Origin of the sequence: Clostridium amylolyticum (assembly GCF_900142075.1) — a bacterium.
Classification (GTDB): Bacteria; Bacillota; Clostridia; order Clostridiales; family Clostridiaceae; genus Clostridium_AA; species Clostridium_AA amylolyticum.
The window spans coordinates 1-57671 of record NZ_FQZO01000011.1; the positions used below are offsets into that span (position 1 = coordinate 1).

Genomic DNA, 57671 nt, shown 5'->3' on the forward strand with positions numbered 1-57671 from the left:
ATGGCAACATGTTCAGCTGACTGATACTAATAGGTCGAGGGCTTGACCAATAAATCTTTCTTTACAAAGTTCTATATACAGTTTTGAAAGAACAATGTTCTTTCAAGCCATATCTGGTGATTATGCCATAAAGGTAACACCCGTTCCCATTCCGAACACGAAGGTTAAGCTTTATAGGGCCGATGGTACTGCACGGGAGACTGTGTGGGAGAGTAGGACGTCGCCGGGTTAATGTGGTTCACTAGCTCAGTCGGTAGAGCACATGACTTTTAATCATGGTGTCCGGGGTTCGATTCCCCGGTGAGCCACCAAAGACTTCAGAGTAATCTGAAGTCTTTTTAATTGTAAAATATTGAATTGACAAAATAAAGCTACGCACAATAAAAGTGTGTAGCTTTTATTTTATATCAATATTGTGTAGAATAAAAAGTAAGAGGTATTATATTTTTCCATTATAATCGCTTGATTGAAGGGAGGGAGTAATATGGTCACATTAAATAATAATTGTATAGTAAACAAATCCTTTAATAATAATATTGTTTTAGTTAAGAGCAACGGAAAAGAAAAAATTCTTTTTAGCAGAGGTATAGGATTTAATAAAAAGCATGGGGATATAATTAACAAGGGTACAAACGTAGATAAAATTTTTTCCATAGAAAATGAAGATAACATAAGGAATTTTAAAAATTTAATTAATACTGTAGATGATGAGTTTATGGCATTTTGTGAAGAAATAATTTATTTCTTATCTGACGAGATGGGTGAGGAGTTAAGTGAAAATATTCATATTGGACTTATAGATCACTTGCAATTTGCAGTGAAAAGATTACAAAATAATGAAGAGATAGTAAATCCCTTTCTAGTAGAAATACAAACTCTATATAAAGTAGAATATAAGTTAGCGGAAATAGTATGTAATAAGATTGAAAAGAAAATGAAACTTAAGATACCAGAAGGAGAAGCGGGATTTATTGCCCTTCATATTCATTCAGCTAGAAATAACGGTAAGCTTTCAAATACCATTAAATATAGCATTATAGCCAGTGAAGTAATAAAGTATGTGGAAGGGGCTTTAAACATAAAAATTGATAAATCATCCTTAGACTATGCAAGATTTCTAACTCATCTTAGATTTACCATGGAAAGAATAATGACTAATGTTAGAATAACCAACGACCTTATAGATGTGATAAAGAAAAGATATAAGATATCCTATGCTATAGCAAAAGAAGTGGCTAAAATAGTGGAAGGACGTCTTGAAGTACATGTAGAAGAAGACGAAATATCTTATATGGCTATGCATATAGAGAGATTTAGAGTTTCACTTTTAAAGTAATAAATATTAATATAAGATTTTATTGCTAAGGTTTTTAACATAAAAAGCTGCCTAGAAGTTGCCTAGGCAGCTTAATTTATCCTATAGCTTAACGGCTCATGGATAAGTTCTTCAGTTTGTACCTTTTTTTGTTTCTATTATTAAATCTTATAAATTAATTCTAAAAAACTCCATGAATTTTATCCATACCCCTTAACTTTTACTTTTTACCTCTTACTTATTACCTTTTTCTTACTGTTTATCAGTGGCAAGGGTCAGGTTAGAAACATTACTCTTAGTGAAAAAGCCATCAAAATCTCCATATCTTAATATATATTCATTTACCACTAAGGTGTTAGGAGAAGGGTAGGTAAAGGTTTGTTTTAAGCCTTCTTCCTCTGAACCTACTAAATCTATTAAGAATCTTTCTCCCTTTGCCTTAAGCTCTTCAAAGGTATATTCTATATCCTCTGTAATAAAAGCTAGGTGATGTACTCTAGCACCATAGTTATAAACAAATTTTTCTGTGGGACCTGCTTTACTCATATCATCTCCAGAAGTGATTCCAGAGGTAAACACCATAGCAAAGTCTTTAGCGGACAATCTCGCTACATTGGTTATAGAGTTTAGGCTTTCCACATATATAGCAAATTCAAAATTATAATTGGTAAGCTCCATAAATTCGATTATTGCTGCATCTCTATATTTAGCTGGAAGTCTTGTGGCAGCATGATCTATATTTTTTATATTCTTAATGTAAGCATAAGAGGGCTTCTTTATATTTAAGGTAAACTCTCTGTCTGTGGAAGATTTGTATATTCTCTCGCCAGTCCATTGCACCGCTCCATAGGATATCCCAGTAAAGCAGGAAGGGATGGTCTGAATCATTTCATAATTATCTTTACTTAATATATTTTTTGTGGAAAAGGTTACATTTCTACTTAGCTGAATAGAATGATATTTGGTAATATCTTGAGTTTTATAAAAGAAAGCCTCTATTCTAGTGTTTGGTAAATGCTCTGATTTTGGATGAAGATTAAGTTTGTAAAAAGGATTGTCACCCTGTTTTCTTGTAGTTAAAAGTACATCTGGTGAATTGGCACAGCTTAATACCACTACCTGATTAAAGTCATTCTCAAAGCTTTCTTTGATGTCATAGCCTGTATAAAGTAAAAACTCGTCTACAGCATCTGAAAGCTTATTTATTTCTGTGTTTATAACTATAAATTCAAGACCTTGCATTAAGCTATCTAACTCTACTACTTCTCTATTATGCCTTGCCAGGTCAGCTTCCCTTTTGAGTGCATCATCATCATTAATAAAATTTTGAGACTCAATTCTCTCTAAAAGATTTGGATGCAGTTTCCAAAAGTCCTTGATTATTAGATCTTCCATAAAAAATCCTCCTAATGTCAAAATATATATATTAAGTTTTGATTATAAAGTTCTTTTTACTAAATATAGCATGCCAGACAAGTTGTTAATAGCCCTTATTAAAAATTTTTATTAACTCCCAGTACTCTAAGGGCTCCTGGTATACATCTTATTTCCACAGGAAGCTTTGGCCCTCTTTCACCATCTATATCGCTTAGGGGTTGCTCCTTACATTCTATGTATAATCTAGAAGTAGTAAAGTGCTCTATGCCTTCAAGTTTTTCAAATTTACCCTCTGTGATTAGGGTAATTAGGTTTTGAAATTTGCTTTCTAAAACCTTATCTTTTATTATAAGTACATCTAAATATCCGTCAGCAGCAGAAGCATCTGGTGCCAGCTCTACATTGGCTATAGTCTTTCCATTAAGTACTATAACACCATATAAATCTCCATCATAACTGAATTCTTTGGATTTAATATTAAAGTTGTAATATTGTATGTTTTTTATTTGTGTAATTCCATTAAACATATAAGCCATTCTTCCTACTTTAGCTTTGCTATCATCTTCTGCAGCTTTATAGGGATTGGCGAAAAAGCCAGTGCTCACTAAGTTTGTAAAGTAAGAATCGTTAATTTGACCTAAATCCATGTATTTAACACTACTATTTATTATCTGTAAGCAGGCCTTTTCAATATCTTCAGGCATTCCAATATAATTTGCAAAATCGTTGGCAGTGCCTGCTGGAATCACCGCTACTGGAATATCTATGTTATTCTTTTTCAATTCATTTACCACGGAATTTAAGGTTCCATCTCCACCCATAATCAAAACATACTTATATTCTTCCTTTATGGTTATTAAAGCATCTTTAATGTTTGCATCTTCTTGTAATCTAAAGGGATCTATGATAAGTCCGTGAGATTGATGGATTGAAATTATTTTGTCTAAGTTTTCAGAAGATTTTTCATTTCCGGACTTGGGATTATAAATTAGTTTTACTTTGTTCATGAAATCATCTCCGCTCTATTGTTAAAATTAAATATAAATTATTGGAATTTATACTTCTAATTTCAATATATCATTTCATTGAGAGGATATTATAGCTATAGAAATTATTTTACATTTTATTAATAAAAAATAAACAGCTATGGCCTATGTATATTATAGATTTTCTGTGATGAACTCTTGAAATTTAATCTAACTAAATATACATATTATAGCTGCCTCTTATTAAAGACTGAAATATTTCCATGTGTTTTTGTACTTTCCTATGGGTAAGTAGGTTGAAAAATAATTTTTTCTATAAAATTTAATTGATTTTTTCGTGATAAGGTCCAATAACTATCATAAAAAGCAATAAAACAGATGGTAGGGAACATAAAAATAATTAATTTATTATAATTTATTGCAGCAGTTATATTAAGATGCACCATGTTAAAGAATGCCCTAGTTAATCCACAACCTGGACATTTTATAGAAAAGACATTGTAAAAGAGACAAAAGCTTCTCTCTTGGATAAATTCTAGAGGAATAACTATAAGTGCAATAATGGTAATTATATAAAGTAAGATTCTTATTATTCTAAAATATAAAATTGATTTTTTAATTTTAGGTTTATTAATCTGCCAAGTTGTTACCATCGAAATCTTTATCAAAATTACCCACCAATATTAAAATTCCTTCTATAAAGCCCCAAAGAGAACCTATACCACAGGTTACTATAGTAACCACAATTTGAAGTATTCCTATACCTATATACCCTAAATAAAATCTGTGTACTCCAAGGCTCCCTAAAAATAGTCCCAGTAATCCTGCCACCATTTTAGATCTGCTCCCAACATTTTTTAAGGCTATGCCACACTTAGAACATATGGAAGCATTTTCATCAGTAGCTTGCCCGCAATTATTACAGTAATATTTTCCTTTTAAAGTTTCTGAGCCGCATTTCACACACACCTTAGCATTAGGATCTACCTGCTCACCACAATTTCTACAATACATAAAAGTCCTCCTAAAAATTACTCTGTTAATTATATGATGAGAGCAGCAAAAAAATTCATATACCATAAAAAGGAATCGCCCCTGGGGTGCTCCCATAAAATGGGAGCACCCCAGGGGCGATTCCTTTTATTTCTAAATTCCAGGGAACATGGAGGTTACCCTGGGAAGTATGCCGTTTATGTGGGCTATGGCTATGCCGAAGTTGGTTATAGGCACACCTAGACTTTCGGCTTTTATAAGTCTGGACATAAGCTGTTTTCTGTTAAACATGCAGGAGCCGCAGTGCACTATGAGTTTGTAGGTCTCTAAATCTTCAGGGAAATCTATACCTGAATTAACTTGAATATCAAGATGACAGTCTGTTTTTTCCTGAAGCCAAGTAGGAAGCTTTTCCCTAGCGATGTCACCTTTTAGGGCATGGTGGGTGCAGGCTTCTGCTATGAGGACCTTGTCTCCTTCTTTAAGGGTATCTATGGCTTTAGCACCTTTAATAAACATTTCTAGACTGCCTTTATATCTAGCCATAAGTATGGAGAAAGAGGTTAGGGGTACATCCTCTGGTACCAGGGCATTTACCTTTTTAAAGATCTGAGAGTCTGTAATTATAAGATCTGGTTTTTCTTTAAGGCTGAATAATAGATCTTCCAGCTCAGTATCTTTTACTGTAAGAGCCATGGCACCATTATCTAAAATATCTCTTATAACCTGCACCTGAGGGAGTATAAGCCTTCCCTTAGGTGCTTGCAGATCCTGAGGAGCTACAAGCACTACCCTAGCTTTAGGTTTTAATATATCTCCTACTATGGTTGGAAGTTCAAAGTCCGTAGGGGAGTATTTTGCTATATAATCTTTAAGGTCTCCTATATTTTTCTTATCCTTAGCGCTGACCTTTACAAAGGGCATAGGGAATTCTTTAGACAATTTGTCTAAAGAGACCTCTTGTAAATCTATTTTGTTTAAAACCCCAACAATGGGTATATTTCTTTCTTTAAGCTCATTAAACCATTGTTTTTCTAAGGTATAATCCATATTTTCTGAGGTAAACACCAATAGAGCTAAATCCGTTTTATCCATGACTTCTTTAGTCTTCTTTACTCTAAGTTCACCTAGGGAGCCCTCATCGTCTAGCCCTGCGGTATCTATTATCATTACAGGACCCAAAGGCAAGAGCTCCATGGCTTTGCCCACAGGGTCTGTAGTGGTTCCAGGGGTATCTGAAACTAAAGATAATGATTGATTGGTGAGTGCATTTACTAGGCTTGATTTACCAGCATTTCTTTTTCCGAACACAGCTATATGAAGTCTATTTGCTTTAGGAGTATCAATCATATTAAAATTCCTTTCTAGTATAGTTTAAGTATCTTATAAAGGCTAAAGGCTTTATTAAGTATTAATTGCATCACAGCAGTAAATTTTTATATCTATATTAAATCTTAAGGTTATTATCAATTGAAGCCGCAGTTAAGCTAAGCACACATTTTAACATATATATTAAAATCTTAAGTCTCTTTCACCCTTTGCTATTCTTTCAAGCTTATCCTGGCAAGCTTTTCTAGCTGCGTCATTAGGTATTTCATTAAGGCCGGCTTCTATAATTTTTTCGCCTGCCTTTATAGTTTCTTCGTCTGCATAATCCTCTAAGTATTCCTTTAAGGTTAATAGGGCATTAGGTTGACAAACATTATGAATTTGACCTGATTTGGCAAGGGCCATAAACCTTTCCCCAGTTCTTCCTTCCCTATAGCAGGCAGTACAGTAGCTTGGAATATATCCAGAATTACATAAGCTCCTTATGATTTCCATAGGAGATCTGTGATCGCCTACTTCAAATTGAGGCTTTTCCTTAGGATCCTTAGTTACAGAGCTAGAATATCCCCCTACTCCAGTACAAGAACCTGCGCTTATCTGAGAAACTCCCACTGCCATAACTTCTTCACGGAATTTAGTTTCTTCTCTAGTGGATAAGATTATTCCTGTATAAGGCACTGCTAATCTTAAAATAGCCACTATCTTTTTAAAGTTCTTATCATCTACTAAATGGGGATAATTCTTAAGGCTAACATTTTCTGCAGGTTTTAATCTTGGAACTGATAAGGTGTGAGGGCCTACTCCTGTTTCCTTATCTAAGTGTTCTGCGTGCATAAGCATTGCTATGGTATCATATCTATGGTCATATAAGCCGTAAAGAATACCCATACCTACGTCATCTATTTCTCCGGCTCTAGCTCTATGCATGGCTGTGGTGTGGTAGTCATAGCTATGTTTAGGACCTTGTGGATGAAGTCTTTCGTAAGTTTCTTTGTGGTAGGTCTCTTGGAATAAAATGTAAGTTCCTATGCCAGCATCTTTAAGCTTTTTATAGTTTTCCACGGTGGTAGCAGCAATATTTATGTTAATTCTTCTTATGCTTCCATTATCAAACTTAATGGAATAAATAGTATCTATACATTGTAAAACATAATCTATTGGAGCATTTACAGGGTCTTCTCCAAGTTCTAATACCAGTCTTTTATGGCCCATAGATTCTAGTACTTTAACTTCTTCTTTTATTTCTTCCATGGTTAATCTTTTTCTAGAAAGCTCACAGTTTGAGTTTTTATAACCGCAGTATAAACAGTTATTTACACAATAATTGCTTACATATAAAGGAGCAAATATAACGATTCTTTTACCGTAGATTTTTTCCTTTATAAGGGAAGCAGCCTTGTACATTTCTTCTAAAATATCCTGGTCTTCCACATATAGAAGAGTTGCTGCTTCTCTATGAGTAAGTCCTTTTAGTGTAAGTGCTTTATTTAAAAGAGAAAGTATATAATCCTTGTCTTGGCTTAGCTTTTCTCCTTCTTCCATGGATATTCTAATTTCTTCATCTACTATAAACTCTTCCGCTTTGTATTCTCTTATCATTTTTAGCATCTCCTTATATAATCAGTAATTTGATGTAAATTAAATATATAAAATATTAATATTTTAAAATTGACCTAATAACTTACCGTGATCTCCACGGCTTGCACCTATTTCTCTTCCACAGCTTAATATAAAGTCATCAAGCTTTTTCCTTTCCTCTTTTATGGTAAGCTCATGGCCCAGGGGTTTTGGGTAAATATCATAAAGCCTCCTATATTTATAGGGCTCCACCTTTTGCATTATCACATTGGCTCCAGTGGAAAAAACTAAATTCTTACTTTTAGAATCCACTACTCCTAAGGAGGTGGTAGCAGGTAACATGGCATCTTTAAGTACTAGTCTTGCCACTGCTACAGCTTTTAAGGTGTTAAAGGTACTTCCTGTAGAGGCATCCTTTAAAGGGGTAAGAGGATGAGGAATAAAGGGTCCTATGCCTGCCATGTGCACACCTATTTCTTTTAGAAGCATTATATCCTTAGCTATGGTTCTATAAGTTTGTCCAGGAATACCTATCATAAAACCGCTTCCTGTTTGAAACCCTAATTCTTTTAGCAATTTAAGACATTGAACTCTATTTTTAAAGCTGGAATGGGGATGAAGACTATTGTAAAGTTCCTCATCAGCGGTTTCATGCTTAATAAGATATCTATCTGCACCAACTTCCTTAAAGGCTTTATAATCTTCGTAACTTCTTTCGCCCATGCTTAGGGTTATAGCTACATCATCAATTTTTTTAATTTCTTTTACTATGGTACATATCATTTCCCTGGTATACCATTGATCTTCACCAGATTGCAGCACTAAAGTTCTATAACCAGCTTCTATAGCTTCCTTAGCATTTTCTACTATCTCTTCCACGCTCATTCTATATCTTGCTACGGTTTTATTTTCTGCATTCAATCCGCAGTAAGCGCATAGACACCTGCAGTAATTGGAAAATTCAATAATAGCCCTTACTTGCACTTCATTGCCGCAATACTGCATCCTCGCCTTATCCGAAGCTTCAAATAGGTAGGTAACTTCTGATCTTTCTAAAGCTATTAAGCTCTCCAATTCTTCTAAGTCAGCATCATATCCTACACATATCTTATCTATTAGTTCTTTAATTTTATTCATATAAATACTCCTATTTTTTAGTAATTGCTGATTTTACATTAACAGTGGGTATTTTTCCAAGCTTGCCTGTAAGGGCGCTTATTTCATCGGTAGTTCCATCTACTATGATAGAAATCACAGAAACGCCTTTTTCTTTATAAGGAATTCCCATTCTTCCAACCACTATAGAAGAATATTCATGTAATATTTCATTTACCTTAGGGGCATAGCTAATATTTTCAATTACTATGGCCACTACTCCAACTCTTGTTTCCAAAATTTAATTCCTCCTAAAATAAAAACCTTCCGCCAAAGCAGAAGGTTAAAATGCACGCTAAAAATCTCCAGACTTAAAGTCTAGATGTCCATGCCGTTTCCTTTTGCTTAGAGCATATCCTTGCAATAAGAGTAGGTTACTATTAAATTAGCATCCATTTAACAAGGAAACTTTGCACAAGTACCTTGAAAAACCGATGATATTGTTAAAAAATAAACTATACCTATATTGTATATTTTTATTCATATATATTCAACATTAAATTTCTTAAATTTTCATGGAAACTTTACTATATAAAGGTTTACATGAGAATTTGCTATATTTTAATAAGATTTAGGAATAATTTTTTAAAACATCTTTTAATGTTATAATTAATGTAAAAGCATGTACGGAGGGATACTCATGAAAGATTTTAATTACAAGATGCCTACAGAGCTATATTTTGGAAGAGACATAATATTGAACAAAAAAGAACTTTTTAAAAGATATAGTGGAAAAGCCTTTATTATCACTGGAAAGGGTTCATCTAAGAAAAACGGTTCTTTAGATGATGTAATAAAAGCCTTAGAGTATTGTAAAATAGAATATGTAATTTTTGATGAAGTAGAAGAAAATCCATCCTTAGAAACCGTGGAAAAAGCAGCAGATATAGGTAAAAGAGAAGGGGTTAGTTTTATTATAGGCATAGGGGGAGGATCCCCTATAGATGCAGCCAAAGCTATTGGAATTTTAATAAATAATCATGAATATGATGCTTATAGCGTTTTAACTGCACCACCATTAAAGAGTATTCCATTAATAGCTGTTTCCACCACTGCAGGGACAGGTACAGAGGTAACGCAGTATTCTATAGTAACAGATAACGCAGCTAAGACTAAGAAGAACTTAGGTCAAAGCGTATTTGCAGATATAGCCTTTTTAGATGCAAAATATATGGAAAATATGCCTTATGACGTTACAGTAAGCACTGCAGTAGATGCTTTCTCACATCTAGCAGAAGCATATTTAAATACTAATGCCAATCTTTTAAGCGATACCTATGCAGAAAGAGGTATAAGATTGTTTGCTCAGTGCCTTAAGGCTTTAATTAATGAGAATATAAATTACGAAATAAGAGAAAAACTACTTTGGGTTTCTACTCTGGGAGGCATGGCCATTGCTCAAGTAGGAACTTCACTTCCTCACGGTATGGGATATCCTCTTACTTATTTTAAAGGAGTGCCTCATGGAAAGGCTAATTGCGTATTATATAGGGAATATTTCAAGATATTTAAAGATAAGACCAAGGTAAATAATATTATAGATATGCTAAATTTAAAATCTATAGATGAATTGGGAGACATTTTGGATAATTTGCTTAAGGTGAAAGTTAATATTAGTGAAGAGGAAATAAAAGAATATACTGAATCTATGGTAAGCAATAAAGCCAAGCTTAAAAATCATCCAGAAGATGTAAAAAAAGAAGAAGTTTTTAATATTTATTATAAAAGTTTGGTTAAATAATTTTTAAATTATATATAAATTGTAAAAAAATACAACAAACCTCTTTATTAACTAAAAATTAATACGTATAATATATGTAATAAGTAAAATTATAGAAATTTGGAGGTGGTGAAATGAAGTCATTAACAGAAGTTAAAGAGTTACAGAAGCTAATAGAAGATTATTGTAACCCCAAAGAAGAGGCGGAAAAAATTTGTGTACAAGCAGTGGATAATAATGCATCACAAGAAGAATGTTTCCAGCTTCTTCGCATCACTGACAAATTTAGTATTCCTTACGGTCATTATAAACTTTATAAGAGGATAGGAGATACCTTTCTTATTAATCAGCAGTTTGAGGAATCTTTTGTACATTATACTATTGCCATGGATATATTAAATGAAAATAACATGAAGGAAGAAAAAGTATTTTTGTTTAATAACATGGGAATAAATAAACTTAAGTGCCTTCAATATGATGAGGCTATAGTTTATTTTAATAGCTGTCTTATGCTTAGCAAAATGTTAAAAAAATATGATATATATATTAAAGTATTATATAATCTTGCTTTAGCTTACTTAAGCATATATAAAGTAGATGAAGCTATTGCCGCTATAAACAAATGCTATGATAGATTGAACAAGCATTCTGAAATACAATTGTATATAAAGCTTAGAATATTAGAAGCCAATTGCTATGAAGAAAAAGGCACTATAAGTAAGTGTATAGAAATATATAATTCTCTTTTAGAAGAAGAGGATAATATGGATAAAACTTTGTTAGGCAATGTATATAACAATATAGCTTCATTATTTTTAAAGCAGAAAAATTATAGTAAAAGTAGTATTTACTTTGACAAGGCTTATGATAATAGAAATACCCATGATAAGTGGCTTTTAGCTCATGTGATTATCGATAGGGCAGAGCTTTATTATGAAACTTTGGACTTAGAAAAATTTTATACCGCTATCTCTCAAGGTATAGAGCTTTGCAGGGAGTACAATGACTACGAGTATTGGATAATAGCGCTGATGAAGTTAGAAAGAGCTTATAAAAAAGATAACAATACAGAAAAATTGAGAAGCTTATATCTAGAGATTTTAGATATATCTAAGAAAAATAATATAGAAAAAAATATAATGTATTCATTAAATAAACTTATAAGTTTGGAGATTAAACTTAAAAACTATGGTGCAGCTTATGAATACAATGATATGTTAAATCAATATATAGAAAATATAGTAAATATATAATATCCTTTTGCAAGGAGGGGCTGAAGTGGAATTCCTAACTCAAGGAGAAAAACTAAAAAGATTAAGAATACAACTTAACCTAAGACAAAAGGATCTGGCAGATGAAAATATTACCAGAGAATTTATTAGCATGGTGGAAAAAGATAAAAGAAACTTCAGCAAGCAAAATGCTATAAGCATAATGAAAAACATACTATCCAAAGCGGAAGAAAAAGGCATAGTCCTAAACCTAGATGAAGAGTATATATATAGGGATATAAAACAAGATGTCCAGAAGTACTGCCTTCAACAAGTAGAAAACAAAGCTACAAAAGAAGAATGCGAAAAACTTTTAGATATGGCAGAAAAATATGATTTACCCTATGCTAAGTTTAGAATTTTGAAAAGAATGGGTAAAATATTTTTCACAGACCAAGATTATACACAATCATTTATAATACACAGCCAAGCTATGGAAATTTTAAATACAAACAACCTAATAGAAGAAAAACCTATTATATTTAACAATATGGGAGTATGTAAATTAAAGCTTACTCAATATGAAGAAGCTGTTTTATACTTTAGTAATTCCTTAATAATTTGTAATATAATTAATGATTATAAAATATGTAATAGAGTTTTATTTAATCTTGCTTTAACTTATGATAACCTTGGAAAAGTTGATGAAACATTAAAAGTAATCCAAAAATGTAATAAAAAATTAGATAAAATAAAAGAAAACATTCTTTATTTAAAAGTAAAAGTAATGGAAGCAAACTGTTATGAAGTAAAGAAACAATATGATAAAAGTTTTATAATTTATGATGAATTAATAAATGATATAAGAAATAATCAAAATCTCGAAAATTTTAAATTTTTAGGTTTGATATATAATAATATGGCCTCTATAAAATTAGAGCAAAAAAATTATGATGAAAGTGAATTCTATTTTGATAAATCTTATCAAGCTAGATTGATATATGATAAAGAAGGGCTTTCTCATACCTTAATAGATAAAAGTAGTTTATATATTGATGTAAATTTGCTTGATAAAGCTATAGAGGGTATTAATGAAGGAATTATTATATGTAAAAAGTATAATGATTATGAGTATTGGCTTACGGGATTAAAGCAGTTAGAGAAAATATACTTAATTAAAAAGAATTATGACAAGTTAGAGAAGGTGTATTTAGATCTTATGTCATTATCAGAAAAAAATAATACTGAAAAAAATAGTATTTATGCTCTAAATAAGCTTATTAATTTAGAACTTTTGTTAAAAAACATGGAAAAAGCTCAGTTTTATAGTAATAAATTAAACGAATATATTGAATATTCTATAAAAGTGTAGTATATTTATAGTAAAAAATGGTAACTTATTAGGAGGGGAATTAATTATGAGAAAAAAGAAAATTTTAACTAGTTTATTAGGAGTTGCCTTAGCACTAGCACTAGTTGTAGGAGCAGGAATACGTTTATGTGGAGAAAATCCACAACCAGAGTTCTTACAAATAGAAACCACTTTCCTAGGATAATTAACTAGGACAAGTTATAAGATTGAGACTTTATTTGAGAAGGATATTTACATTGGATGTAGATGTCCTTTTTTTGTATAAATAAACTAATTATGAACAATTTGTTAATTCAAAAATATCTTTAATTATAAGAAGGATTTATATAGATATTGTAGAATAATATATGTGTAACAAAATAAAGATTAAAATGTTACGTAATATAATGAAGGTAAAGAGGTGAAATTAGTGGAAGAGGGTAAAGTAATAATTTTTATATGCTTAGGCATACTTATAGGACTAAACTTGATATTCTTTGCATATAGGCTTGGACAAAGCAAGAAAAATAGACCTCATAACCTTACCTTTAAAGAAATAAATGAAATGGATGATGAAGAATTTATTAATCATTTAGAAAATTATTTGAAAATAAAAAATGACTATTCTTCCACACCCTTAGGAAAAAAAGCAAGTATTAAAATTGCTGAAGTGGCTCTTGTAATAGGTTTAATGGTCACTGCTTTCTTTCGTAGGTAGATTGATATTACATTTTTAAATTTAATTTGCTAATATACTTTTAAATAGACTTCCTCACACTTTAAAAGGCCTTGTGTATCCCTAAACACAAGGCCTTTTATCATTTAATATTAAATTTCTTCTACTTTTTCTACATCATAGCCTGCATCGTCTATAGCTTCTTTAATAGCTTCTATAGATGCGCTGCCTTCTACTATAGCTTCTCCTACCTTAACCTCTGCGGAAGTTACACCTTCTAAATCTTTAAGAGCATTATCCACCCTTTTAACACAGTGACCACAGGACATTCCTGAAATTATTAGTTTTGCCTTCATTTAAATACCTCCTAGATATATTATTTTATTAGATTTTATTATTAACTTTAATTATACTGCCGGTTTAAAAGTTTTAAGCCTTAAGGCGTTAAGAAGTACTGATACTGAGCTGAAACTCATGGCTAAAGCTGCCAGCATAGGATTCATAAGCGGTCCTCCAAAAGCGTACCAGATACCCATGGCTATAGGTATACCTAAGGTGTTGTAGCCAAAAGCCCAGAATAAGTTTTGCTTTATATTTTTTATAGTTTTATTGCTAAGTTCTATGGCTGTAACTACATCCATAATATCACTTCTCATAAGCACTATATCTGCAGATTCTATGGCAACGTCAGTACCGGATCCTATAGCAATTCCCACCTCAGCCTGAGCCAGTGCAGGAGCGTCGTTTATTCCGTCACCCACCATAGCAACCTTCTTACCTTGGGACTGTAGCTTTTTAATTTCATTAGCCTTATCCTCTGGGAGCACCTCTGAAAGCACCACATCAATACCTACCTGTTTAGCAATGGCTTCTGCGGTTCTCTTGTTATCCCCAGTTATCATAGCTACTTCTATACCCATGGCGTGGAGCCTTTCCACAGCTTTTTTACTGCTGGGTTTCATGGTATCAGCTACGGCTATAATACCTTCTAAAGCATTATTCACTGCAATGAACATAGGAGTTTTACCTTCAGAAGCTAACTTGTTGGAAGCTTCCTCTAAGTTAGATATATTTAAATTTCTTTCTATCATTAATTTTTTATTGCCTAACAGTATAGATTTCCCTTCAATGATAACCTCTATACCTTTACCAGTTATAGCATTAAAACTCTCTGTATTTTTAAGTTGTAACTTTTTATCTTCCGCTGCTTTTAATATGGCTTCACCTAAAGGATGTTCAGAACCTTTTTCTGCACTGGCTGCAAGAAGTAAAAGCTCTTCTTTATCTAAAGCTTCAGAAATAATATCTGTAACCTTAGGCTTACCTTCGGTGATGGTTCCAGTCTTATCAAACACTATGGTATTTACTTTATGAGCGGTTTCTAAAGCTCCACCGCTTTTTATAAGTACACCATACTCAGCGCCCTTACCTGTACCCACCATAATTGCAGTAGGAGTTGCCAAACCTAAAGCACAAGGACATGCTATTACTAAAACAGATATAAATATGGTTAAGGAGAATATTGTCCCTTTACCCACAAAGAACCAAACTAAGGATGAAATTATCGCTAAAGATATAACCACTGGAACAAAGTATCCAGATATTATATCTGCCATCTTTGCAATGGGGGCTTTAGAGCCTTGAGCTTCTTCTACTAGTTTTATAATTTGAGCCAAAGCAGTATCTTTTCCTACCTTTGTAGCCTTATACTTAATAAAGCCGTTTTTATTTATGCTGGCTCCTATAACCTTACTTCCTGGAGATTTTTCCACAGGGATACTTTCTCCAGTAAGCATAGCTTCATCTATAGAAGTGGTACCCTCTATTATCTCTCCATCCACGGGAAGCTTTTCTCCAGGTTTCACCACCACTATATCTCCTACCTCTACTTCGTCAATAGGTATAGATGCTTCAACATTATCTCTAATTACCACTGCAGTTTTAGGTGCAAGTCCCATAAGCTTTTTAATGGCTTCAGAGGTTTTTCCCTTGGTTACAGATTCTAAATATTTACCTAAGGTGATTAATGTTAAAATAGTGGCAGCAGATTCAAAATACATATCATGAGCATAATGATGCTTTCCAGCTGCAATTTGGGTTATAGCAAAAATGCCATATAAAACTGCCGCAGAGCTTCCTATGGAAATAAGTGAATCCATGTTAGGGCTTCTCATAATTAAAGCCTTAAAACCAACTTTAAAGAATTTTCTACCTTCAATTAATACTGGTATAGTAAGTATCAACTGAATTAATCCAAAGGTCAAAGGATTGTGGTTAGGTGACATAAACTTAGGCAAAGGCATTCCTAACATAGGACCCATAGCCACAATAATGAGAGGTACTGTGAAGACAGTGGATATAATAAAGCGATGCCAAAGGTTTTTTATTTCTTTTTCCTTTTTAATTCTATCTTCATCTACTGTAGCTTCTTCTTCTATGGCCTTATAACCAGCCTTATCCACCGCTTTCTTTATATCAGAAATACTTACCTTATCAGGATCATATGCTGCACTAAGCTTTTCTGTGGCAAGGTTAACACTAGCAGATTCTATGCCAGGGACCTTTCCCACGGATCTTTCTACAGCCTTTACACAAGAAGCACAAGTCATACCTTCAATCTTTAAGGTAGAGTTTTTAGTTAAGGGAACTGCCTTATATCCAGCTCTTTCTACAGTTTTAAATATATCTTCCTCTGAAACTTTCTCTTCATCAAATTGTATACTCATCTTTTCAGTAGCTAAATTAACATTTACCTGCTCTGCGCCTTCTACCTTTCTAAAAGCCCTTTCCACAGCACTAGAACAAGCAGCACAGGTCATACCTTCTATTTTATAGGTCTTATTTTTCAATATAAAACCTCCTTTTTATAGATTTACTTTAAGTAAATATACTTAAATTTATATTTATATTTTTAGATAAGTTTATTAAGAATATCCAGCATCTCGTCAATTTTTTCATCAGCTTTATTTTCGGTGATAGCTTCTTTCACGCAACAGTGCATATGCTGTTTTAAAATTAGCTGATTAGATTTTTTTAATAGTGACTGAGAAGCGATAATTTGATTAGAGATATCTACACAATATCTGCCATCTTCTATCATTTTAATGATGCCGTCGATTTGTCCTCTACAGGTTTTTAAAAGCTGCAGAGCTTTTTTCTTTTCTTCGTTCATAGCAAACCTCCTCCCCACCCCAGGGGGGTGTCTTATATTTTTATATTATACCTAAAATATAAAAATTTCAAGGGGGATATTAAAAATAATTTAAGAATTTTTTACTAATATTGTTAACGATTTATGTACAGCCCACGTATATATAATATAACAGCGTTAAGGAGGGATGAAATTTATGATGAATAAAGATTTAAAAGTTAATAAGGCATATTTTTTATTTATAACTTTATTAAGCTTTTTATTTATATTTACAGCTTGTATACAAGGAAAAGAGAACAAGCTAGTAGCAAATAAGCAGAAGGAGAGTACAGAAAGAGCTAAAGATGAAAAACACACCTCCGACAGCCAGGGTAAGCAAGAGGAAGAAGATAAGAAAGATAATAGCTCCAAGGATAATAAGGTTGAAGATAAAAAAGAAGATAAGAAGGTGGAGCTAGTACCTTATACAGGAAAAGTAGAACATATTTTTGTTCATCCCCTTATAGCATATCCAGAATTAGCCTTTGATGGAGAAGGTACTGCTAATGATTTTGATGACTGGTTTGTTACCGTAGGGGAATTTAAAAAGATAATAGACTCTCTTTATAAAAAGAATTTTATATTAGTAGATATAAACTCTTTATACGAAGAGGTAACGGTAAATAATGAAAAGCGTATGCAGAGAAAGCCTATTATGGTGCCCAAGGACAAAAAGCCTATAATATTATCTGTAGATGATATAAATTATAACAGGTATATGCTTCATAACGGCCCCAATCATAAGCTGGTTTTGGACAAAGACGGTAATGTAGCAGCTTATTCCATTAATCCTAAAGGAGAAGAGGTTATAGTTAGAGATAATGAAGTTATACCTATAATAGATAAGTTTATTGAAGAACATCCTGATTTTTCTTTAAATGGTGCAAAGGGTGTACTAGCTCTTACAGGATATGAAGGCATTTTAGGTTACAGAACAGATAGAAATTCTAAAAGCAAAGAAAGCGAAAAGAAAGAAGCTTTAAAGATAGTGGCAAGACTTAAGGAAACAGGTTGGACCTTTGCCTCCCATAGCTATGGACATCCTAATATGAGGGAAAGAACCTATGCTAAAGCTGTGGATGATACTGACAAGTGGCAAAAAGAAGTAGAAACTTTAATAGGTTCAACCCAAGTATACATTTATCCCTTTGGAGCAGGACTTAAAGAAACCGATGGAAAGTTTAAATATCTCCAATCTAAAGGCTTTAAGATTTTTTGTCATGTAGGAGCATCCTCTTACGAAAGAATATCCACTTCTACCAATGCGGTAATTACTGATAGAAGGCATGTAGACGGCATAAGCCTAAGAAAAAGCAGAGAAAGTTTTTTAGATCTCTATGATGCCCATGAAATACTAGATTTAAAGGTTAGACCTAAAAGATAATAGAATATATAGCCCCTTACAAAAAATATATATTAAAAGCCGAAGAGATAATAAAAATTATCTCTTCGGCTTTTTACTATAGTGTTAATTAATTGTATTTATTGTGATTTATATTTATAATTTGGTTATAGTATAAATATAAATGTGTGGAATGGAGAATTATGAGCGTTATAAAACTAGAACCCAAAGCTTTAAAAGGAAATATTGAAGTGCCTTCGTCTAAGTCTTATGGACATAGAGCATTGATATGTGCAGCTTTAAGTAATAAGCCTTGCTCCATTAGCAATATAAACTTCTCTGAAGACATAAAAGCTACTCTTAGCTGTTTAAAGGCTTTAGGTTATAGATTTAATGTACATACAGATAGTGTTGAAAGCTGTGGATTTAAAGCTTCTTCCATGGATAGCATGTACTGCAAGGAATCTGGTTCTACTTTAAGGTTTATCATACCCATAGCAGCACTTTCAGAAAAGCCTTGGAGCATAAGCGGGGAACCGTCACTTATGAGTCGTCCCTTACAGGTTTATGAAGAGATTTTTCATAAACAAGGGCTAGAGTTTTCTTTAAATAACATCCAAAGCAATTTACATATAAAAGGACCTATAAAAGCTGATGACTTTAAGGTTAGAGGAGATATAAGCTCTCAATTTATCAGTGGACTCCTCTTTGCCCTTCCTCTTTTAGAAGGAAATTCCTCCATAGAAGCTATAACTCCTTTAGAATCAAAAAAGTATATTGATATCACTCTAGATATAATAAGAAAGTTTGGAGTAAATATTGAAAAGGAGAGAAATAAGTATATTATTAGAGGAAATCAAAGCTATAATCACTATGATTATAAAGTGGAAGGAGATTATTCTCAGGCAGCTTTTTGGATGGTGGGGGCAGCGCTATCAGGGGAAATAGTTTTAAATAACCTAAATATTGAGTCTTTGCAACCTGATAAGGATATAATTAAAATATTGACATCCATGGGAGTTAAAATTGAAAGTATGTCTCATGGAGTTAAAGTGTATAAAAGTGATACAGTGGGTATAGATATAGATGCCTCACAGATTCCAGACATCGTACCTATTATTGCTGTTCTAGCTTCTTTAAGCAAAGGAACTACTAATATATATAATGCGGGAAGGCTTAGAATAAAAGAATCAGATAGATTAAAGTCTATAACAGAAGGGTTAAATAGGTTAGGTGCAAAGGTGAGAGAACAGGGAGATTCCTTGATTATAGAAGGGGTTAAAGAACTAAAGGGAGGATGTGTTAAGGGTTATAATGATCATAGAATAGTTATGTCCTTAGCCATAGCCTCCACAGTTTGCAAAGAAGGGGTATATATTGAAGATGCTGAGGCGGTAAATAAATCTTATCCTGATTTCTTCAAAGACTTTCACAGACTTTCATTTAGATAATGCCCTTGGCATGATTATTGCTAACTTTATATTAATGAATATACTTTAATATAAAAATGAAAGGGTGATGGAAAGTGATAGGAAAAACTATCCAAGAAATTAAGATGGGGGATAAGGCAAGCTTTACTAAAACTATCTCCGAAACTGACGTTTATCTATTTGCTGGAATAACAGGAGATTTAAATCCAGCTCACATAAACGAAGTTGAAGCATCTCAAGGAATGTTTAAAGGCAGAATAGCTCACGGCATATTAGTAACTGGACTAATTTCCACAGTGCTAGGAATGTATCTTCCTGGACCAGGAACAATCTACATGGGACAAGAATTAAAGTTTACTGCTCCTGTTAGAATAGGAGACACCATAACTGCAGAAGTAGAAGTAATAGAAATAATTGCAGAAAAGAACAGAATTAAAGTTAAAACCACTTGCACCAATCAAGATGGAAAGGTTGTTATTGACGGATCTGCTATGGTAATGCCACCAAAAGGCAAATAAAATATTGTAGAAATTGAAGGAGTTTATGTGGTATGAATAACAAAGTTAAGCTTTCCTTAGAAGACATTATGGATGATATAATTGAGCTTACCTGCGATGGATTTGTTGTAGTGGACGAAGTTGGGCGTATTGCTTTAATATCTGACAAGTATTGCAAATTCCTTGGTATTGTAAAAGAACAGGTATTAGGAAAGCATGTTGCTGATGTTATAGAAAATACAAGAATGCATATAGTAGTGGAAACAGGAAAGGCAGAGCTTAACGAAGCACAAGAAATTAAAGGAAACTACATGATTGCAAATAGAGTACCTATTGTACGAAGGGGAGAAATCATAGGAGCTATAGGCACGGTGGTCTTTAAGAATGTGGATGAGTTATTTAAGCTTCATAATGCTCTATTAGATATGGAGAGAAAACTTGAAAGCTATAAAGGTAGACTAAAGCTTGAAAATTCTATTACATACTCCTTCAGTGATATAATAGGAAGCAGTCTTGTGATTCAAGACACTAAAAAATTGGCGGAAAAAGCTGCTGAAACAGATTCTAATGTGCTGCTTTTGGGAGAAAGCGGAACAGGTAAGGAAATTTTTGCTCATGCCATTCATGGCAGCAGCAATAGAGCGAATGGACCTTTTGTTAAAATTAACTGTGCTGCTATACCTAGAGAATTGCTGGAATCAGAACTTTTTGGCTATGAATCAGGCTCCTTTACAGGTGCACGGAAAAATGGAAAAGCCGGCAAATTTGAAATTGCCCACCACGGTACCATTTTTCTAGATGAAATCGGTGACATGCCTCTTTATATGCAGGTAAAGCTTCTTAGAGTAATTCAAGAAAGGGAAGTAGAGAGAGTTGGCTCTAGTAAACATAGAAAAGTAGATGTAAGAATCATAGCAGCTACCAATAAAAATCTTGAAGACATGGTTAAAAATAAAAGTTTTAGAGAAGATCTCTATTACAGGCTTAATGTAATGAGCATCTCCATACCTCCTCTTAGAGTAAGGGAAGGAGACATACAGCTTCTTTCCAGCTATTTCCTGGGCAGAATAGGAAGACGATTTAATAAAGCTTGTTCAGGCATAACTTCTGGAGCAATGAACAAACTTTTAGCTTACCATTGGCCTGGCAATATAAGAGAACTGCAAAATGTTATTGAAAGAGCATATAATCTCATAGACAATGGAGAAGCTATAGATAGAAAGCACTTAGCTAAGGAAATAAGCGGATGGATAGAGTATAAAGAAATAAGGCCTTTAGAAGAAACCATGAGAGAGACTGAGATTAAAGCCTTACAAGAAGCCATAGAAAGCTGCAGAGGAAATAAAAGCAAAGTGGCCAAGCTTTTAAATATAAGCAGAGCTACTTTGTACGAAAAGATGAACAGGTACAATATGCTAAAGTAGACAATATTTATAAAGACAACCAAAAATATTGTATGATAATCCATACACTTATTTTCATGACGAGATAGAGTGTATGGATTTTTTTACACTTTTTTAAGGGTTAAACACTAAGTGTAAGGTATTCTATACACTTATGATAACCTTTACAAAAAAATTGTCTTAGAATGTCCATTTTCCAGTGCGTGAGAAGTTGGCAAGGTTCTTGCTTATATTAAAAGTTAAGAACATTTAGGTTAAAGTAGGGAAGGGAGTGTATTCTTTGAGTAAAGTAATTAAGGCAAAGGATGTAGTAAAGCTTATACCTGATAATGCAGTAATGGCAGTAGGAGGGTTTATTGGAAGTGGTCATCCAGAAGAGATTACTTCAGCTATTGAAAAAAATTATTTGGAAGAAAGTAAGCCAACTAATTTAACTTTAGTTTATGCAGCTGGACAAGGGGATTCAAAAGAAAAGGGATTAAATCATTTAGGTCATGAAGGACTTGTAGGAAGAGTAATTGGAGGTCACTGGGGCTTGGCACCTAAACTTCAAAAGTTAGCTATAGAAAATAAGATAAAAGCTTATAATCTCCCACAAGGGGTAGTAAGTCATCTTTATAGGGATATAGCTGCTGGAAAGCCAGGAACTATAACTCACGTAGGCTTGAAAACCTTTGTAGACCCTAGGCTTGATGGTGGTAAACTAAATAGTTTTACCACTGAAGATATAGTTAAGCTTATTGAAATAGAAGGAAAAGAATATTTACTTTATAAAGCGTTTCCTATAGATGTTACTTTATTAAGAGCAACTTACGCTGATGAAGATGGAAATGCTGTTATGGACAAAGAAGCAGTAACACTAGATTGTGTTGCCATGGCTGAGGCTGCTAAAAACAGCGGGGGTATGGTAATACTTCAAGTAGAGAAGCTTGTACAAAAAGGAGCTTTACATCCTCAAAAAGTAAAGATACCAGGAATATTAGTAGATCACATAGTTATTACAGAAAACCCAGAAAATCATAAGCAAACCTTTGGAGAAACTTATAACCCAAGCTATACAGGAGAAGCAAAAATTCCTCTTAAAGAAATAAAACCTATGGAGTTAGATGAGAGAAAGATTATTGCTAGAAGAGCAGCCATGGAACTTATACCTAATGCTATAACAAATCTAGGTATAGGAATGCCAGAAGGAGTTTCATCCATTGCTAATGAAGAAGGCATAGGTTCTACTATGAGACTTACTATAGAATCAGGTCCTATAGGAGGAGTACCAGTGGGAGGGTTAAGCTTTGGAGCAGCCATAAACCCAGATGCTATTATAGACCAAGCTGCCATGTTTGACTTTTACGATGGTGGTGGATTGGATATAGCATTCCTTGGACTTGCACAGTGCGATAAGCATGGAAACATAAACGTAAGTAAGTTTGGTCCTAAAATCGCTGGCTGTGGTGGATTTATAAACATAACTCAAAACGCTAAAAAGGTTATATACTGTGGTACTTTCACTGCAGGTGGACTTAAGATAGAAGTTAAAGATGGAAAGCTTTTAATAGCAAATGAAGGTAAAGCAAAAAAATTCATAGAAAAAGTAGAACACGTTACTTTCAGTGGAGAATATGCAGTAGAAGTTGGACAACCAGTAATTTATATCACTGAAAGAGCAGTCTTTGAACTCACCAAAGAAGGAGTAATGCTTACAGAAATTGCTCCAGGAGTAGATTTGGAAGCGGATGTATTGGCTTATATGGATTTTAAACCTATCATCTCCCAGAACCTTAAGCTTATGGATGAAAGAATATTCAAAGACGAAATTATGGCTCTAAATATTTAAAATAAATTTAAAAAATGTAAAGGGGGAGCTTTATGTTAGGAGCAATAGGAATTATAGTATCATTAATTTTGCTTATGTACCTTGCTTATAGGGGGGTAAGCGTAATACTTCTTACACCGATTTTAGCACTTTTAGCTGCTTTAATGGGTGGAAACTTTGGACTACTTCCATTATACACAGAAACATATATGGCTAATCTTGCCAACTATGTTAAGCTTTATTTCCCAATATTCTTACTAGGAGCTATTTTTGGTAAGGTAATGGATGTTACTGGAGCAGCAAAGTCTATAGCTATTACAGTAGCAGAAAAATTAGGTAAGGACAAAGCTATATTAGCAGTAGTTCTTTCCTGTGGTATTTTAACTTACGGCGGGGTATCCTTATTCGTTGTAGCATTTGCTGTATATCCAATAGCTGTTTCACTATTTAGAGCAGCAGATATACCAAAAAGACTTATACCGGGATCTATAGCTTTAGGTTCTTTTACCTTCACTATGACAGCACTACCAGGAACACCACAAATTCAAAATGCTATTCCAATGCCATTCTTCAAGACTGACACATGGGCAGCACCAATTATGGGTGTGGTAGGTGCACTTATACTATTTGGACTTGGTACAGCATGGCTTATGTATAGAGCTAAATCAGCCAATGCTAAAGGGGAAGGCTATGGAGACTTTAAAGATGCAGTAGTAGAAGATAAAGATGAAAAGCTACCAAACTTCTTCTTATCCTTACTTCCAATATTATTAGTTCTTGTGCTAAACTTTGTACTTTCAAAATATGTATTTGTAGAGGGTGCTAGCGATTGGAAGTGGCTAGAGTCCTACAAGATTACCATAGGTAAAGTAGGAGGCTCTTGGGCTCTTATAGTAGCACTTTTAATAGCTATAGTCCTTGCTTTAGTAACTTTAAGCAAAGGCATAAAAATAGTTCCTATTATAAACGATGGAGCAGCAGGTTCTTTACCAGCAATACTAAACACTGCAGCAGCAGTAGGTTATGGTAATGTTATATCTTCCTTAGCTGCCTTCACAGTAATAAAAAATGGATTACTTGGCATATCCAGTAACCCTCTGGTAGCTGAAGGTATTTCAGTATCCGTACTGGCAGGTATTACAGGCTCAGCTTCCGGTGGTATGAGTATAGCTCTTGGAGCATTAGGAGACACCCTGCTAAAACTAGCTACAGCTCAAGGAATTAACCCAGAAGCACTTCACAGAGTAGCAACTCTAGCTTGTGGAGGACTTGACACCTTACCACATAACGGAGCAGTTATAACTCTTCTAATGGTATGTGGCATGACCCATAAAGAATCCTACTGGGATATAGCCATGGTTTCAGTGTTTATCCCAACCGTAGCACTAATAGCTGCTATAATAATGGGAACCATAGGAATTGTGTAAATAATTTAGAATTTAGAATTGAAAATGAAGGAAGTTTTTCTGAGAGATCATCAGAAAAGCGAATAATTTATGAAAAGATAAAAGCTCAAAGGCCTGAGGCCTTTGGGCTCTTTTATATTAAATTTTTTGAAACTCCGCTGGGAGTTTTTTCATTCATTCTACATTCTAAATTCTCAATTTTAAATTAAATAGTTGTATAATGTATTTAGGGAATTTAGAAGATATAAAAACCTTTTATATCATTTAACGGATGGATCGCCTATAAGTTCTTTGAAACTCCAGGAGGAGTTTCTTCAACCATTTTAAATTTTAAATCAGAAAGGATGTTTATTATGGCTTTTATAAATTGTGATTTTTTTTCGGAAACTTTGGGGTTTTCTACTTCTATGAGTGTAATTTTACCTCAGGAGACTAAAAGGCAGATAGGCATGGAAGGGTCTAAGAAAAAGGAGAAATATCCTACGTTATATCTTCTTCATGGACTGTCTGACGATAATACTATTTGGATGAGGAGAACCTCCATAGAAAGATATGTGGCAGATTTAGGCATTGCAGTAGTTATGCCTAATGTTTCTAGAGGGTATTATACGGATATGGCTAAGGGATATAAATATTTTGAGTTTGTCAGTGAAGAGCTTATTGACCTTGCACAAAGCTTTTTTCCACTATCAGATAAAAGGGAAGATAACTTTGTAGCTGGTCTTTCCATGGGTGGATATGGAGCTTTTAAGCTGGCACTCGCTCGTCCAGAAAAGTTCTCTGCTGCAGCCAGCCTTTCTGGTTCTCTAGATATGGCCTCAAGAGTTCTTGAAATTCCAAAAGAGGATGCTATGAGGTGTGAATTTGAAAATATATTTGGAGACTTACATAAATTAAAAGGAAGCAATAATGACTTGTTTTACTTAGCAGATAAATTAATAGAAAGTGATCTTCCAAAACCAAGGTTATATCAGTGTTGTGGTACAGAGGACTTCTTATACAAGGATAATATAGAATTTAAAAAATACATAGAAGAGAAAGATATCTTTGACTATACTTATGAAGAAGGTCCAGGAACTCATGAATGGGGTTATTGGGATTCTAAAATAAAGAGTGTATTAAAGTGGATAAATCAATAATTGTATAAATCCTTTCTCCCTGCACAAAATAGTAACAAAGCTTAAAGAGGAGATGATTTTTATGCCAGATATTAAAACCACTTCTTCCCGGGATAGGGCCAAAGAAATGATGATAGCAGGAGAGTCTTGGGATAAAATTATGCAAGAAACAAAACTTAGATTAAAAGACCTAAAGAGAATACAAAGGGATGAAATAACCTCACATTTTTAAATTAAAATCTGTAGATAAGTAAGAGGTAAGAGGTAAGAGTTGCGGAGATAAGTAAGAAGTAAGAGCTAAGAAGTAATAGTTGTGGTGAAAATTCAGCAAAGCTGAATTTTTTCAAAACCTTTTACCTCTTACCTAGTAACCGTACTTCTTAGCTGCTCTCTTAACTCTTCACTGTACTTCTTACCTTTTACTTCTTAGTTCTTACCTATTAACTGTACTTCCTACATTCTCAATTGCTTTTATCCACTACCCTTACTATAAGTTTTGCTAAGACCCTTTGCTCTTCTTCGGTGCCTTCTTTCCAAAGGTCTTTAAGCAGTGCTTCTTCTTTGTTTCTAGGATCTACAAATGAGGTTAAAAAGTTACCTACTCTGTAAGATGCATCATTTATGGTATCGTCAGTAAGACCTAAACCTTCCCCAGTATTGACCACAGTTCCTATAGCTCTTTTCCATTTTTCCCAATCTTCTAGAAGTCCTTTTTCTTTATCCATAGCATTGCACCACCTTTATTTTATTTAAAGAATTGTTAAATTTTCATTAGTAGTATTATTTGTATTTTTAATAATAAAATTCATATAGATAAACTCTTTGTTTTGTATTAAAATTAAGCATAATAATATTATTTAAATAATGTGGAGGAGTATTATGGAAGGAATTACATTAACTGAAAAAAGTTCTGTAATTAAATCCTTTAATAATAATGTGGTATTGGTAAGCTACAAAGGAATGGAAACTATATTATTTGCAAAAGGCATAGGCTTTGGAAAGAGAATGGGAGATGTTATACCTGAAAATACCGTGGTAGAGAAAATATTTAATCTTCAGGATAAACAAAATGCTAAAAATTTTACCACTATAATACAGGATGTAGACAATTCCATAGTAGGACTTATTGAAGAGGTTATTTACTTTATTTCTTATGAGCTGGGAGAAGAACTTAGTGAAAATATTCATGTATCCCTTACGGATCACATTTCCTTTGCTATTAAGAGATTGCAGAGAGGAGAGGCTATAGAAAATCCATTTTTAATTGAAACAGAAACCTTGTACAAGGATGAATATTCTATAGCTAAAAAAGCTGCTGAAAAGCTTGAGAAGGCCATTTCTATAAAGATACCTGAGGGGGAAATAGGATTTATAGCCTTATACATCCATTCAGCTAGGCATAAAGGAACTCTTTCTAATACTTTGCAGTATAATTATATTTTTAAGGATGTATTGAATCTGATAGAAAAAGATATGCACATAAAAGTTGATAAAAAATCTTTAGATTATGCTAGATTCATAACCCATGTAAGGTTTACCATAGAGAGAATCACTAAGGAAATTCCTTTAAACAATGATTTGCTTTATATTATAAAAGAAAAGTATCCTGTGGCTTTTAATACTGCATTTAAGGTAGGCAAACTAATAGAAAGGGCACTGAAAAAAGCAATTTCAGAGGATGAAGTGGCATATCTAGCAATGCACTTAGAACGGTTTAAAAGAAATTAAACACATAATAATAAGCCTGCCCATTGTAGACAGGCTTATTATTATTTCATTTTGTAATCAATAACCGCTGTTTTACCAGCTTCAGCATTTTCACCTATAGCTCCGTTAATATCCTTTACTATTTCTGTATTGGTTATAAGAGCAAGGGTAACAAGTGAATAGCCAGATTTTTCAATGAAGTCTTTATCTACTCTTACAATAGGAGTTCCAGCTTTTACTTTAGTGCCTTGTTCGGCTAATCTAGTAAAGCCTTTACCGTTTAGGGCTACTGTGTCAATTCCTATATGAATTAATAATTCAACTCCATTTTTTAAAGTTAACGCGAAAGCGTGGTTGGTATTAAAAATCAAGGTTAATACTCCATCAGCAGGGGCAACTATTTCATTGCTAGTAGGTTCTATAGCTACGCCATCTCCAGCAAGTTTTTGAGAAAAAACTTCATCTGGAACTTGGCTTAAGTCTACTACCTTACCTGAAACTGGTGAAAGTATCTCCTGATTTTTCTTAAAAAAATTGAACATTGCTTTTTCAATCCTTTCCTAGAAAATAACTTTCTTAGAGAATAAATTTTCATATACTAATACTATCACATTTTATAAAAAAAATTCCATGTTATAAAATATTTTTATAAAAAAAGTTATAAACATAATAAAAAATGAATATATATTTAAATAATATCGCTTTAAGGAGCTTTCATGGAAAGATCACAGGGCTATTTTACTCGCGAAGAGTTAAAGAGTAGTGCAAAGGCATCATTATGTAACCATTGGTGTTCATCTACTATAGTTTGTATTATTGCTATAACTTTATACACAGCACCTGGATTAATAAGTGAAAAAACTAATGTCTTTTTTCTACTCATCCCAGGACCAATATCCTTTGGCTTGAGTCTATATTTTTTAAGGCTGTCACGGAATGAAAGAGCCAAGATTACTCATCTTTTTCAAGGCTTTAGGCATTTTCGTAGAACTTTAGCAACCTACCTATTATGCATGCTTTTTATACTTTTATGGGGATCTATCCTGATAATACCAGGTATAATAGTTAGTATTTCTTACTCTCAAGTGTTTTTCATCTTGGCAGATAACCCGGAAATCCCAAGTACAGAGGTAATGGAAATAAGTAAGAATATGATGCAGGGATATAAATGGGATTACTTTTTGCTGCAGCTTAGTTTTTTAGCTTGGGGAATATGCTGCATCCTCACCTTAGGCATAGGATTCTTTTGGCTGATTCCATATATTAAAACCACTAATGCTAATTTTTATTTAAAAGTAAAGGCAAATTATAATCCTGTAAATTTCCAAATATTTTAAAATTTTTATATGAAATATTTAATTGTTATATGGTATTATAAAGTTAATCCACAAGGACTAGCTTTATTTTATTGGAGGGGTTTTAATGAAAATAGGCTTGGTATTAGCAGGTGGCGGCGGTAAAGGTGCTTATCAGATAGGTGTTTGGAAAGCTTTTAAAGAATTAGGTATAGACAAGTATATCCAAGGGGTATCCGGTACCTCTATAGGTGCACTAAACGCCGTTTTATTTGCCCAAGGTAATTATGACATAGCAGAATCCATATGGATGGATATCACTAGGGAAAAGGTTCTGCCCATAGATAATAAAGAGCTTTTTGCCAAAGGTGTAAAACTATTTATAGGAAATAAAAATATTAATTTTATAAAGAAGTACTCGCCTAAACTTTTAGAACAAGGGAATGTATCTAGACAGGGACTTTTAGATATTATAGATATTAATGTAGATTTTAATAAGGTTAAATCTTCCGCTATGCCTATATATGCTACTTGTACTGAAGTCCCAGAAATAAGAACCAAGTATTTTAGGTTAAATGACTATGATGAGGACACCATAAAAAGTATATTGTTTGCTACTTCTGCTTTACCTTCAGTATATGAATGTGAAGAAATAGAATCACGAAAATACGTAGATGGAGGTATGGTGGACAATGTACCCATACAACCTTTATACGGAGAAGGCTGTAATATAATATTTGTAGTGCATTTAACTAGGGAACACTATGTAGACAAAAGCAATTTTCCTAATGCCAGAATAGTAGAGATAATTCCTAGTTCTGAGCAAGGGGGAGTATTTAATGGAGTGCTAGACTTCACTCCAGAAGGGGTAAGAAAAAGGATAATAACAGGTTACGAAGACACTATGAATCTTATAGAGCCACTTCTAGAGTTGGGAAAACTTCAGCTTAAAAAAGCCCCTGCAGAAGCTGTTACTAATATAGGAAAAAATATTGCGGAGAAGTCTAAGCAAATTACTGATAATATAGTAAAGTTATACAAAAAAGTTCCAAATAAAAAGATAGATTCTTAATTATATAAAAGGAGTATTTTAAGAGTTTTTGTGCATAATAAGCCTATGATAGGATATACAAAGCTTACGGTATTATAAAAGTACACATCCTATCAAAATCAGCTTTGGAGGTTTGTTATGTACACAGGAACAGTAAAATGGTTTAACAATGAAAAAGGTTATGGATTTATCTCTGGAAATGATGGCGAAGACGTTTTTTTGCATCATTCTCAAATTAAAGAAAAAGGTTCTAATAAGGAGCTTAATGAAGGACAGCAGGTCTCCTTTGATATAGTTCTAAAGGAAAAAGGCCCTCAGGCCATAAATGTTCAGATGTTAGAATAATATTAAAAATCAGGTGATAATTATAAACTTACAGAGGTAAGAAATTATAATTATCACCTGATTTTTTATAGGCATTTAATGCTACTTAATTTTAGTGGGAGCTTGAAATATTTTAAAATCCGGTGGATAGTAGGTAAAGCACATGAATAGTAAAGCCAGGGCAAACATTGCTATAAAGCATATAAGATTAAGTATCCTCATATCTTTAGTGCACTTTAAGATATTATAGCAAAGTATATGTCCTATTAATGCAGCTACAAAATAAAGGGATATATCTACTGCCAGTATAGAATGCTTTGTAAAATAGGTATAGGCATAAAAAACCACTACTATAATAATATTCATCACCACTGCAGCAGTAAGCTTTCCTATAAAAAAGTTCCTTGCAGTTTCCTTAATAGAATAATTTTGAATAATGCTAAAAAATAAGATGGAAAAGAAGCCAAGTTTAAGGTGCTCCCAAATACTTTCATTAATAGGGCTAAAAAGTCCCACTAAACTGTTTTGTCCAGACCATTCATAGGTAAAATGCAGCATAGAACCTATCACAGCAGTAAAAACAAAGGCTGCTATTTCTAAGCAAAGCAATTTTTTGTCTGTTTCATACATATTCAAAGCTCCCTTAACAAAATATATTATACCTATATATTTTATGCTTATGTATGCCATTATATTATTCTAAATTTTTAATTATAGCAGGGCTCTAAGCTTGATTACAAATTATCCTTCTTGTGTTTTGGGTTCAAAGGTTGTTCTTATGTGATCACCTAATATATTAAAGCTAAGTACTGTGAAAAGTATCAATAACCCTGGAAAAATAGCAAGGCTTGGCACCTCTGACATATACCCTTGAGCATTTTGCAGCATGCTTCCCCAGGAAGCATTGGGTTGTTGAACTCCTAGTCCTAAAAAGCTTAAGGAAGATTCCATAAGTATAGCTTGGGCGATATTTATGGTAGATGCCACCATGATGCTTGGAAAGACATTAGGAATTATATGTTTAAATATTATTTTTCTTGTTTTTATGCCCTGAGATATAGCTGCAGTAACATATTCTCTCTCTTTTATGGATAAGGTTTCACTTCTTATTATCCTTGCTACAGTCATCCAACTAAACAGAGATATTATTATTACTATAGTTATAAGTCCTGGTTTTAAGTATACATTTAGAGTTAAAATTAAGAAAAAGCTTGGTATACTCATAAGTATATCTATAAGTCTCATGAAAAAGTTATCTATAAACCCTCCCATATATCCGCTAATAGCCCCTATAAGGGTTCCTAGGGTAGTGGCCATTATCATGGCTGTAAAGCCTACCATTAAAGATACTCTTCCTCCAAAAAGTGCTCTGGTAAAGTAATCTCTTCCCATATCATCCGTACCGAAAAGATGTTTAAAGCTGGGGTTTTCTAGTCTTTCAGCAACACTTATCTTATTCGGATCATAAGGGGATAAAAAAGCTAAGGTACATGCTACTATAAGTAATAAAAGTACTATTATTGAAATAATGGCTGGCTTATTTTTCTTTAAAGATGTCCAGAAATGCCTTGAACTTTTATTTTCCACTTATATCACCGCCTTTACTCTAGGATCCACTATGCCATAAAGTATGTCTGAAATAAGATTACCTAGTATAACCATCACCGAGGATAGCATGGTAATTCCCATGATAAGTGGATAATCAAAGCTAAATATAGAGTTTATTCCTAGCCTTCCCATGCCTGGCCAACCAAATATAGTTTCTGTGATAAAAGCTCCTGCTATAAGATCAGGGAGAGACATTCCTAATATAGTAACTATAGGAAGCAATACGTTCCTTAGCACATGTTTTGTAAAAACCCTTTTTAAAGTAAGTCCTTTACTCACCGCAGTACGCACATAATCTTCCTTCATTTGAGTAATAGCATTGGTTCTTATATATCTTGTGATTATAGCAGTATTTTGAATGCTTAGTACAAGAGCTGGCATGATAGTATGTTTTAGTACATCCCAAAAGGAATTAACACCTACAGTTCTCATTCCTACACTAGGTAGAATTCCTAACTTGCTAGAAAAGGTTACAATAAGTATCATTGCAAACCAGAAAGAGGGGATGGATATTCCTATATAGCTAAAAAATGATATTATACTGTCTGTAAATTTACCTTTATGGAAGGCGGATAAGAGACCTAATGTTATACCTATTATTACTGAAAATACTAAGGATACTCCCATTAACCATAATGTAGCAGGAATTCTTCCTAAAATTTCAGCGGTTACAGGTCTATAATTTACTAAAGAATATCCTAAATCACCTTTTAAAACCCCTGAAACCCATCTTAAGTACTGGATATATATAGGCTTATCCAAGCCTAGGTTATGACGTACCATTTCCACCTGTGCAGCGCTCATCTTAGGAGTTACAAAGGCCTGTACAGGATCTCCAGGTGCTAATTTTATTAACGAAAAGGATATTACAGAAACTATAATTAATATGGGTATAGCCTGAAGCACTCGTTTCAATATATATCTGCCCATGACAAACCTCCTTGATAATTAATTTGTCACTTGCCAAGTGACTGGCACCTGACAAGTGACAAATTGATTTTTTTTATTCTGTAAAGTAAAGCTTGGAAAGGTCTCTAAACATGAAGATTGGAACTGTTTCCGCTTCTTTAACTCCACCTATACGCTTGTCTACAGCTATTATAGATTTTGGGTAAGCTATAGGGTACAGTGGAAGACCTTCAGCTAGTTGTTTTTGGATATTAGTGTATATTTCTGCTCTTTTCGTCTTGTCTGTTTCTACTATGCCTTTGTTCCAAAGCTCATCTATCTTTGTATCACTAAAGGAACCATAGTTGTTAGGGTTTCCTGAAAGGAATAATGGTCTATAGGAATCAGGTTCGCTTCCCATAACATATCCGTTAAAGGCAAGATCAAAGTCTTTATTTTCTTTTGGTTTAGTAAGCTTTTGATAGAAAGCGGATCTTTCCATAGGCATAAGATCTATGGTTATTCCTATTTCTTTAAGGCTTTGCTGAACTATAAGAGCTTGAGCTTCCATATCTTTTTTGGAGTTTATGTAAGCTAGCTTTAATTTAACATTGCTTACACCGGCTTTATTTAAAAGTTCTTTTGCTTTATTTATATCTTGATCAAATTTATTTACATCCTTAGTTTGATATAAGGTATCAGGAGTAAATACTGAATAAGCTTTTTCAGCGTTTTCATCAGAAATATAAGCTGCTTTTACTAGTTCATCTTTATTTATAGCATATGCTATAGCTTGACGAACTTCTAATTTTTTAAGTACCTCATTATTTTGGTTATACACCATGTTGTTTAGCATACCTTCAATATAGGTATATACACTAAGTTTTGAATCCTTCTTAAACTTCTCTGCATCCTTTGGCTCTATGTATTTAACGGAAATTTCTCCATTTTGGAGAGCTACATTAGAGGAGTTAGGATCTGGAAGTACTCTGTATACTACACTATCTAGGTGAGGTTTTCCACCAAAGTAATCATCATTTTTTACAAGGGTTACACTTTCACCCTTTTTAGCTTCCTTAAATTTGAAAGGTCCTGAACCAATAGGAGTTTCATTTTTGCTGCTTTTTGCAATATCTGCTTCCCCTTCAAATATGTGTTTTGGAAGAGGTGATATCTGACTTATAGCAGAGACAAAGGCCATAGTAACGGTAGGAAGCTTAAACTCTAAGGTTAAATCATCCACTTTCTTATATTGCACAAGCTTGTCACCTATAACTAAATAATCTCTAAGGAATGAGTTTTGTTTTTCATCCATGATTTTATCCAAGGTAAACATAAGATCATCCGCAGTAATAGCTTTTCCATCATGCCATTTTAAATCCTTTTTTAACTTTAAAGTATAAGTAAGGAAATCTTCAGAAGCTTTAAAGCTTTCCGCAAGATAGTATTTAATCTCACTGCCTTCTACAATAAATAAAGGGGAAAACAATGTGTTATTTATAGTCATAGTAGTTCTGTCATTACCATATAGGGGATTTAATACTGCTGGGTCTGAGCCCACAGCCATTATAAAGGTACCGCCTTCTTTTTTTCCTCCCTGAGCTTTGCCTTCCTTTGAAGACTTGCTTCCGCAGCCTGCTGCAAAAATAAGTGAAACTGCTAATATAGAGGCAATTATCTTTTTAGATTTCATAAAAATCCTCCTTGAATTAAAATTACACATTATTAATCTATGATTATAGAATATATGCATTTTAATTATAATGTGTCCACGAAAGGGTATCAAATAGGCATTGTCAATAGATAAGCATTATTCTATTAGGCATAGTAATAGTAATATTCATTATAATTAAGGCAGTTATATTTTTGTTAAAAATTAAGAGGAAATATATGGAATATATTTCTTAATTTCATGCTAATCTTCATATAATTTATGGTATGATATATTCTAATAGAGTACTAATGGCTTGTATCATGTAACATTTATTAGATATAGAAGAATATTAATTTTGGAAAGGTGGAATTTAATTGGAAAGAAAAATGACCTTGAAATATGCTGCCTTGCAGGGGAGTTATTGGATGACTTTTTGTTCTATAGTGGTGTATTCCTCAGTTTTTTTGCTTTCCAGGGAATTTTCTGCTAGCCAAATTGGTATCTTAATAGCTTGGGCAAATATTTTTTCCGTGGTGTTGCAGCCAATTATCGCAGGATTTGCGGATAAATCTAATAAGATAACCATACAAAGACTGGCGGTTTTAATTGCCCTAGGAGGCTTGGCTCCTTTGGGGATTATACTTTTTATACCTAACGTTAAGCTTGTAGTAGCAGGCCTTTTCATTATAGTTATCACCGCAGTAGGTATTTTAATGCCCTTGATTAATGGAATCAGCGTTTATTATGAAAATAAGGGATATAATATTAATTTTGGACTAGCAAGAGGTATAGGCTCCTTGTCCTTTGCGGTAGCCTCTTATATTTTAGGTTACCTAATAAAGAAGCAGGGAGAAAATATTATTTTAGTAGCAGCCATGATTTTATTTGCATTTATGATTTTAATGCTGAATATGTTCAAAATAAAGAATGTTGATAGTTCTCCAGAGCAGAAAAAAAGCCCTGTGAAGAGTAAAGACAAATATTTCTTCCAGGAATATAAGATGTTTTCATTATTACTTTTAGGAGTTGTATTTCTTTTTGCCTTCCACAATATGATAAATACCTATCTTGTGCAGATAATTACCCATGTGGGAGGAGATAGCAAAGATATGGGGATCTCCCTTGCCATTGCAGCCCTTTGTGAGCTTCCTGCTATGTTCTTATTTTCAAAGGTAGTAAAGAAAATCAGCGCTGATAAGCTGTTGAAGCTTTCAGGAATATTCTTTACTATAAAGTCTGTGGCCTTCTATTTCGCCCATAGTGTAGTTATGATTCATCTAAGTCAGCTGCTTCAAGTACTATCCTTTGCACTTTATATCCCAGCTTCAGTGTACTATGCTAATCAGGTTATGAAGGAAGAAGATAAAATTAAGGGGCAAGCCTTATTTACTGCGGCTCTCACTGCAGGAGGAATGGTAGGAAACCTTTTAGGGGGATACCTTATAGATTATAAGGGAGTTTCCACTATGCTTTTATGGTGCATTGCATTTTCCACAGCAGGAATGATAATATTCTTCTTTTCTGCAAGGAAAGTGGGAAATTATGAGCTTAATGAAGCAAAAGGAGAATATATTTCATAAGACTACTTTTACAAATACTTATTTACTCAAAAATAAGTAATATACAGCTTTGAGCAAATTTTTTGCTTTTTTGTGCATTACACAAATTTCATATATCTAAATAGCTTGACTTATAGGTCAGGCTATTTTTTATGCTGAAAATTATTGAAAGGTATATAGCTCTCAACCAAGTAAGAATCTAATTAATAGCATATCAAATACTTTTTTGCCACAAGTAAGGGGAAAGATAATGAACTTTATAGGCATGATGTAAACGTATATAATCAAGATACAAACAAGGAACAAACAGCTTACATAGGAGGAATGATGTAATGAATATAAAAGATTTAAAAGTAAAAATATTTGCAGACGGTGCTGACTTAAAAGGCATGTTAGAGGAATATAACAAAGGTATAGTAAGCGGATTTACTACAAACCCTTCACTAATGAAAAAAGCTGGAATAAAAGATTATAAAGCTTTTGCTAAAGAAGTTTTAGGAAAGATAACTGATATGCCAGTATCCTTTGAAGTTTTTTCTGATGACTTAGAAACCATGGAAAAGGAAGCAAGAATAATCGGAAGTTTAGGAGATAACGTTTATATTAAAATTCCTGTAACTAACACTAAAGGAGAATCTACAGTACCTCTTATAGAGAAACTTTCACAAGAAGGATATCATCTTAATGTAACAGCAATTTTTACAGTGGAACAAGTACAAGCTGTAGTGGATGCTTTTAAACCAGGAGTTAAAAACATAGTTTCAGTATTTGCGGGAAGAATAGCAGATACAGGAGCAAATCCTATAGAAATAATGAAAAAATCCAGTGAAATCTGCAAAAAGGTTGAAGGAGTAGAACTTCTTTGGGCAAGTTGCAGGGAAGTTTATAATATAATAGAAGCCGATGAATGTGGATGTGAAATTATCACAGTAACCAACGATGTACTTGGAAGATTAGATAATATAGGAAAAGACCTAGGAGAATACTCCTTGGAAACTGTAAGAGGATTCTTCAAAGATGCATCCAGCTTAGGATTTTCAGTACTTTAAGGGAACCAGAGGGGCGTGAACAGTATGCTTAAGGAATTATTAAATGAAAAAACAGTGGAAGTAAAGGTTAAAGCACAAGACTGGAAAGATGCAGTTAAAATTGGTGGAGAATTATTAGAAAAGGACGGGAAGATAGAACATAGATATATAGAAGCTATGGTGGAAACCGTTAATAAGATAGGAGCATATATAGTAATTGCCCCAGGGCTAGCAATGCCTCACGCAAGACCAGAATGTGGAGCTAAAGAAATAGGGATGAGTTTAATAACTTTAGAAAATCCAGTACCTTTTGGAAATGAAGAATATGATCCAGTAGATTTAGTTATACTATTTTGTGCCGTAGATAACTCTTCACATATCAAGCTTTTAGCGGAATTTATGGAGCTTATAGAAGATGAAGACTTTTTAAGTACTGCAAGAAGCGCTGACAATAAGACAAGTATTTTAAATTATATACAAAATAAACAATATAGTTAGGAGGGATATTATGAAAATATTAACAGTATGCGGAAACGGTATAGGAAGCAGCTTGATGCTGGCTATGAAGGTAGAAGAAATCTGCAAAGAAAACGGCATCAATGCTACAGTAGAATCTACAGATTTCAACTCAGCTCAAGGTAAGAAAGCAGACCTTATAGTTACTGTAAAAGAACTGGCTATTCAGTTTGAAGGCATGGACGTAGCAGTGGTTAGAAGTTATGTGAATAAAAAGAAAATCGCTGAAGATGTGCTAGACATAATTAAAAATAAATATGAAAAAATTAAATAGGGGGAAATAATATGGTAGCAATACTTGAATTTTTACGTGACGTTCTTAAACAACCTGCATTATTAATGGGTCTTATGGCTCTTGTAGGACTTATAGCTCTTAAAAAGCCAGCTCATAAAATTATGACAGGTACTCTTAAGCCTATATTAGGATATATAATGCTAGGTGCAGGTGCTGACTTTATAGTAAATAACCTTGATCCTCTAGGAAAGATGATAGAACACGGTTTTCATATTAATGGTGTAGTTCCAAACAATGAAGCTATAGTTTCAGTGGCTCAAAAGCTTCTTGGAGTAGAAACTATGTCAATTCTAGTAGTAGGACTTTTAGTTAATATAGTTATTGCTAGATTTACAAAATATAAATATATATTCTTAACAGGACATCATAGCTTTTTCATGGCTTGCTTACTTTCAGCAGTATTAGGAACTTCAGGCATGAAGGGAACAGAACTTATTTTAATTGGTGGATTTATATTAGGTGCCTGGAGTGCTATATCACCTGCAATAGGACAAAGATATACACTTAAAGTAACTGATGGTGATGAAATAGCTATGGGACACTTTGGTAGCTTAGCTTACTACATCTCTTCTTGGGTAGGCGGATTAGTAGGAAAGCCAGAGGATAGTACAGAGAACATAGAAATCCCAGAACAATGGGGATTCTTAAGAGATACCACTATATCTACAGCCATAACCATGATAGTATTTTACCTAGTAGCTGCTATAGCTGCAGGTCCAGCTTTCGTATCTACTTTATCAGATGGTACACAACCAATACTATTTGCTATAATGAGTGCATTAAAATTTGCAGTAGGTGTAACTATAGTTTATAACGGTGTTAGAATGATCCTAGGAGATCTTATCCCAGCTTTCCAAGGAATTGCTACAAAGATTATACCAAATGCTATTCCAGCGGTGGACTGTGCAGTATTCTTTACTTATGCTCCAACAGCAGTAGTTATCGGATTTATAAGCTCCTTTATAGGTGGAGTAATAGGGATGGTTATACTAGGAGCCTTAGGCGGAGTACTTATAATACCAGGACTTGTACCTCACTTCTTCTGTGGAGCTACAGCGGGTATTTATGGTAATGCTACAGGAGGAAGAAGAGGAGCCACTATAGGAGCCTTCGTTAACGGTTTACTTTTAAGCTTTGCCCCAGCGTTATTACTTCCAGTACTTGGATCTATAGGATTCCAAAACACAACCTTTGGTGACTTTGACTTTGGAGTGCTTGGAATAGTATTAGGAAAAGCATCCAACATGTTAGGAAAGACAGGTATATTTATAATAGTAGCTGTTATGGTAGCTGCACTTATAATACCAAACTTCCTTAAAACAAAAGCTAAAGCTATAAACAACATAGAAATGTAACACATCTTGGGGAATTGTATATTTGCAATTCCCCAATTTGCAATATAAAATTTTGCATATCAACGTATAAAAGGTTCTCCTTTTTAATTTATAAAAACCTTTTAAAGAGAAGGTGATATATTGCTTAATAAAAGAAATTCTAATATATTAAATTTTATTATAAATTCCAAGAATCCAGTTACCACAAAAGAACTAGCAGATAGCTTTCATGTAAGTGAAAGAACTATAAGGTATGATCTTGATAATATAGACTATTTTTTAAGTGAAAATAAGCTTGAAGTTTTAGATAGAAAGCCTAGTGTGGGTATATCTTATAAAGTCTCTCCTCAAGAGCTTAAAAAGATATCCTCGGTTTTTAATGATATAGATAACTATGACTATGCCATGTCTCAAGAAGAAAGAGTGAAATATATTATATGTGAACTCCTTCAAAATAACAATTTCATTACCATAGATAAGCTATCAGAAGAACTATCCGTTAGCAAAGGAACTATATTAAAAGATATAGAATTTTGTAAGGAATGGATGGAGAAAAACAGTTTAAAGCTTAAAAGCATAAGAGGAAAAGGTATGAAAGCAGTAGGTGAAGAGAAGCACCTAAGAAAAGCAGCCACTAAAATATTTGATGAAAGCTTTGATACCATAGAGCTTCTAGAAGTATTAAAAGAAAATTTCTGCAAAAAAGAAAATACTAATATTAATATATTTATCAATAAGTTATTTAAAGATATAGATATAGCCTATATAGAAAAATGTATATCTATTGCAGAGAATCAGATGGAAGCTACTTTTTCCGATGATGCTTTTAATGCACTTTTAATACATTTGGCTATTGCAGTAAAGAGGATACAGCTAGGAAAAGATATAATTATGGATAAAGAAGAGCTTAAAGCCTTAAGAAAAATAAAAGAGTTTTCCGTAGCTTCTGCCATAGCAAAGATGCTGGAAGATAAATTTAATATAATTGTGCCTGAAGAGGAAATAGGATATGTAACCATACATCTCTTAGGAAGCAATGTAACCACTGTGGAAGAGTTAGATAAGGATAATTGGTTAGAGATAAGAATTATGGCCTCCAAGCTTATTGAAGAAATGGAAAATAACACAGGGTGCTATTTAAAACATGATAAACAGTTATTTAATGGATTGCTTCAACATTTAAGACCTGCTATTTACAGATTAATTCACGATATAGAAATTAAAAATCCACTTATAGAAGAAATTAAGGAATCTTATAAAAAAGTGTTTAGTGCTGTAAAAACCTCTATAGGCTTTATTGAAAAAAAGTACTTAAAGGAATTTAGTGATGAAGAAGTAGGGTACTTAACGCTGCATTTTCAAGCTTCCATTGAAAATAATAAGGATAAAGATATAAAGAAACCAGATGTATTAGTAGTATGCGCCACGGGCATAGGAACCTCTAAAATGGTATCTGCAAGGCTTCAAACCTTATTTGATATAAATATAGTAGATACTATTTCTTATAGAGAAGTAGAAAAGGCTTTAGATAAACACTCGGTAGATGTAATTATTACCACAGTGCCTCTTAAGTTGAAAGGTATAAGGTGCGTTCAAGTTAATCCATTTTTATCAGAAAAAAATATAAGTGAACTTAACTTAATATTTTCTAAATTATATAGCAATAAAAAAGGAAATAGTAAAGATAATGGTAAAGCTAATCTAAATATTGATGAATTAATAGAAGTTATTAAAGGAAGTACCGATATAAACAATTTAGATAAGCTAAAAAATGATTTAAAAGAATATTTACAGTTAGGTGTAGGTAAAAAAATACCTGAGGTTAAACCGGATCTTCAAGATATATTAAAAAAACAATGCATAGCGCTAAACTTAGAAGCTAAAACCTGGGAAGAGGCAGTTAGGTTAAGCGGTGGGCTTCTATTGAAAAACAACTACATTAAAGAAAGCTATATTGATGCCATGGTAAAAACCGTAAAGGAGATGGGACCTTATATAGTGATAGTTCCAGGTATAGCAATGCCCCACGCAAGACCTGAGGACGGAGTTAAAGCTATTGGTGCCAGCCTGGTAACCTTAAAAGAACCAATAAACTTTGGTGATAGTGAAAATGATCCTGTAAAAGTTATAATAGCCATATGCTCCACAGACCACATAAGTCATATGAAAGCTCTATCTCAACTTATGAAAGTCATGGAAAGCCCGAATTTTTTAGAGAATATATTAAAAGTTCATAGTTCTGAAGGAGTACTAGAATATATAGAAAATCTAGTGGCTTTCCTTGGCAAATAGATTAAAAATTGCTATGGGATATTTCATTAAAACCATATTGACACCATATATCAAGCCGAGTATAATAACTTATGTGTTAATGAATTTTAGCACTAGGTTATGGATCTTTAGCTCAGTTGGTTAGAGCAACCGGCTCATAACCGGTTGGTCCGGGGTTCGAGTCCCTGAAGGTCCACCATAAAAAGTTGCAAACTTACGTTTGCAACTTTTTTAATTTAGAATTTACATTTTAGTGATTATAATATTTTATATTACTATTTTTCCAGTTTCCTTTTCAACCTTCTAAAAAAAGAATTACCTTTACTAAATAAAGGTACTATACTAAAAATTATTCATATGCAACATAGCTTACTTTAATAAGGTGAGCTTTTTTTATTAAAGCTTTGTTTATATGAATCGTAATAAAAAGATTTACAGCATATCATAACCTATTGTGTAAATATTTTACATATAATAAGATGTTAATATATCAATTAGGCAATTTAATAAGTGAGGTAAAATTATGAAAAGAATAAAATCTGTTATGTTAGGATTAACCCTTATTATAGGAATTGGATTAATATATAACTATATCCAACTAAATAAAGTGAAAGAAGTATCAATATCATCAAATTATATTAAGTATGAATCCGCAGAGGAGTTAGAAAAAGGTGCTGAATTAATTCTAATTGGTAATACAAAAACTGAATTTATGAAAAGAGAACATATTACAACTTTTATGTCAAATGGTGCAATAGCTGACTTTTATACTTTGCTTGACTTTAATATAAAAGAAGTTGTAAAAAAACCAAGTGATTTTTCTCTAGATTCCAGTAAAATGATTAAAATTATTGAACCAGCTGGATTTATTACGAAAGAAAAAATAAAGAGTGAAGAACACAATGTTAATACCATAATTAAAGATGAAACATATGAACCATTAGAAAAAAACGTTGATTATATAGTTTTTCTGAAAAAAAATGATAAAGGTCAATATGGCATTATAAATATGTATAGAGGCAAATTTGAGTTAAATAAAAATATAAATCCTAAATTTCATTCTAATGAAGAAGAACTTGACAAGTCTTATAAAAAAATGAAGGAAGAAGTTTTGAAAAAGTACTCAAACAATATAGAAAAAATAAAATAGTACTAATTCTTTTCCAGAAAAACTACCCTTCATTCTAAATCCTAAATTATTTACTTCCCTTTTCTAATTCGTTTACATAATATATAATAAATAGGGATTAAATACAATTTTATAATGTTATGAAACTATAAATTTTTCATAATATCTTTAAGCTTTGAGGTGGAGTTTTCATCTATATATATATAGGATTTGTGGAAATAGATAGCTTTTTTACTTTTTATATCTACCCAAAGGGGATAAACCTCTCTTGTACCATCAAAATAATTTAAGATAATCTTGTATTGAGTTTTTTGGGAAGGTTCAGGTGCTATTTGTTTTTTGGAAGTATTTAAACATGAAAAAATTACATCTATATCTTCAGTCTTTCTAAAATACCAGTTCTTTAAGATAGAGCTTTCCCTAAATTCCTCAGACTTGTATATTTCTATAGTTTCCACATCTGAGCTTAAAGAAGTTTTTCTAGCTGATGTAGTGTTTACTTCATTTATCTTCGTAGAATCTAGAGATTTTGAAGGAAGAAGTGATAGAGCTAATGCTGCTAGGAATAAAATTATACATAATAGTATTACATGATTTCTATTATAGTTAAAATTTGAAGTATTACCTTTAGATAAATAACTAGATTTCAAACCAATAACCTCCTATTATTTATAAAAAATGGATGTTGCTATAATTATAACATATTATACTATAAATGGATTAAATTTCAAATAATTTGAAAATTAAAACAACTAGGAGTGATTATGCTTGGAATTTTCTGAAGAGAAGATTTGTGAGCTTTGTGGGAGAAAGGGTATAGAAATTACAATTCATCACCTTATACCTAAAAAAGAAGGGGGCAAAGACATGCCCACTGCAAGGCTTTGTATACCCTGTCATAGACAGATACATGCCTTATATTCCAATAGAGAATTAGCTCTAAGACTTAATACCATAGAAAAACTTCAGGAAGATGAAAAAATATCTAAATATTTGCGTTGGATAAAAAAGCAACATTCTTTGAATGATATAAAGATTAGAAAGTCTAGAGAGAGAAGGATGAAAAAATAGAAATATATCGATTATAGGGGGACTTTATTATGAAGAGGAGCATTAAAATATTCCTATGGATAGGTGCTAGTTTGTTATTGATATCTTTAGTATTTTGTGGGTACTTATACTTTTTTAAACCTATTAGTATGCACAAGCCATTGGTTTATAGTTCAAAAGGCAATGTTGTTTTAGAGAAAGAATTAACAAAAGAAGAGGTTAAGGAAGACGTTAAATCGATGATAAACATAATTGAAGAAACTCATCCAATATTTTTAGAGGGGGAAAATAAAAAATACCAAGCAGCTAAAGAGAATTTTATAAAGGTATGTAATAATGCTATGACTACTTCACAATTCCAATTAGAAGCATCTAAATACCTGTGTTCTTTGGAAGATGGACATACGGGAATTAGATGGAATGAGGTGGAAGCTTTAGATATAAACTGGCTATACTTAAATGGAAAACTCAGTTTGATGGATAAAGATAATAAAATCATAGATAAAGAAGTAGTAAAAATTAATGGTATAAATATTGAGGCTTTGATAAAAGGTGTTAAAGAGATATTTCCTGCTGAAAATTATGTGGCAGAAAATAAAAACATAGCTAATAGATTGAAGGGAAAGCTAGCATTAGAAGCATTAGGGGTAGAGGTTAATGATAAAGTCCCTCTAACCATAAAAGGTAACAATGGATATGAAGATATTACAGTAAAATATGCACCAATAAATAATACAGGTAACTATAGCCGTGAGATATCCAGTAAGAAAATAGATAGTAAAACCTTTTATATAAGATTAGGTATTTGTGAAGTAAATAATTCTTTGAATTCTGTAATTGAAGATTTAAAAAGTGCAATGAATGAAGGGGGAACTAATGTAATAATCGATGTTAGAGATAATCCAGGAGGAAACTCGCAGGCTTGCACTAAGCTTTTGGACGCTATGAATATGAAGCCGGGACACTTTGGGGCAGTAATAAGATTTTCTCCATTAGCTCAAAAATATAGAGGATATTTAAGAAGCCACGGTAAGGTGATCCTGTCAAATAGCAATAGTTCAAAGAAGAATGAAAACATAGACTTATATGTTATTACTAACGAGAATACCTTTAGTTCAGCACAGTGGTTAGCTACTTGGGTTCAAGATGGAAAATTAGGAGATATAGCAGGTTCAGCAAGTAGTAATATGCCTTCATCCTACGGAGATGTGGTTTATTTTCAATTATCAAATTCTAAAATAGAAGGCAGTGTTTCACATAAAAAATTTACTAGACCTGATAGCAGCAAAGATAAAGAAAGAGCATTAGAACCAGATATTAAGGTAGAGATAGGTCAAGATCCATTACAAAAAGTCAAAGAGATAATAAAAGAAAAATAAATATTTCTTAAGGAAAGTCATTATTGACATTATTTTATTTAAAGTATAAAATCTAGATGTGCACTAGGGGAGCCATTATGGCTGAGATGAAATTTTCAGACCCTTTGAACCTGCACTGGATAATGCCAGCGAAGGGAAGTTGTAAGATAATACAAAATATAAATCTAAAATTCACATAGGTTTACAGTTATTGGATTATTAAACTCTTTTCGATGGTATTGAAAATACTATTTGGAAGGAGTTTTTTTAATGGAATTTTCACAAAGATTATTATTAAAAGGTAAGCCCCTTTGGGAAGCTTGTTTGGAGCATCCTTTTCTCAATGAACTTGGGAAGGGGGTTTTAGAGGAAGATAAGTTTTGTTTCTACGTTAAACAGGATTATGTTTATTTAATAGACTACATAAAACTTTTTGCCCTGGGAATGGTGAAATCTGATAGTTTAGAAGATATGCAGGCCTTTTCTAAATGTGCAAATGCCATAGTAAATATTGAAATGGATGCACATATTGAATTTGCAAAGAAGTTTGGAATAACTAAAGAAGAACTGGAAGCTACAAAGCCAAATGCTGATAATTTATCCTATACCAAGTTTATGCTTCAAGTATCTACAGAAGGGTCCTTAGCGGAACTAGTGGCTGCCTTGCTTCCTTGTATGTGGAGTTATGCCTTTATAGGCAAGACTTTAGCTAAAGACCAAAAAGCATTAGAGCATCCACTTTATAGGGAATGGATACTTAACTACGCCAGTGAAGAATTTAATAATGAAACAGATTGGTGTATCAAATTAATGGACAAAGTAGCCGAAGGACTTCCAGAAAGGCACCTGCAAAAATTAGAGGAGATTTTCATCCTGTCCTCAAAATATGAATATATGTTTTGGGATGGATGTTATAAAAAAGAAGGTTGGATTATTTAGATGAAGGCATTAGAAATTAAAAATTTATCCTTTAAATATAAGGATTCAAGCAGGCTTATAATCGATGATTTATCCTTTAGTATAGATAAAAATGAGTTTGTTACGATTATTGCACCTAGCGGCACAGGGAAAAGCACTCTTTTCAGATTGATTTTGGGGTTATTACAGCCTCAAAAGGGCAGCATACAATTATTAAAAGAAGGTAATAAAAATATTATAGGGTATATGCCTCAAAAGGACTCTTTAATGCCTTGGAGAAATATCCTTGATAATACCTCCGTGGGGCTTGAATTAAATGGTTATAGCAAGAAAGAAGCGAGAAAGATGGCAGCTGCATCCTTTGAAGGTTTTGGGCTTAAAGGTACAGAAAAGTTATACCCTCATGAACTATCAGGGGGTATGAGACAAAGAGCCTCCTTTTTAAGGGCTGTAGTAAATAATCCTTCAATACTCTTATTAGATGAACCCTTTTCTTCTTTAGATGCATTAACCAGAAGAAAGATGCAGGCATGGTTACTAGAGCTCTGCCAAAGGGAACAGAATACGGTATTTATGATAACTCATGATATTGAGGAGGCCTTGCTTTTATCTGATAGAATACTCATTTGTACTGAACTCCCCTATAAAAATTTAAGGTCTATAGATATTAACCTTAAAAGACCTAGAAACTATGAAACCACACTTTCTAATGAATTTATAGAGCTGAAAAGACTTGTCCTTAATATTCTTGATGGCTTAGAAGAAAATAAAGGGGGAAGGGAAGAATGAAGAAACTTAAGGATTATGTATTCCCTCTGATATTATTAATTCTCATACTCTTAGCTTGGGAGTTTTTAATACCTTATTTTAAAGTCCCCCATTATATTTTACCTAGATTATCTAAAACCCTTAAAGCTTTATTTACTCAAAGAGAGCTGCTGTATAAACATTCTCTGGTAACCTTAGGGGAAGCAATACTAGGACTTAGTATATCTGTAGTAATAGGAATACTTTGTGCCCTTTCTATATATCTTTGGAGGAATGTGGGTAAAACTTTATATCCAATTATAATTTTTTCTCAAACGATTCCTATCATAGCTTTATCTCCTATTATGGTTATGTGGTTTGGGTATACCATATGGTCAAAGGTAGCAGTAGTTGTGCTGTTCTGCTTTTTCCCTATAGTCATAAGTACTCTGGATGGCTTAAATGGTGTTGATAAAGACTTAGAGGATGTTTTAAAGGCCTTAGGAGGAAGTAAATTTCAGATATTTTTTAAACTTCATGTAAATTCTGTACTGCCTAATTTTTTAAGCAGCTTCAAAATAGCTGCTACCTATAGCATTTCAGGAGCTACCATAGGAGAGTGGCTAGGAGCTGAAAGGGGATTAGGCATATATATAAAAAGGGCGGCAGGGATGCTGCAATCAGAAGCGGTTTTTGCAGGGGTGTTAGTTCTATCATTTTTAGGATTAATGCTGTTTTCAATAGGCTTTTTGTTAGAGAAGATTTTGTTAAAATATAGAAGAGGAATAAAAGGAGATAATTATGAAATTAAAAAAAGTTAGAATTTTATTAGTAATGATGATTGCAGTTAGTCTAGTGTTAAGTGCATGTTCTAATAATAATAATAAAGAAAAAAGCACTACTAAAGAGTTGAAAGAAGTTAATGTTCTTTTAGATTGGTATCCCAATGCAGTACATTCCTTCTTATATGCTGCTGAAGAACAAGGTTATTTTAAAGAAGCAGGGTTAAAAGTTAATTTAATTACACCAGCAGGCACCGATGATGGAATTAAGTTAGTAGCTTCCAATAAAGCTGATTTAGCCATAAGCTATCCAAAACAGGTTATTTTAGCTAGAGGGGAAAATATTCCAGTTAAATCAGTAGGAGCTATAGTTAGAAGTTCATTGAATCAACTTATGGTTCGCAGTGATTCAGGGGTTAAAACATTAAAAGATATGGAAGGGAAAAAAGTTGGTTATCCATCCTTTGATATTGATAAGGAAACTGTGAAAACAATGGTTAGTACAGCTGGTGGAGATCCTTCAAAGGTACAGTTTGTAGATGTAGGTTATGAACTAATGGCTGGTATAGAAACTAAAAGAGTTGATGGAATCATAGGCGGATATATAAACCATGAAAAGATATTACTAGAAAAGGAAGGCATTAAATTAGATACCTTTAATCCTGTAGATTATGGAGTAGCAAATAACTATGAATTAGCCTTTATTGCCAGTGACCATGGAATAAAGAATAATAATGACACTATACAAGCTTTCTTAAATGCTGCTAAAAAAGGATTTGAATACACTAAAACTAATTCTGATAAAGCTTTAGATTTAGTATTAAAGGTTCAAGACAAAAGTTTCCCACTAGATACAGAAGTAGAAAAAAAGAGCCTGCAGATATTGCTGCCTCTTATGGAGAATGAAAGTGGTAAATTCTTAAGTCAAGATGAAGAGAATTGGAATAACAATGCGAAATGGTTAAAAGACAGGAATTTACTTAAAGGTAAGGTTGACAGCAAAGATCTATTTAAATAACTTTGAAATCTAAAATGGTAGAAAATTAATATAGTAAGAAGTAATGATAAAAAGTGAGAAACTTCATATAAATGGAGCTTCTCACTTTTTAATATTTTTAAGTTAAAAAGTTTTAATATACTATCTCTACACTTTAATTAATGAAGATTTTGATTTTCTTATATATGATTGGAGGGCTCCAATTTCTAGTATGTTTTATGATTATGAAATTGGTAATGCTTATTATAAATGTCCTGAAGGGATTATAAATGGAAAAATATCAATGAAAAGGCAATATAAAATTAATGATGGCAAAATGAATTATATGTTTGACAGTAATATAAAAATAGATGATGAAGTGCTTCAAGAGATATTAAGTAAAAGTAGCGATAATAAAATGAAGGCTATTATAACTACAATTCAAAAAGAGCAAAACAAGGCAATTAGTAATTAGAAAATGTTAGCTACGGTGTTATGCCGTTTCTCAATAAGAGAGAAAATTTGTATTTTCTACAGAAAAATAGCATTACTCTCTTGACTCTTCCTTTGGGGAATCCTTTATACTAAGGTTATCCTTGATAATTTAGAAAAGGGGTGGAAACAAATGAACAACCTAATCAAAATCAAAGATGTGTCAAGCAAATATGACATTACAGCTCGTACACTGCGTTATTATGAGGACATGGGACTGCTGTGCAGCACTCGAAGTGATGACTACGCATATAGAATGTACGACGAAAACGCTGTTAGGCAGCTTGAACAAATACTCATTTTACGCAAGCTGAATATCAGCATAAAAGACATTCAGCGTATTTTCAACGCTTCCGGTTCCGATGTAGTTTTAGAAGTGCTGGGAAAAAAAGTACAGAGCATAGACGACGAGGTTGCGCTTTTGCATGAGTTGAAAGAAATCGTGCTGGATTTTATACGCGAAATAGAACAAGTGAACTTTGCAGACAACTCCGACATAAAACTGCTGTATAACAAGGCTAAAGAGATTGAAACACAGTTGATAAGCGTTGACTATATCGGCAAGCCCTCCAATGTAAACCGTTTGATTGAAATAACGGAAAAATTAGATAAAAAAATTCCTGATATAATGGTTGTCAGGATACCGGAATTCAAAGCGGTAACGTGCGGCAACCAACCGTGGGGAGAAATGTTCAAAGAAGGAGGATATATGTACCAATTGTGGCAGTATTGTCATTTGTATAAGAGTGTGATTTTCGATTGTTTTGATTTTTTGCTATCTAAAAATGACAAAGCTGAATGGATATGTGCCGTTAAAGATGGTGTTACCAATGCGGATGTGAGCCCTTTTAAATTGTTCGATTTTCCGGGAGGTTTATACGCTATGGCAGTCAGTATTGATGAAGATAACGAGAGTATACACAAAGTGGAAGATAAAGTTCGTCGATGGATTGAAAGCACAAATTTTGAGCTTGACAAAGACCGCAATGTTATGTTTAATATGCCTTATTTATATGAAGATGGAAGAGATATTGCCTATAAAGACATAGAAAAGGGACTTGGCTATAAACAAATGCAAAGATACTTTCCCATTAAGCTAAAAGAAGAAATATAAAAATACAAGGAATTTCCCATGTATTATTTAGATAATTGCGAAATGCAAAGTATGATAGAACCCATAGGAAAATAAAAAATAAATGGAGGAATTATCATGAACAAGTATGAAAACGCAATGAAGCTTATGGAAGAATACTGCGGAAACGGAAAGGACAACCTTATTGCTCTTGCAACTATTGCATTGTCCCCGAACGCCGTCGGCAATCCTCACCCTGCTGTCCGTATGGTTGATGCTTATTATGAAGACGGCGTGTTTTATGTTTCTACAGACGCGAATAAAAATAAAATGTTGGAAATTGAGAAAAACAACGAGATTTCCATCTGTGGGTTAGACTTGTTTGTTGCTCAAGGAACGGCTGAGAATCTCGGTTGGGTAAAGGACGAGAGAAATGCGGAAATAAGAGCGAAGATGAAAAAAATCTTCACATGGTTCGAGGCACATGGCGACGAAGACAACCCTGACTCAATCGTTCTGCGTATCACCCTTACGGAAGGAACGATAACTGATAACGATAAAAAATACGGTGAATGGCAGTATAAAGTTGACTTTGCGAAGAAAGAAGTGAAATAAATGCAAAAGACACTCAAAGATATGGCAAAATACTTAAAAAATGTTATTACGCCAGAAATACCTGAAACATATGCAATTAATCCTATGTTTGAAAATATTTCAAACGAGGAAGATATTCGAGAAGGAGTTCTTGCGTTCAGAAACTTTTTGTATCAGCTTTGCGATGTTTTGATTGTTGAAGGTGATTCGTATGACAATCATAAAAAGAATGCTCACGCATTTGATGACCGCGTTACTATTTCGGTATATTTTCCATTCCTGCACAATGTGAAATGCTTATTATTGAATATAGGTTTTCATGGTGTACTAACAGAAAGCGATCAATCCCTTACCGTGGGAAACAATATATTCAACACGAAAATCCCCGTTTCAAAAAGTATTGAATACTTGCGATTCTTGACTGCCTGCGGCATATTGATTGACGGTATAAACTTGAATGATAAAAAACCGGATTTATTAAAAGCTGAAGGAATAAAAATTTCGTATCCTGATAATCCTGCCATGTTGACGGGGTTGAAGGTAATGGCAATAGCCGAAATAGAATTTGGCACAAACGCTAACAAATTGAAGGTCAATGATTCCAATACAATCAGTTATTGCCGCTTCTCCGATATTTTATTGCGATGTGATTACAGAGTATTGAAAAATAATAAAATCGACGATGTTATTTCTATATTAAAAGATACTATGAAACCTTTGTCTGCCAATGTGCAAGGTTTTATATTGCAGCTACATCAACGCTATTTGGATAAAGGGCTTAAATGCAATGTGGAAATAAAAGATTTATGGATAAAGATTAAATATTCTTATAAAAGTAAAGAGATATGGGGAATTAATGTATCACTTAATAATGGTTATCAAATAAACATCAAAGCGAAAAACACGCATAAATACGCTGATACCATCGAAAGATTCCCTTCATTTATACAAGAAATGATTGAAAAGGGATATGGCTGTGGAATAAAAAGAGGGATAAGCGATCATTGTAATGGAGGTTGCCAAGGGTTTCGTTTTTTACTGAATGACTCAATCATTGATATAAGAAATGCTATCGAAACTTGGATTGACACGGAATTGTTATTTGCATAGTATAAGCATTAGTAAAACATAGTGGAAAAATACTATATACCTTAATTAGTGAGATTATCTAAGCTGAAATTTGAAGGATATTTGTTTCGCGGGGTGATGTTGGCAACAAAAAATCAGTAAGTGAAAATAATATGTGCAATTGAAGTAAAAAGCCAGCATAAAAAGCATAGAAACTAAATGAAAAAGTTTAAGAATACCATTAAACTTGGCCAATTCCAGTGATAAGGCGGGGTTCATCACAGGAGAGAACATCTGCATCGATGGAGGAATGACAAGGCAGATGATTTATCATGATGATTTTGGATGGAATTTAACATAAATAGTGGCAGTTGTTTTTAAAAAAGAAGTTGAAATACATTTTAAAGCATTATATGATGAGTTCAGGCATCGATGTACTCTATTAAAAAGAAGGTAAGTTATGAATATTAATATTGAAATGATATCACCATATAAAATTGCTTATATACGAAGAACAGGTCCTTACGGTCCAGAGAATGTGCAAATAATGGAACAATTAAAAAGTTGGGCTAGAGAAAAAAACTTATTTAATGAAAATTCAATTATATTAGGAATACCCCAAGATAACCCTCAATTCACAGAACCTAAAGATTGTCGTTATGATACATGTTTAGTTGTTTCAAATGATTATTTGGTAATTGACGACTACGTAAGAGAAGGCCATATTGTTGGAGGAAAGTATGCTGTTTTTAAAATTAATCATACAGCAGAAGCAGTTCAGAAAGCGTGGATTGATATTTTTCCAGAATTATTAACACAAGGATATAAATTTGATGAAAAAAGACCAATAATCGAAAGGTATATGGTTCAAATGGTCAATAATCATTATTGTGAAATTTGTGTACCCGTATATTAAAGCAATAATTGGTTAAGTTCAAATTCTCTAAAGCTTTAAAGCTAGCCAGAAATAATCCGGCTAGCTTTTTTGAATACCAGCAAACATAATATCTCTTTTACTATCTTCAAATTGTTTACTAATCTATTTATTTTCAGCTTCAGTGTTTGGTTTTTCTATTTGACTACAACCGCTGATAAAAAGCCTTAAAGCTTATTTATTATATATTTTGCAAAAGAGGTCAGAAAGTTTGATACAATAATATAAGATAATATTATATAAAAATAATGAGGAACATTATGGCTAATATAGAGTTTAAACCTGTCCAGATGCAATGAAATATTATGAATTCTCATAATGAATTATATTTAGAATTTAAGCCCTCAGAAAATCTTTAAAACTCAAGAAACTTTGAAAAAGATGCTGACACCATATGGACATATTTGGTATATGAATGCGTGGTCAAAGTACGGATGTTTTGTAAATGATGAAGAATCTAATAAAATATCTGCAAACGGATTAATAAGCGGATATATATTTAATGTGTGGGTAGATTTAAGAAATGACTATATAGCTATATTATTGGGAAACAATAATGCAATTGCTATATCAAAATTATTAAATATACAGGCTTTTTAGATAAGTGAAGCTAAATATAATTGATGGAATAGGTTATATAAGATTTTATAACTTTTTTTAAACAGAGAAATATTAAATAGCTATTGGAAGAGAAAAACAAAATACTGATATAGAAAAAATAAGTTTGTGATAAAACTGATAAGAAAGGTGATGTTATAATGAGCGTTTTGATAAAGTTGAGGGATAATAAAAATCTACCTGAGGCAGAATCTCAGGTTAGGGATTATATATTAAAAAAGCCCAATGAAGTAATAGAGCTTACCAGTAAAGAATTAGGAGAAAAAACATATACATCTGCTGCTACGGTAGTAAGATTATGCAAGAGGATGGATATAGGTGGTTTTAATAAGTTAAAGCTTCTTATAAATCAGGAAATAAAGTATTTCGAAAGTAAAAATATTGAAATATTGGATTCAACATCAATAAGGCAGACTGATAATATTAAAGAAATAGTTGAAAAGTTAAACACTATAAATACCCAATCTATTGAAGAAACTTCTATATTAATTAATACTGAAACCCTAAAGGAAGTAGTACAGTTAATTAAAAATGCAAGGATTCTTGATTTATATGGTATAGGTAGTAGCCATATAATTGCTTTAGATGCAACATTTAAATTTACTAGAGTTGGTAAAAATGCTATTAACTTTGCTCTATATGATCGTCAATATGTACAAGCTTTGAATAGTACTCCTGAGCATTTCGCTTTATTATTCTCTTATTCAGGAGAATCAAAACAAATGATTGATATAGCTCAAATACTAAAAGATAATTTTGTAAAAACAGTATCTATAACCTCCAGTAGCCAAAATAGCTTATCAAAAATATGTGATTATAATCTTTATGTTAGTAACAAAGAAAGCAAATTTAGAAGTGGTGCAATTTCTTCCCGTACAGCATCTCTTCATGTAGTTGATATTTTATATACTGTTTACTGTAATTATGACTATAAAAATACCTCTAACAAAATACATAAAACACGAATTGAATAATAGCAAATTTCAAATTATGAAATAGCATTTCATGTTAATGCTATTTCATTGAATCGGATGAAAGAAAACGTTATACTAAGGACAAATGAAACAAGGAGGATAGAAAATGATAACAATAGCAAGAATCGATGAGAGACTTATTCATGGACAAGTTGCCTTTGCGTGGTCAGTACAATATCCAAGTGATGCAATACTAGTAATTGATAATGAGGTTTGTAAGGATAACTTTCAAAAATCATTACTAGAAATGGCAACGCCACAAGGGATGAGATGTTTTGTAAAAAGCCAAGACGATGCTACTGAATTTCTAAAGAAGTATCAAAAGAAGAAAATATTCGTTGTTGTTAAGAGTCCAAAGCCCTTACTTCATATAGTCAAAAATGGTGTAGAATTGAAGGAAATTAATGTTGGAGGATTATACCACAAGGAAGGCAGAGAACAGATATCTAACACCGTTTTTTTAGATGATGAATTAAAAGACATATTTAGAGAATTAAAATATGAAGGCGTCAAGTTGGAAATTAGAGCAACTCCATCAGATAGGTCAATTAATTTAGAAGAAAAACTATAGGATAAGAGAGGGGAAAATCGTGAATACAGTTACAGCGTTATTATTAAGTATATTTATTGCTATTTTAATGGTTGAGAATTATGGTTATGGATATTGGATGATATCAAGGCCGGTAGTAGGGGGAGCTATAGTTGGTCTATTAATGGGAGATATAACTACTGGGTTAATTGTAGGTGGTAGTGTAGAGCTAATGTATATGGGAATCCTTCCTATTGGCGGAAGCGTACCTCCTAATGCACAGATTGCGGGTATGTTATCAACGGTATTTGCTATTACCAATGGTGGTAACCCTGAAATAGGTATTGCACTTGCTTTACCAATTGGTATGCTTGCACAGATATTAATTATGTTAGCGTGGAACATAAATATTTTCTTAATGCATGTAGCAGATAAGCATTTACAAAAGGGTGAAATTAGAAAAGTTGAGTTAATTCATTTATCAGGATTAATTACTTTCTTTATGGTATTCTTTATACCAACATTTTTAGCTATAAACTTTGGTAGCGACTATGTTAATCAAGTAGTTAGTAGTATGCCAACAGTATTAGTTGATGGATTAAAGGTAGCATCAGGTATATTACCAGCAGTTGGTATGGCTATGTTATTAAAAATGATGAACTTTAGAAAGTATTGGTCCTTCTTCTTAATAGGATTTGTATTTTCAGTGTACTTAAAATTAAATGTTTTGGCAGTTTCATTGATTGGAGTAGGTATAATCGCAGCAGTGTTCGCTCTTAGAGGGGATAGTAAAAAAGCAGAAGCTGATGATTTTGATGACTTTGGTGATGAAGAGGAAGATGCTGAAGATTTAGCGGGAAAAATTGGAGGAATTTTAACTAAGAAGGAATTAGTTAAGACATATATTAGAAGTTTCTTTAGCATGACAAGCATTAACTATGAAAGATATACATCATTAGGTTTCTGTTATGCTATGATTCCAGCTCTTAAGAAATTATATCCAAATCGAGAAGATTTACATGAAGCATTATTAAGACATAATGAATTCTTTAATTGTCATCCCTATACAGGAAATGCTATTCTTGGAGTTTCACTTGCTTTAGAGGAACAAAAAGCTATGGGAAAACCAATTACTGCTGAAGCAATTTCATCTGCTAAAGCTGCATTAATGGGACCACTTTCAGGAATCGGAGATTCAATATTTAAGGCAACATTCATGACAATATTTGCTGCTATAGGTGCAGGTATGGCTTTAGAAGGAAATATTCTAGGGCCGGTAGTATTCCTAGTACCTAACGTTGCATTAAATGTTCTTTCCAGATGGTATTTCATAAAGTATGGACATAAGTTAGGAACATCTTTAGTTTCTAAGATGAAGAGTAGTGATATATTAGAAAAATTTGTTGAAGGAGCTACCATAGTAGGAATGATGGTAGTTGGAGCTATGATTGTTTCCTTTGTTAAGATTAATATCGCTTATGTATGGAAATTTGGAGGGAAAGAAATAGTAGTACAAGATTTAATTAATGCAATAATACCTTCTTTATTACCAATATTAGTTGTACTTGGATTCTACAATATATTAAAGAAAAATAAAAAGGGAATGTATATTTGTGTGCTTGCAAGTTTTATTTTAGGGATATTAGGAAAGGCAGTAGGTATGTTCTAGTATGAAAAATAGTGTTATGAAAAAAATAGAAGGTGGATTAATTGTATCTTGTCAAGCCAGAGTTGGTTGGGCGATGTATGGAAGTGAAATTATGGCTGCTTTTGCTAAAGCTGCTAAAGAAGGGGGAGCTATAGGCATAAGGGCTACAGGTGCTGATAATATAGCTGCAATTAAAAAAGTAGTGAACTTGCCTATAATAGGAATAAATAAAGAATGGCATGATGGATGCGATGTATATATTACACCAACTTATAAAAGTGCTGAAGCTATTTTAAAAACAGGTATTGATATAATAGCCTTAGATGCAACTTCAAGAAAAAGACCAAATAATGAGATGTTTGAAGATATAGTGGGAAAAATTAGGGAAAACTATCCAAATGTATTAATTATGGGGGAAGTATCTACAGTACAAGAAGCAAAAAATATATTACCTTTGAATTTAGATATAATTAGTACTACTTTAAGTGGTTATACAGAAGATACAAAAGATATAAGAGAAGCTAATATTAAGCTTATTGAAGATATAGTTGCTATAACGGATACTCCTGTAATAGCAGAAGGAAAAATTAATACTGAGGAAGAGGCTATAAGGGCCTTAAAGGCTGGAGCATATGCAATAGTAATTGGTACGGCTATTACAAGACCAGAAATTATCACTAAAAAATATGTAGATAAGATAAATGATTATAAAATAGTTAAAGAAGAGGAATAAAAAATGGAGTTAAAGAAGCTAGAGACCGAGCAAATAAATCAAAATACTATAGATATTGATACTTTAAGTACTATAGATATAGTAAACCTAATAAATTCTGAAGATGAAAAAGTTCCAGCACAAATTAAAAAATGTAATATAGAGATACAAACACTTATTGATGGAATAGTAGAAAGAATAAAAATAGGAGGAAGATTAATATATATTGGTGCAGGAACTAGCGGAAGACTTGGAATTCTTGATGCTAGTGAATGTCCTCCTACATATGGGGTTTCTTATGAATTAGTACAAGGTATAATGGCTGGAGGAAAGGATGCAATAATTAAGGCAAAAGAAGGTGCAGAAGATTCTAAGGATTTAGCTGTGCAAGACTTAAAAGAATTGGATCTTACAGAAAAAGATACAGTTATAGGTCTTGCAGCAAGTGGAAGAACTCCTTATGTAATTGGAGGATTAGATTATGCAAACGAAATTGGAGCATTTACTGGAGCAATTAGCTGTGTAAGCAATAGTATTATAGGTAAACATGCAAAGGTAAATATTGAAGCTATAGTAGGTCCTGAGGTTGTAACTGGTTCAACAAGAATGAAGGCAGGAACAGCACAGAAAATGATTTTAAATATTATATCAAC

Annotated in this window: 59 protein-coding genes, 2 tRNA genes, 1 rRNA gene, 2 pseudogenes and 1 riboswitch (1 of these 65 running past the window's edge); of the genes and pseudogenes, 46 read left to right on the top strand and 18 right to left on the bottom strand. The window is 32.9% G+C overall.

Annotation, left to right across the window (positions count from 1 at the left end):
* The first annotated feature begins 112 nt into the window (after positions 1-112).
* The 3 genes from rrf (at position 113) to glcT (BUA82_RS18265) (ending at position 1336) form a co-directional block, all read left to right on the top strand.
* A 5S ribosomal RNA gene (rrf, locus tag BUA82_RS18255) occupies positions 113-229 on the top strand.
* 6 nt (positions 230-235) lie between these two features.
* Positions 236-311, top strand: a tRNA-Lys gene (locus BUA82_RS18260).
* A gap of 173 nt (positions 312-484) precedes the next feature.
* Positions 485-1336, top strand: coding sequence for a glucose PTS transporter transcription antiterminator GlcT (glcT, locus tag BUA82_RS18265; protein WP_073011909.1), 852 nt, complete (start codon positions 485-487; stop codon positions 1334-1336).
* A 231-nt stretch (positions 1337-1567) separates the two neighbouring features.
* On the opposite strand, the gene BUA82_RS18270 is transcribed toward glcT (BUA82_RS18265), so the two are convergent.
* From BUA82_RS18270 to BUA82_RS18305, 8 genes are all read right to left on the bottom strand, one after another.
* Complete coding sequence (locus BUA82_RS18270) at positions 1568-2710, bottom strand: hypothetical protein (protein WP_083600021.1); 1143 nt, start codon at positions 2708-2710, stop codon at positions 1568-1570.
* 98 nt (positions 2711-2808) lie between these two features.
* Positions 2809-3699 carry a YegS/Rv2252/BmrU family lipid kinase gene (locus tag BUA82_RS18275; RefSeq protein WP_073011912.1) on the bottom strand — a complete coding sequence of 297 codons (891 nt, stop codon included), beginning with the start codon at positions 3697-3699 and terminating at the stop codon, positions 2809-2811.
* Between the two features lie 260 nt (positions 3700-3959).
* Positions 3960-4346 (bottom strand): DUF2752 domain-containing protein, encoded by a 387-nt coding sequence (locus BUA82_RS18280; protein WP_143148662.1) that lies wholly within the window; start codon positions 4344-4346, stop codon positions 3960-3962.
* Positions 4309-4692 carry a TM2 domain-containing protein gene (locus tag BUA82_RS18285; RefSeq protein ID WP_073011918.1) on the bottom strand — a complete coding sequence of 128 codons (384 nt, stop codon included), beginning with the start codon at positions 4690-4692 and terminating at the stop codon, positions 4309-4311. The genes BUA82_RS18280 and BUA82_RS18285 overlap by 38 nt, the downstream gene beginning before the upstream one ends.
* 132 nt (positions 4693-4824) lie before the next feature.
* Complete coding sequence (gene hydF / locus BUA82_RS18290) at positions 4825-6021, bottom strand: [FeFe] hydrogenase H-cluster maturation GTPase HydF (protein ID WP_073011921.1); 1197 nt, start codon at positions 6019-6021, stop codon at positions 4825-4827.
* A gap of 162 nt (positions 6022-6183) precedes the next feature.
* Positions 6184-7608 carry a [FeFe] hydrogenase H-cluster radical SAM maturase HydG gene (gene hydG, locus BUA82_RS18295; RefSeq protein ID WP_073011924.1) on the bottom strand — a complete coding sequence of 475 codons (1425 nt, stop codon included), beginning with the start codon at positions 7606-7608 and terminating at the stop codon, positions 6184-6186.
* Positions 7609-7662: 54 nt separating this feature from the next.
* Entirely contained in the window at positions 7663-8715 is a 1053-nt protein-coding gene (hydE, locus tag BUA82_RS18300; RefSeq protein ID WP_073011926.1) for a [FeFe] hydrogenase H-cluster radical SAM maturase HydE, read from the bottom strand.
* Positions 8716-8725: 10 nt separating this feature from the next.
* A complete protein-coding gene (locus BUA82_RS18305) occupies positions 8726-8971 on the bottom strand; it encodes a TM1266 family iron-only hydrogenase system putative regulator (RefSeq protein ID WP_073011929.1) in 246 nt (81 codons plus the stop codon).
* A gap of 402 nt (positions 8972-9373) precedes the next feature.
* Between BUA82_RS18305 and BUA82_RS18310 the strand changes: the two genes are divergently transcribed.
* The 5 genes from BUA82_RS18310 to BUA82_RS18325 all read left to right on the top strand — a co-directional run bounded on the left by BUA82_RS18310 (position 9374) and on the right by BUA82_RS18325 (position 13733).
* Positions 9374-10474 (top strand): iron-containing alcohol dehydrogenase family protein, encoded by a 1101-nt coding sequence (locus BUA82_RS18310; RefSeq protein WP_073011934.1) that lies wholly within the window; start codon positions 9374-9376, stop codon positions 10472-10474.
* A 113-nt stretch (positions 10475-10587) separates the two neighbouring features.
* On the top strand, positions 10588-11706 hold the full coding sequence (locus BUA82_RS18315) for a tetratricopeptide repeat protein (protein WP_073011936.1): 1119 nt from the start codon (positions 10588-10590) through the stop codon (positions 11704-11706).
* A gap of 25 nt (positions 11707-11731) precedes the next feature.
* Entirely contained in the window at positions 11732-13036 is a 1305-nt protein-coding gene (locus BUA82_RS18320; protein ID WP_073011939.1) for a helix-turn-helix domain-containing protein, read from the top strand.
* A gap of 46 nt (positions 13037-13082) precedes the next feature.
* A complete protein-coding gene (locus BUA82_RS20865; protein WP_178140783.1) occupies positions 13083-13220 on the top strand; it encodes a hypothetical protein in 138 nt (45 codons plus the stop codon).
* 216 nt (positions 13221-13436) lie between these two features.
* The gene (locus BUA82_RS18325) at positions 13437-13733 is read left to right on the top strand and encodes a hypothetical protein (protein WP_143148663.1); all 297 of its coding nucleotides are present in this window, start codon (positions 13437-13439) and stop codon (positions 13731-13733) included.
* Positions 13734-13843: 110 nt separating this feature from the next.
* Here BUA82_RS18325 and BUA82_RS18330 read toward each other — a convergent pair whose 3' ends face one another.
* The 3 genes from BUA82_RS18330 to BUA82_RS18340 form a co-directional block, all read right to left on the bottom strand.
* Positions 13844-14047, bottom strand: a complete 204-nt coding sequence (locus BUA82_RS18330; protein ID WP_073011945.1) for a heavy-metal-associated domain-containing protein — start codon at positions 14045-14047, stop codon at positions 13844-13846.
* A gap of 51 nt (positions 14048-14098) precedes the next feature.
* Complete coding sequence (locus BUA82_RS18335) at positions 14099-16540, bottom strand: heavy metal translocating P-type ATPase (RefSeq protein ID WP_073011948.1); 2442 nt, start codon at positions 16538-16540, stop codon at positions 14099-14101.
* Between the two features lie 62 nt (positions 16541-16602).
* A complete protein-coding gene (locus BUA82_RS18340; protein ID WP_073011951.1) occupies positions 16603-16863 on the bottom strand; it encodes a metal-sensing transcriptional repressor in 261 nt (86 codons plus the stop codon).
* Between the two features lie 175 nt (positions 16864-17038).
* Here BUA82_RS18340 and BUA82_RS18345 point away from each other — a divergent pair, with 175 nt between their 5' ends.
* From BUA82_RS18345 to BUA82_RS20870, 8 genes are all read left to right on the top strand, one after another.
* The gene (locus BUA82_RS18345; protein WP_178140784.1) at positions 17039-18265 is read left to right on the top strand and encodes a polysaccharide deacetylase family protein; all 1227 of its coding nucleotides are present in this window, start codon (positions 17039-17041) and stop codon (positions 18263-18265) included.
* A 161-nt stretch (positions 18266-18426) separates the two neighbouring features.
* A complete protein-coding gene (gene aroA / locus BUA82_RS18350; protein ID WP_073011955.1) occupies positions 18427-19674 on the top strand; it encodes a 3-phosphoshikimate 1-carboxyvinyltransferase in 1248 nt (415 codons plus the stop codon).
* Positions 19675-19748: 74 nt separating this feature from the next.
* Positions 19749-20171: a MaoC family dehydratase gene (locus BUA82_RS18355; RefSeq protein ID WP_073011958.1), complete on the top strand. Its 423-nt coding sequence runs from the start codon at positions 19749-19751 to the stop codon at positions 20169-20171.
* 32 nt (positions 20172-20203) lie between these two features.
* On the top strand, positions 20204-21574 hold the full coding sequence (locus BUA82_RS18360) for a sigma-54 interaction domain-containing protein (RefSeq protein WP_073011961.1): 1371 nt from the start codon (positions 20204-20206) through the stop codon (positions 21572-21574).
* A 259-nt stretch (positions 21575-21833) separates the two neighbouring features.
* Complete coding sequence (locus BUA82_RS18365; protein ID WP_073011964.1) at positions 21834-23384, top strand: acyl CoA:acetate/3-ketoacid CoA transferase; 1551 nt, start codon at positions 21834-21836, stop codon at positions 23382-23384.
* A gap of 32 nt (positions 23385-23416) precedes the next feature.
* Positions 23417-24790, top strand: a complete 1374-nt coding sequence (locus BUA82_RS18370) for a GntP family permease (RefSeq protein WP_073011967.1) — start codon at positions 23417-23419, stop codon at positions 24788-24790.
* Between the two features lie 332 nt (positions 24791-25122).
* Positions 25123-25908, top strand: coding sequence for an alpha/beta hydrolase (locus BUA82_RS18375; RefSeq protein ID WP_073011970.1), 786 nt, complete (start codon positions 25123-25125; stop codon positions 25906-25908).
* A gap of 61 nt (positions 25909-25969) precedes the next feature.
* Positions 25970-26119 carry a hypothetical protein gene (locus BUA82_RS20870; RefSeq protein ID WP_178140785.1) on the top strand — a complete coding sequence of 50 codons (150 nt, stop codon included), beginning with the start codon at positions 25970-25972 and terminating at the stop codon, positions 26117-26119.
* A gap of 229 nt (positions 26120-26348) precedes the next feature.
* Here the strand turns inward: BUA82_RS20870 and BUA82_RS18380 are convergent, their stop codons facing one another.
* On the bottom strand, positions 26349-26612 hold the full coding sequence (locus BUA82_RS18380) for a DUF3243 domain-containing protein (RefSeq protein WP_073011973.1): 264 nt from the start codon (positions 26610-26612) through the stop codon (positions 26349-26351).
* Positions 26613-26766: 154 nt separating this feature from the next.
* Here BUA82_RS18380 and glcT (BUA82_RS18385) point away from each other — a divergent pair, with 154 nt between their 5' ends.
* Complete coding sequence (gene glcT / locus BUA82_RS18385; RefSeq protein WP_073011976.1) at positions 26767-27615, top strand: glucose PTS transporter transcription antiterminator GlcT; 849 nt, start codon at positions 26767-26769, stop codon at positions 27613-27615.
* Between the two features lie 41 nt (positions 27616-27656).
* Here the strand turns inward: glcT (BUA82_RS18385) and BUA82_RS18390 are convergent, their stop codons facing one another.
* A complete protein-coding gene (locus BUA82_RS18390; RefSeq protein WP_073011979.1) occupies positions 27657-28136 on the bottom strand; it encodes a PTS sugar transporter subunit IIA in 480 nt (159 codons plus the stop codon).
* A gap of 174 nt (positions 28137-28310) precedes the next feature.
* Between BUA82_RS18390 and BUA82_RS18395 the strand changes: the two genes are divergently transcribed.
* The 3 genes from BUA82_RS18395 to BUA82_RS18405 all read left to right on the top strand — a co-directional run bounded on the left by BUA82_RS18395 (position 28311) and on the right by BUA82_RS18405 (position 30285).
* Positions 28311-28931, top strand: a complete 621-nt coding sequence (locus tag BUA82_RS18395) for a DUF975 family protein (protein ID WP_073011982.1) — start codon at positions 28311-28313, stop codon at positions 28929-28931.
* Between the two features lie 85 nt (positions 28932-29016).
* Positions 29017-29961: a patatin-like phospholipase family protein gene (locus tag BUA82_RS18400; protein WP_073011985.1), complete on the top strand. Its 945-nt coding sequence runs from the start codon at positions 29017-29019 to the stop codon at positions 29959-29961.
* Between the two features lie 117 nt (positions 29962-30078).
* The gene (locus BUA82_RS18405) at positions 30079-30285 is read left to right on the top strand and encodes a cold-shock protein (protein ID WP_073011988.1); all 207 of its coding nucleotides are present in this window, start codon (positions 30079-30081) and stop codon (positions 30283-30285) included.
* 81 nt (positions 30286-30366) lie between these two features.
* On the opposite strand, the gene BUA82_RS18410 is transcribed toward BUA82_RS18405, so the two are convergent.
* The 4 genes from BUA82_RS18410 to BUA82_RS18425 form a co-directional block, all read right to left on the bottom strand.
* The gene (locus BUA82_RS18410) at positions 30367-30894 is read right to left on the bottom strand and encodes a DUF6512 family protein (protein ID WP_083600023.1); all 528 of its coding nucleotides are present in this window, start codon (positions 30892-30894) and stop codon (positions 30367-30369) included.
* 111 nt (positions 30895-31005) lie between these two features.
* Positions 31006-31851 (bottom strand): ABC transporter permease, encoded by an 846-nt coding sequence (locus BUA82_RS18415; RefSeq protein WP_073011992.1) that lies wholly within the window; start codon positions 31849-31851, stop codon positions 31006-31008.
* Positions 31852-32802, bottom strand: coding sequence for an ABC transporter permease (locus tag BUA82_RS18420; RefSeq protein WP_073011995.1), 951 nt, complete (start codon positions 32800-32802; stop codon positions 31852-31854).
* A gap of 73 nt (positions 32803-32875) precedes the next feature.
* Complete coding sequence (locus BUA82_RS18425) at positions 32876-34453, bottom strand: ABC transporter substrate-binding protein (protein WP_073011998.1); 1578 nt, start codon at positions 34451-34453, stop codon at positions 32876-32878.
* A 335-nt stretch (positions 34454-34788) separates the two neighbouring features.
* On the opposite strand from BUA82_RS18425, the gene BUA82_RS18430 reads away from it, so the two are divergent.
* The 8 genes from BUA82_RS18430 (at position 34789) to BUA82_RS18465 (ending at position 42567) form a co-directional block, all read left to right on the top strand.
* Positions 34789-35994, top strand: coding sequence for an MFS transporter (locus BUA82_RS18430; RefSeq protein ID WP_083600024.1), 1206 nt, complete (start codon positions 34789-34791; stop codon positions 35992-35994).
* A gap of 311 nt (positions 35995-36305) precedes the next feature.
* Positions 36306-37022, top strand: a complete 717-nt coding sequence (locus tag BUA82_RS18435; protein WP_073012001.1) for a transaldolase — start codon at positions 36306-36308, stop codon at positions 37020-37022.
* Between the two features lie 24 nt (positions 37023-37046).
* On the top strand, positions 37047-37499 hold the full coding sequence (locus BUA82_RS18440) for a PTS sugar transporter subunit IIA (protein WP_073012005.1): 453 nt from the start codon (positions 37047-37049) through the stop codon (positions 37497-37499).
* Positions 37500-37509: 10 nt separating this feature from the next.
* A complete protein-coding gene (locus BUA82_RS18445; protein ID WP_073012008.1) occupies positions 37510-37791 on the top strand; it encodes a PTS sugar transporter subunit IIB in 282 nt (93 codons plus the stop codon).
* 11 nt (positions 37792-37802) lie between these two features.
* On the top strand, positions 37803-39167 hold the full coding sequence (locus tag BUA82_RS18450) for a PTS ascorbate transporter subunit IIC (RefSeq protein ID WP_073012011.1): 1365 nt from the start codon (positions 37803-37805) through the stop codon (positions 39165-39167).
* A 120-nt stretch (positions 39168-39287) separates the two neighbouring features.
* A complete protein-coding gene (locus tag BUA82_RS18455) occupies positions 39288-41438 on the top strand; it encodes a BglG family transcription antiterminator (protein ID WP_073012014.1) in 2151 nt (716 codons plus the stop codon).
* Positions 41439-41539: 101 nt separating this feature from the next.
* A tRNA-Ile gene (locus tag BUA82_RS18460) sits at positions 41540-41616 on the top strand.
* 324 nt (positions 41617-41940) lie between these two features.
* The gene (locus BUA82_RS18465) at positions 41941-42567 is read left to right on the top strand and encodes a hypothetical protein (protein WP_073012019.1); all 627 of its coding nucleotides are present in this window, start codon (positions 41941-41943) and stop codon (positions 42565-42567) included.
* Between the two features lie 125 nt (positions 42568-42692).
* Here BUA82_RS18465 and BUA82_RS18470 read toward each other — a convergent pair whose 3' ends face one another.
* Complete coding sequence (locus BUA82_RS18470) at positions 42693-43196, bottom strand: hypothetical protein (protein ID WP_073012022.1); 504 nt, start codon at positions 43194-43196, stop codon at positions 42693-42695.
* 118 nt (positions 43197-43314) lie between these two features.
* Between BUA82_RS18470 and BUA82_RS18475 the strand changes: the two genes are divergently transcribed.
* The 18 genes and pseudogenes from BUA82_RS18475 to murQ form a co-directional block, all read left to right on the top strand.
* Positions 43315-43617, top strand: a complete 303-nt coding sequence (locus tag BUA82_RS18475) for an HNH endonuclease (protein WP_073012025.1) — start codon at positions 43315-43317, stop codon at positions 43615-43617.
* Between the two features lie 29 nt (positions 43618-43646).
* Positions 43647-44975, top strand: coding sequence for a S41 family peptidase (locus BUA82_RS18480; protein ID WP_073012028.1), 1329 nt, complete (start codon positions 43647-43649; stop codon positions 44973-44975).
* A 55-nt stretch (positions 44976-45030) separates the two neighbouring features.
* Positions 45031-45129: riboswitch (TPP riboswitch) on the top strand.
* Positions 45130-45224: 95 nt separating this feature from the next.
* A complete protein-coding gene (tenA, locus tag BUA82_RS18485) occupies positions 45225-45893 on the top strand; it encodes a thiaminase II (RefSeq protein ID WP_073012032.1) in 669 nt (222 codons plus the stop codon).
* Positions 45894-46661 (top strand): ABC transporter ATP-binding protein, encoded by a 768-nt coding sequence (locus tag BUA82_RS18490; RefSeq protein ID WP_073012036.1) that lies wholly within the window; start codon positions 45894-45896, stop codon positions 46659-46661.
* Complete coding sequence (locus tag BUA82_RS18495; RefSeq protein WP_073012038.1) at positions 46658-47440, top strand: ABC transporter permease; 783 nt, start codon at positions 46658-46660, stop codon at positions 47438-47440. The genes BUA82_RS18490 and BUA82_RS18495 overlap by 4 nt, the downstream gene beginning before the upstream one ends.
* Positions 47421-48419, top strand: coding sequence for an ABC transporter substrate-binding protein (locus BUA82_RS18500; protein ID WP_073012041.1), 999 nt, complete (start codon positions 47421-47423; stop codon positions 48417-48419). The genes BUA82_RS18495 and BUA82_RS18500 overlap by 20 nt, the downstream gene beginning before the upstream one ends.
* Positions 48420-48549: 130 nt before the next feature.
* Positions 48550-48849, top strand: a pseudogene (locus BUA82_RS18505) (helicase); the annotation flags it as partial.
* A 153-nt stretch (positions 48850-49002) separates the two neighbouring features.
* The gene (locus BUA82_RS18510; RefSeq protein WP_073012044.1) at positions 49003-49983 is read left to right on the top strand and encodes a MerR family transcriptional regulator; all 981 of its coding nucleotides are present in this window, start codon (positions 49003-49005) and stop codon (positions 49981-49983) included.
* 96 nt (positions 49984-50079) lie between these two features.
* Complete coding sequence (locus tag BUA82_RS18515; RefSeq protein WP_073012047.1) at positions 50080-50556, top strand: pyridoxamine 5'-phosphate oxidase family protein; 477 nt, start codon at positions 50080-50082, stop codon at positions 50554-50556.
* On the top strand, positions 50557-51645 hold the full coding sequence (locus tag BUA82_RS18520; RefSeq protein WP_073012050.1) for a hypothetical protein: 1089 nt from the start codon (positions 50557-50559) through the stop codon (positions 51643-51645).
* Positions 51646-51859: 214 nt separating this feature from the next.
* A pseudogene (locus BUA82_RS21045) lies at positions 51860-51964 on the top strand (short-chain dehydrogenase); the annotation flags it as partial.
* A gap of 99 nt (positions 51965-52063) precedes the next feature.
* Complete coding sequence (locus BUA82_RS18530; protein WP_073012054.1) at positions 52064-52519, top strand: AraC family transcriptional regulator; 456 nt, start codon at positions 52064-52066, stop codon at positions 52517-52519.
* A gap of 429 nt (positions 52520-52948) precedes the next feature.
* A complete protein-coding gene (locus BUA82_RS18535; protein WP_073012057.1) occupies positions 52949-53137 on the top strand; it encodes a hypothetical protein in 189 nt (62 codons plus the stop codon).
* A 158-nt stretch (positions 53138-53295) separates the two neighbouring features.
* A complete protein-coding gene (locus BUA82_RS18540) occupies positions 53296-54129 on the top strand; it encodes a MurR/RpiR family transcriptional regulator (protein WP_073012060.1) in 834 nt (277 codons plus the stop codon).
* 106 nt (positions 54130-54235) lie between these two features.
* A complete protein-coding gene (locus BUA82_RS18545; RefSeq protein ID WP_073012063.1) occupies positions 54236-54700 on the top strand; it encodes a PTS sugar transporter subunit IIB in 465 nt (154 codons plus the stop codon).
* A gap of 19 nt (positions 54701-54719) precedes the next feature.
* Positions 54720-56327 carry a PTS system mannose/fructose/sorbose family transporter subunit IID gene (locus tag BUA82_RS18550; RefSeq protein WP_073012066.1) on the top strand — a complete coding sequence of 536 codons (1608 nt, stop codon included), beginning with the start codon at positions 54720-54722 and terminating at the stop codon, positions 56325-56327.
* A gap of 1 nt (position 56328) precedes the next feature.
* Positions 56329-57039 carry an N-acetylmannosamine-6-phosphate 2-epimerase gene (locus tag BUA82_RS18555; protein WP_073012070.1) on the top strand — a complete coding sequence of 237 codons (711 nt, stop codon included), beginning with the start codon at positions 56329-56331 and terminating at the stop codon, positions 57037-57039.
* 3 nt (positions 57040-57042) lie between these two features.
* Positions 57043-57671, top strand: partial view of an N-acetylmuramic acid 6-phosphate etherase gene (gene murQ, locus BUA82_RS18560; protein ID WP_073012073.1) — the 5' portion only. It continues 277 nt past the right edge of the window; the window shows 629 of its 906 coding nt (coding positions 1-629); the start codon lies at positions 57043-57045; its stop codon lies off the right edge, out of view.

Coding starts and splice junctions, on each gene's coding strand:
- BUA82_RS18535 (WP_073012057.1), top strand. CDS start 52,949: ATGAATGCGTGGTCAAAGTACGGATGTTTTGTAAATGATGAAGAATCT.
- BUA82_RS18275 (WP_073011912.1), bottom strand. CDS start 3,699: ATGAACAAAGTAAAACTAATTTATAATCCCAAGTCCGGAAATGAAAAA.
- BUA82_RS18515 (WP_073012047.1), top strand. CDS start 50,080: ATGAACAAGTATGAAAACGCAATGAAGCTTATGGAAGAATACTGCGGA.
- BUA82_RS18545 (WP_073012063.1), top strand. CDS start 54,236: ATGATAACAATAGCAAGAATCGATGAGAGACTTATTCATGGACAAGTT.
- hydF (WP_073011921.1), bottom strand. CDS start 6,021: ATGATTGATACTCCTAAAGCAAATAGACTTCATATAGCTGTGTTCGGA.
- BUA82_RS18490 (WP_073012036.1), top strand. CDS start 45,894: ATGAAGGCATTAGAAATTAAAAATTTATCCTTTAAATATAAGGATTCA.
- BUA82_RS18270 (WP_083600021.1), bottom strand. CDS start 2,710: ATGGAAGATCTAATAATCAAGGACTTTTGGAAACTGCATCCAAATCTT.
- BUA82_RS18420 (WP_073011995.1), bottom strand. CDS start 32,802: ATGGGCAGATATATATTGAAACGAGTGCTTCAGGCTATACCCATATTA.
- BUA82_RS18480 (WP_073012028.1), top strand. CDS start 43,647: ATGAAGAGGAGCATTAAAATATTCCTATGGATAGGTGCTAGTTTGTTA.
- BUA82_RS18360 (WP_073011961.1), top strand. CDS start 20,204: ATGAATAACAAAGTTAAGCTTTCCTTAGAAGACATTATGGATGATATA.
- BUA82_RS18375 (WP_073011970.1), top strand. CDS start 25,123: ATGGCTTTTATAAATTGTGATTTTTTTTCGGAAACTTTGGGGTTTTCT.
- BUA82_RS18440 (WP_073012005.1), top strand. CDS start 37,047: ATGCTTAAGGAATTATTAAATGAAAAAACAGTGGAAGTAAAGGTTAAA.
- BUA82_RS18500 (WP_073012041.1), top strand. CDS start 47,421: ATGAAATTAAAAAAAGTTAGAATTTTATTAGTAATGATGATTGCAGTT.
- BUA82_RS18370 (WP_073011967.1), top strand. CDS start 23,417: ATGTTAGGAGCAATAGGAATTATAGTATCATTAATTTTGCTTATGTAC.
- BUA82_RS18340 (WP_073011951.1), bottom strand. CDS start 16,863: ATGAACGAAGAAAAGAAAAAAGCTCTGCAGCTTTTAAAAACCTGTAGA.
- BUA82_RS18315 (WP_073011936.1), top strand. CDS start 10,588: ATGAAGTCATTAACAGAAGTTAAAGAGTTACAGAAGCTAATAGAAGAT.
- BUA82_RS18400 (WP_073011985.1), top strand. CDS start 29,017: ATGAAAATAGGCTTGGTATTAGCAGGTGGCGGCGGTAAAGGTGCTTAT.
- BUA82_RS18495 (WP_073012038.1), top strand. CDS start 46,658: ATGAAGAAACTTAAGGATTATGTATTCCCTCTGATATTATTAATTCTC.
- BUA82_RS18425 (WP_073011998.1), bottom strand. CDS start 34,453: ATGAAATCTAAAAAGATAATTGCCTCTATATTAGCAGTTTCACTTATT.
- BUA82_RS18395 (WP_073011982.1), top strand. CDS start 28,311: ATGGAAAGATCACAGGGCTATTTTACTCGCGAAGAGTTAAAGAGTAGT.
- hydE (WP_073011926.1), bottom strand. CDS start 8,715: ATGAATAAAATTAAAGAACTAATAGATAAGATATGTGTAGGATATGAT.
- BUA82_RS18345 (WP_178140784.1), top strand. CDS start 17,039: ATGATGAATAAAGATTTAAAAGTTAATAAGGCATATTTTTTATTTATA.
- glcT (WP_073011976.1), top strand. CDS start 26,767: ATGGAAGGAATTACATTAACTGAAAAAAGTTCTGTAATTAAATCCTTT.
- BUA82_RS18410 (WP_083600023.1), bottom strand. CDS start 30,894: ATGTATGAAACAGACAAAAAATTGCTTTGCTTAGAAATAGCAGCCTTT.
- BUA82_RS18445 (WP_073012008.1), top strand. CDS start 37,510: ATGAAAATATTAACAGTATGCGGAAACGGTATAGGAAGCAGCTTGATG.
- aroA (WP_073011955.1), top strand. CDS start 18,427: ATGAGCGTTATAAAACTAGAACCCAAAGCTTTAAAAGGAAATATTGAA.
- BUA82_RS18510 (WP_073012044.1), top strand. CDS start 49,003: ATGAACAACCTAATCAAAATCAAAGATGTGTCAAGCAAATATGACATT.
- BUA82_RS18540 (WP_073012060.1), top strand. CDS start 53,296: ATGAGCGTTTTGATAAAGTTGAGGGATAATAAAAATCTACCTGAGGCA.
- BUA82_RS18465 (WP_073012019.1), top strand. CDS start 41,941: ATGAAAAGAATAAAATCTGTTATGTTAGGATTAACCCTTATTATAGGA.
- BUA82_RS18380 (WP_073011973.1), bottom strand. CDS start 26,612: ATGGATAAAGAAAAAGGACTTCTAGAAGATTGGGAAAAATGGAAAAGA.
- BUA82_RS18285 (WP_073011918.1), bottom strand. CDS start 4,692: ATGTATTGTAGAAATTGTGGTGAGCAGGTAGATCCTAATGCTAAGGTG.
- BUA82_RS18330 (WP_073011945.1), bottom strand. CDS start 14,047: ATGAAGGCAAAACTAATAATTTCAGGAATGTCCTGTGGTCACTGTGTT.
- BUA82_RS20870 (WP_178140785.1), top strand. CDS start 25,970: ATGCCAGATATTAAAACCACTTCTTCCCGGGATAGGGCCAAAGAAATG.
- glcT (WP_073011909.1), top strand. CDS start 485: ATGGTCACATTAAATAATAATTGTATAGTAAACAAATCCTTTAATAAT.
- BUA82_RS18390 (WP_073011979.1), bottom strand. CDS start 28,136: ATGTTCAATTTTTTTAAGAAAAATCAGGAGATACTTTCACCAGTTTCA.
- BUA82_RS20865 (WP_178140783.1), top strand. CDS start 13,083: ATGAGAAAAAAGAAAATTTTAACTAGTTTATTAGGAGTTGCCTTAGCA.
- hydG (WP_073011924.1), bottom strand. CDS start 7,608: ATGCTAAAAATGATAAGAGAATACAAAGCGGAAGAGTTTATAGTAGAT.
- BUA82_RS18405 (WP_073011988.1), top strand. CDS start 30,079: ATGTACACAGGAACAGTAAAATGGTTTAACAATGAAAAAGGTTATGGA.
- BUA82_RS18520 (WP_073012050.1), top strand. CDS start 50,557: ATGCAAAAGACACTCAAAGATATGGCAAAATACTTAAAAAATGTTATT.
- BUA82_RS18555 (WP_073012070.1), top strand. CDS start 56,329: ATGAAAAATAGTGTTATGAAAAAAATAGAAGGTGGATTAATTGTATCT.
- BUA82_RS18530 (WP_073012054.1), top strand. CDS start 52,064: ATGAATATTAATATTGAAATGATATCACCATATAAAATTGCTTATATA.
- BUA82_RS18310 (WP_073011934.1), top strand. CDS start 9,374: ATGAAAGATTTTAATTACAAGATGCCTACAGAGCTATATTTTGGAAGA.
- BUA82_RS18435 (WP_073012001.1), top strand. CDS start 36,306: ATGAATATAAAAGATTTAAAAGTAAAAATATTTGCAGACGGTGCTGAC.
- BUA82_RS18450 (WP_073012011.1), top strand. CDS start 37,803: ATGGTAGCAATACTTGAATTTTTACGTGACGTTCTTAAACAACCTGCA.
- tenA (WP_073012032.1), top strand. CDS start 45,225: ATGGAATTTTCACAAAGATTATTATTAAAAGGTAAGCCCCTTTGGGAA.